The sequence below is a fragment of the Bacillus cereus group sp. N8 genome, from assembly GCF_016483685.1.
GTDB lineage: Bacteria > Bacillota > Bacilli > Bacillales > Bacillaceae_G > Bacillus_A > Bacillus_A proteolyticus.
In genome coordinates this window covers 115,344-166,660 of record NZ_JAEHBK010000011.1, presented here as the reverse complement: position 1 = coordinate 166,660, position 51,317 = coordinate 115,344, and the positions used below count along the sequence as shown (strand labels likewise).

Genomic DNA, 51,317 nt, shown 5'->3' with positions numbered 1-51,317 from the left:
GTTTTCCCTTTTACTACTTCTTTCCCTTGTTCGTTGTAGATTGTAAACTCTGCATTTGGCAGTTTCGTATTTCCATCTGCTACATCTACTTTCGTTATTTCTAATTCACCTTCTACCTTCTTATCTTGGACAATATGTTTAATAATTTCTCCATTCTCTTTTATTTCAAATGCGAATGTCTCTTCATTTACTACGTAACCATTTGGCGCTATCGTTTCTTTATACGTGTACTTTCCGTATGGTAGTTTGAATTTCGCTACACCTTTTTCATCCGTTTTCCCTTTTACTACTTCTTTCCCTTGTTCGTTGTAGATTGTAAACTCTGCATTTGGCAGTTTCGTATTTCCATCCGCTACATCTACTTTCGTTATTTCTAATTCACCTTTTATATTTTCATTTTTCAACTCTAATAAAGCAGTTTCACCAGTTTTCACTTCAATTTTTTTAACACTTCCGTCTAACACATATCCAGCTGGCGCTTGAATTTCTTTGACGCTATATATACCGATTAAAAGATTACCTAGCTCCGCAATCCCCTTATCATTTGTCGTAACATTTTGTTTAAAGTTTTCATTAGAGACTTCAAACACAGCTCCTTTTAATAATTCCTTTTTTTCTCCTAATTTCATAATCCTTAAAGAGCCTACTGATTCCCAATTTACAACTAAATCTGTACTGATTTTCTCACTATTTCTTTGTAACAATACCGTTGTATTTTGAACTTTTCCCGAGCCTTTAAAAGCTATTGCTTGTAAATTTGTTAAAGTAGACTTCACTTTTATTTTAAAATTACCACTACTCGTATCTTTCGGGATTAATATTTTTAATTTTTCGTTAATTGATAATGTACTTTTTTCTTCTCCATTTTCATTTACAATTCGAATCCCTTTAGGAGCATTCTCAAAAAGAATTGTATAAGAACCAGAAACCGCATTTGTTTGCACTGCATAAAATCCTGTTTCTAAATAATCACCTTTTTGTGTAGCAGTTTGTGGATCTACAGGATTAACTTTAAAGAATACATCTTGTGATCCAGTTTCTTTTTTTGAAGCCTCTACTAAACGCTTCATAAGATTATGTACTCGCTCATTTTTTGCAACTAAATCTTCTTCCGTTAATTCATTTGCTGCAATCCATACTGCTAATTGTGTAGCATAATGCGCTTCTTCCGTTGTCGCTACACCTAACTCAGATGGGCTTTTTTGAGGATACCCATTAACTAAAACACGATATACAGCATCAGATGTTTTTCCCATCTCAGGTAAATCCTCTCCATTAGGAGAACGTAAATCAGGCGTTAAACAATAAGCAATACTGCCCGAAGCAGCTTTAATTATTTCGGTCTTTATTTCACGATCTTTTGCTTTACTATAACTCCAATCCATTTCATACTTTTCTCTGTTCATTACTTCAGCTTTTACTTGTGGCATCGCAATTCCTAATAAAATAATAAGAGCACTTAAAAAACTAAACCATTTCCCTACCATCTTTCGTCCCATTCTCTCCACCACCATATATAAATTTCTACATGAAGCAATCTTACTGTTTCATTGTACTTATAGTGAAAAAAAGAGAATAGGTGGTTTTTTTGTAGCATCTTGTCGAATTGTTGAGAAATTTAAACAGATAAACTGCGAATTTTGAATTTCTCATTTTCATTTGACTATTGATAAATAAAGATAATTTGTGCTCAGCCCTTTAAACATAATAAAAAGGCACTTTCAAAAGTACCTTTCAAATTTACTAAAATTATATTTCTCTATATCTATATATAATCATTTCCAAAATAACTACTATTACTTATTCTGCTCCTTTATCTCCGTCAACAGCTCAATAATCTTCTCATTTTGCTCCACTTGTTTTTCGGAATTTTGATAGATGAAACGAACCCATCTAAATATAAAAATTACAAAAAAGAATGGTATGATCGTAAATAGAAAACCAATTATTGAAAAATTAGAATACATATACTATCACCTCGCTATATACACCCTTCTCTCTCCTACTGCTAAATCCTTCAATTTTTTCAAAATAAAAAAAGAATCTATCCAATGATAGATTCTTCCTTCGCAAACTGAGTAGAACGCCCTCTCGTAATCGAGAAAATCGCACAAAGTAGCGCCAATATAATAAAACCGCCGCCTACCCAAGCGTTATATATAACAGATGATTTCTCAATAACAACTCCGCCTACTGTTGAACCGAGCGCAATTCCTAAATGAAGTGCAGAGTTATTTAAACCTTGCTGAATACCAGCTGATTCCGGTGCAATTTCAATTAAATAATTTTGCTGTGCTGGTGAAATAGCCCAGCTCAGCATACTCCACAGTCCCATCATAATAATGAAGAGCGGGAATGAGAATGTCATCATCGGCAGCATAAAGATTGCACATGCAAATACGATAATAATGGAAATAATACTTTTCTTTGATCCCCATTTATCAGCAAGCCATCCACCTAAGCCACCGCCGATTACTGCTGCGATTCCGAAAATAAAGTAAAACACACTAATCCAGTTGGCTTCAACATGCATTACGTCTTTTAAAAACGGTGTTAAATATGCATACAATGTTAAATGCCCCGTTAAAAACAAAAATGATGTTAACTGTGCACTTACAATTTTTTTATCTTTTAAAGTAGCAATTTGTTCTTTTATTGATAGTACCGATGTCGGTGGTACTTTCGTTAAGAACAATGAAATACAAGCAATTGCCATAACTGTTAATATCGAAATTAATACAAATGGCGCACGCCATCCGTATGCATTTCCGAGCACAAGACCTAGCGGTACTCCAAGTACAAGTGATCCACTAATCCCCATGAAAATGATTCCAATTGCACGCGCACGAAAATGCGGTTCTACTACACTAGAAGCAAGTGTTACCGATAGTGCAATAATAAGCGATCCACTCGCTGCACAAATTACTCTCGAGAACATTAACATCCCATAATTTACACTAAATGCCGAAACGATATTTCCAATTAAGAAAATTGATAATGCCACAACATACAATTTCTTTCTTTCAAACTTACCTGTTACCGCTAATAAAACTGGCCCTGATAGAGCGAATACTACTGAAAATATTGTAATAAGCTGACCAGCTGCACTAATCGACACACCTAAATCATTGGCAACTAAATCGAGCGTTCCTCCTATAATTAGCTCAACCGTTCCGACTACGAAAGCCGCAATAGCTAAAATATACACACGAAAATTCAAGTCTTTCTCCACACTTTCCTTTTTGGTTACTACGACTATAGTAACCAAAAAGGAAAGTGTAAGCAAGTACAATTTTTTTACAGCAAAAAAAAGCAGGCGTATAATACGCCTGCCTTCAAACATTAAACTCCAGTTTCTTTCTTCTTGTTTAAGTACCAATACACCGGAAGTCCAGTAAATACCATTCCAATCGATAAGAAACAACTTACCGGATCGTTAATAATCGCACTTCCAAGTACAAACAATGACCCTAAAATCGCAACGATTGGTACAATTGGGAATAACGGTACACTATATGCACGCTCTTTATCCTTGTTACGTCTTCTTAAAATGAAGACACCAATAAACGTCATTACGTAGAAAATATAAATAATGAATACGGAAATCTCAGATAGCTTATTCGGATCACTAATAAGCATTAAAATAATTCCTAATATGATTTCAACAGTAATCGCATTTGCTGGTGTTTTAAATCTTGGGCTTTCCTTTGCAATAAACTTAGAAAACGGAAGGTGTCCACGCTCTGCCATCGACATCGGAATACGTGGGAACGTTAAAATCTTTCCATTTAAACAGCCGAAAATAGAAATGATAATACCGATACTAATAATTTTTCCACCATATTCTCCAAGTAACATGCCCGCAGCTGTCGCTGTTGCATTTTCTCCAAGGTCTACAATTTTCGCTGCTGGTAATACATTTAATAACGCTAAGTTAATTAATACGTAAGCAGCTGTTACAATTAAAATCCCAACTGTCATTGCCTTCGGTAATAATTTTGTTGGGTTCTTCATTTCTCCGCCAATAGAAGCAAGTAAAATCCAACCATCATAAGCAAATAAAGTTGCCAAAATTGCCATCCCGATACTTTGATTTTCTGATATCGGTACAACTACATTGAAGATATCACTATTCCCCTTCCAAAACCCTAACACAACAATTAATATAATCGGAATCATCTTCCCAACTGTCGTAACGGTTTGAACGATGCCTCCATATTTTGTTCCCATACTATTTATAACGCCTAGGAACACAACTGTTCCAATTGCAATTGGTAAATTCCAGACTTTATCTAAATAGAAAAAATTAATCATTAAAGAACTAAAGTACAAACCTAACGTTCCTATAATAGCTGGACCATATACAATCGTTTGCATCCAGCCAGATAAATACCCCCAAAAGCTTCCGTAAATCTCCTCTAAATACGTATACAACCCACCATTTTTCGGAATTTGCGCTCCAATTTCGGCTACTGTTAAACCACTTGCTAACGTCAACAGACCACCAATTACCCAAGCCCAAATAGCCATATTAGAACTCCCTGAGTAATCTAATACGCTCCCTGGTTTCATAAACACACCAGACCCAATAATAGTTCCTACTACGATAGAAAGTGCCACTGTTAAACCAATTTTGTTTTTCTCATCATGATGCATGCTGCGTATCCTCCTTCCAATTCTAGTGTGATGCAAAAATGAAATAAAAAAACACTCCTCCCTAAAAAAGGGACGAGTGTTGTATTCGTGGTTCCACCCTTGTTTCAATTCGCAAAGTGACATACTTCACCAATTTCTCAAGTCTAAATAACGGTTTTTGCCGGCAAGCAATTACTAGATATCCGTTCACTGCTGCAGTTCAAAGGGGGTAATCGATTTTCCCGTATTAGGAAGCTCACAGCCAAAGGCTTCCCTCTCTGAGAATCGTAAAAAATTGATCATATCCTCATCATCACTTCTTGATGTCGAATTTTGTAGTTATTTCCCATTATATTGAATTGTTAGAAAAAATCAATATATTTTTTATATAACATAAGAAATATTTCTCTTCTTATATTATAACAGAAGCTACTTTATTTCTCTAATCTCCTCTTCCACGAACGCCATAAGATCGTAAATGAAATTATATCGATAATTCGACAAAAACGACAACGATAGCACTCTAAATACTAAAAGGAGGCTGTTCCAAAGACAGCCTCCTCGCATACGTACCTTTCGGTTGCCCACACGGAAGATACAACATTGTTCAATTATTTATCTTCGTTTTTCATGAAAAACTTATGGTGCGGAAGATCCACATTTAATTCTGCTAATTGTTTCTTTTCATTTTCTAAAATTGCTTTCGCTTTTTCTTTTGTTGCTGCATCTAAATTCGCGAACATGTCTTCATGCTTCTCTTTCTCTGGAAGTTTCACGCCTAGTTCCGTCAGCTTTTCTTTCACTTGCTCACGTGTTAATGTTCCGGATTTTTCTTGTTCTAAAATAGACTTCGCTTTTTCTTTCGTCGCTTCATCTAGGTTCGCGAACATTTCCTTACGCTTACCCTTCTCTGGGAATTTCACACCTAATTTTGTTAATTCCTCTTTTGCTTGCTCACGTGTTAATGTTCCGGACTTTTCTTGTTCTAAAATCGACTTCGCTTTTTCTTTCGTCGCTTCATCTAGGTTCGCGAACATTTCCTTATGCTTACCCTTCTCTGGGAATTTCACACCTAGTTTTGTTAATTCCTCTTTTGCTTGTTCACGTGTTAATTTACCAGATTTCTCTTGCTCTAAAATTGATTTTGCTTTTTCTTTCGTCTGATCATCTAGCCCTGCAAACATATCCTTGTGCTTACCCTTCTCTGGGAATTTCACACCTAATCCCTCTAACTGTTTCTTTGTATCATCCATAATCGTTTTTACTTTTTGTTTTGTCGCTTCATCTAAATTCTTCTTCGCAGTTTTTGTAGGTTGCTCAGCCGCCGGAGTATTCGTTGCCGCAAATGCTGGTATACTCACTCCTCCTATAATTCCAAATGATAAAGCACCCGCAATTGCTAAATACCCAACTGTTTTCTTCTTCATAGGAAATTTCCTCCTTCATATTTCTAAAGCATGTACACTTTCGTATACAATGCCAATAATAATGTTGGTTTCTTAAAATTTCCTTAACGATTTAAATAAAAAACACCGCTCATCATGAGCGGTGTTTCTCTATGCATTTTGTAATTGTACTTCTTCACGTTCCATTACTTTTCTTAGCACAATTGTTTGTGTCATTGTAAATAAATTACCTGTAATCCAATACAGCACAAGTCCTGATGGCGCCGCAAATCCCATAAATAGAATCATTGCCGGCATCATAATTTGCTGCACCTTCAGCATCTGCACTTGCTCTCCAGGCGTTATATTTGATTGGAATACCTTCATCTGGATAAATGTCGTTAACGCTGCAATAATCGGTAATATATGATATGGATCTGCATGTCCTAAGTTCACCCATAAAAATGAAGATGTACGAATCTCTTCAGTTCGGCTAATCGCATAATACAAAGCAGAGAAAATCGGCATTTGTATAAAGATTGGCCAGCAACCAGCTAACGGATTCCAACCACCTGATTTCATTAGTTCTGACATTTCTTTTTGATACTGCTTTTGTTTTTCAATATCTTTACCCACATCACCGTGTTTCTTTTTCAGCTTCTGTAATTCAGGTTGCATTTTTTTCATTTTCATTTGACTACGATATTGCGAAACAGCTAACGGAATCAGTGCTGAACGAACAACAAGCGTAATGACAATGATCGCAATCCCAAAGCTTCCACCAGATATATGATGAGCAACAAATTGAATCATATACGATATTGGATATACGAAATAATGGTTCCAAATTCCCGTACTATGTGAATCTATTGTGCCTGCATTACTGCAACCAGATAAAACAAAAACAAGTAATAATGATAAACTAATGAGCGCAGCTCGGTTTGATTTTAACATGTTCATTCCTCCAATGTTTCGTAATTAATTAGCGAAACATTGGTGTATACGGGCCTACCTCGTCACTCTCTCCACTCGATTCTTGTCTGCGGACAGAGCGAATCATTCCATATTTATAAAAAATCGAGAAAAGCGGTACATTTCCGATACCCTCTTCACACGTATCAACTAGTTTAAAAGCTCTCTGTCTACCGCTCGATGCTTGCTGACGTACGAAACGAGAAACGTTAGCAAGAAAAAAGACTTCTAATACACAAAGTGCTGTCGTTACAAACGATATATACAGAAGTGCATCCTGCAATAAAAATTCCATCGCTTCACATCCTTAATAAAGTCATTTTAGCACATTCAACAAACATTCTCTATTTCCTTTTATTTTCAAAAATGAATTTTGCATATTTTCTCAAAAAATTATGCTAGAAAATCAATGTATTCGCTTTCTTTAGTATATTCACACGTATCTTTGAATAGGTTTAATTTTTTAGAAATTTATAAAATTTTTGCATTATAATAAAACTATTGCCAGTTTTTGAAAAAAGCTTTATTCTCTTCTTGTAATCAAAAATGAATATGGAGATGAAACATACTATGGGTCAACTAGGAGACGCCGATTACGTTCCCGACACCGCCTTTTTATCCTTCCCAGCAGCTAAAACATTTCATTTAGAATTTATCATACAGTTAGTTGTTATTTTTATAGCTTCTATTTTGTATGCAATTTCTATGAATATGTTTTTTATCCCGCATAATATGATTAGCGGTGGGTTCGCTGGTGTAGGGATGATTATCGGTTATTTAATGCACTACAATATCGGAGCACTTATCTTTTTACTAAACATTCCGCTTCTTATTTTAAGTCACTTTTACTTAGGTAAGAAGACAACCTTTTTAACGGCATACTTTGTAGCTGTATCATCTTTAGCGATGAACATTATCCCAGTACACCAAGTTTCAGACGATATTTTACTTTCTTCTGTATTCGGTGGTGTCATCTGCGGTGCTGCCTCAGGAATCATATTCCGATTTGCTTCTTCAACAGGTGGTTTTGATGTTGTTGGATTGATTGTAGCGAAACATCGCGATGTTTCAATTGGAGCAATCATCTTTGGATTCAACTTAATCTTACTTGTTGCAGCAGGATTTATTTTCGGATGGGATATTACACTTTATACGTTAATTAGTCGGTTTGTAGTCAGCAAAGTAATTGATGCCGTGCATACAAAACATATTAAATTAACGATAATGACAATTACAGAAAAAGGTGAGGAAATAAAAAGCTCACTATTACATCACGGCATACGTGGCGTAACAATGGTAGATGCTGTCGGCGGCTATACAAACCATAAGAAAAAAATGATTTACACTGTCGTAACTCGCTACGAGTTGGGCGAAATGAAACGTATTATCCGCCAAGTGGATAATAAAGCATTTATGAACATTACTGAAACCGTTGAAATTGTCGGCCGTTTCAAACGTATATAAAAAAGCGCAAGGAACTATAATTCCTTGCGCTTTTTATTTTTTACACTTATTACAAAATCAGATAATTCTATTATTGTATCACTAAATGTGTTATAATAAAATTAGACTTACAAAAAAGAGTATATAGACTTGGAAGTTTCTCTTATTTTTATAAGCAAAAAGAAACGAGCAGTCGGGTATATTTCAGACACCATACACGTAACGGTTTTCAAAAAGCCGATCATCTTAGTTATTCTTCACTGATCTTTTTATAAAAAGATACGTACAACTAAAATTCACTTCAATATACTATACCTACCTTTTTGACTTCCAAATCATCTTATTACATAGGGAGATGAACATATGAATCAATATATACGATACACACTAGCTGCCTTATTTGCCATCGGCGGCGGCGTGATCTGCTTCTGGACAAACACTCAGCTTGGAGAGAATATCATTTTTAATGGAATCGAGACACTTGTAAGCGCTTCAATTTTAGGCGGATACATTTTCTTCCTCTTCAATCCAGAAGAAAATGCTCAAAAAACAATGTTATTAACAATGATCGGAATCGTTGGTGGATGTATTTCCTACTCAATGACAAACTATACATTACCACTTCAATTAAGCTCAGCTTTCTTCCACGGTCTTTGGACTTGGTTCATTGCATTCTGCCTAGCAGATGTATTCAACCTATTACAAGACACTGAAGAAGATAGCGGTCGCCAAATTGAAAGTAACTCTTAAGCTGGAAGATATTCTTCCAGCTTTTTTAGATTGGTTTACATACCCCTATTGGTATTACTCGAAATATATCAACGATTATTTCATGATACCGACGTTTCGACACAACATATCGATTTACCGAAATCCTTCGACACCCTAAAAGCAACACATACCCTATCCTCCAAGCAGCTTACTGCCGAATTCTACGATTAAAAAGATAACTAATAAGATCGCGAGTATCTTTAATGCTACATATGCTACTTTAAAAACAACATAAATGAGCAAGACTATCAAAATAATAGATAAAATTTCCATATTCACTTCCTCCAAGCTTTGCTCTTCTTATCTCATTTTACTCGCCCCAGACTGTTTATGGAACGACATAAGATGACATATAAAAAAGAGGATACCTCACCCATCGTAAGATACCCTCTCTTTCAGCTGCTCAAACCATTCTCTCTCTAATTTTAAATATCCCATCTCACTCTTCTCGGCGCTCTTTAATTCTTTATCAGTTTTCTTCATATAAGTACGGGAAGCTTCCATATCGCCCTCTAAATATTTAATAATTCCATGTGTACGGTAATATCCGTTTAGGTCCATTTTGGTAATGGCCTTTGCATGTTCCTTTGCTTCTTGTAAAGAAAGACTATCCATCTGATAAAGGGCTTTATATAAAAGATACCAACTATGAAAACTACTAACGAAAAACTTATTTTCTTTCGTTACAGGTAGTTGAATAATTCGTTCTATATGCGGTATCGCTCTTTCCATTCCCTCTTGATCCGCACGAGCAAAAAAGACGAGCATAAGCCTACTCATTATCTCTCTTATCCCTTTATTCTCTTTTATTTTTTCCTCACTCAGTTCTACTAATCTTTCATCCCAATCTTTCGGTCTTTTATAACTAAATAACTCACTCGATATTTGAATCTCATATAAATGATTTCTAGCTCTTTCATCATCTTTAATTAAAATGAGAAATTGCATACCATCACTCATAAGCGTTCCTTTTATCGGCACAATTGTAACCGCAAAGATTGCAAAATGGAAAAAGGAAAAATATAAAAGATATTGATAATAACTTACCATATATATGTAACCTGAAGTAATACCGAATAGTAAACTTGTAATCGGTCCACCTAAAGTGAGCCATGCCCATTTTTTCGAAAGATTCGGTGTCTCTATAGAAGGTGGTACTAGTGTTGCAACGCCTCCAAAGTATGCCCATAATTTATTTTCTCGAATGCGTAATTTTCCCTTTTCTTTTTGAATAGTAATGGGTCCTACTGTCATAAATTTAAATGTCAAACCACCTATTACACCAAATGCTACATGTCCTAGCTCATGAATGGCTAACACTAACAATGAAATTCCAACTATTGCCCATAGGTTCAAAATTACTTCTAATTTCCCAGTTCGGATTACTCCGTATAAAATGGACAAAACTAACGCCGCCGTCATGGAACCAGCTGGCCTTCTTAAAATATCCACCTTTTTCTCCCCTCAATAAATCATCTTTTTATGCATTTCATACATATATGTTCCAACATGTAATACCCAAACGAACGAAATCATAATGACCATAAAGAAGTCTTTTCCATCTAAAATTGCATACGCAATCGCCGCCAACCACGCACAAGCAAGTGTCATATTTGTATATTGATATGCCTTATATCCCGCTTCATGAACAATTTGCTTTTGCCCTTCATCTGCATTCTTTGCCCACATTTCCATTGACTGAGAATACGTAACACTCTGTTCTGGATATAGAGCGTTATACCTTTTCCTCATTACAAATCCTAACCAAGTTATAGCGATAAAGCACACTGTAGATACTACAATACTTACACTAACAAAGAGCAAGTTCCCCTCACTTGTATACGTTCTATAAAAAGCGATAACTGAGCAAACAAACCATGATGGAATAACAATTTCCATTACTCGAAAATAAATAAGCGCTATCCCTAATCTTCGTCCCTTAACATTTTCTTCTTCATCTTTCGTTTGTGCGAGCGCTCTTGTACGCTTCCAAATATAATACATAACCGCTATGCCAAATACACTCATCATAACAACGCTAATAACAGGAGATATTTTGCTAGTACCCACTGTTGCGATATCCCCTACTACATACCCTATAAACCCACCAAAAATTGCTCCTACTAACAACTTCAATATAGCCGTCAGTTTCCCATTCCCCTTACTCCCCATCTCCATCTTCCCCCTCCACTAACATAAATATCTCCTCCACCGGCGCTCCAAAAATTTGTGCGATTTTTAACGATAACACAATAGATGGCGCATAATCCCCACGCTCAATTAAACTAATGGTTTGCCGTGATGAGCCAATCGCTTTACCTAACTCACCTTGTGATAAACGATGCTTTGCTCGAAATTCTCTCACCCGATTTTGAAGCTTCATATTTTACCTCTTTTTCTTTTATTTAATTAAAATTGTAAATAATATCCTGATAAATGTCAATTATCATTGTCATTTTGACGTAGATACATGTCAAAAATACATATATATTATACTAGATATAACGTATATAATAATTTTTAAGAACTACATAATTGAGGTGTCTCATGGATAAAAAAATGGTCTTTCCTTACGCTATTATTAAATTTTCAGCGGCCTGTTCTCTCTTTTTTTCTTTTTTATTATTTTTCTTTATAGGAAGTGATATGAACTTCTTTAAAACTTCCGCATACTTAACTGGATTTTTATATAATTTTTGGTTTTACCTTCTTTTCTTCTACGCAATTTTATGCTCGCTTGTAATTGACAAATTAAGTTCAAAACATAATAGTACGCCAAGAAAAGTTTTGCTTTATATTCTATCTGGTTACTTATTCTTTCTTCCATTTCATATATACAATGGAGGAGATATTATTCTAACTTTCCTAATTGGATCTGTAGGGGCAATTTGTTCACTTTTCTTTTATTTATGTACATGTATAGCAAATAAATCAAAATGGTTTCGATATATGACCGCTATTATCATTCCTATTTTATTCATTGCAATATGCGCTATTGATTTTACCCAAAAAGAACAATGGGTTGAGCACAGTACAAAAAATACATTTGAGGCGGATTTCTCATATTTTAACGGCACACATAAAATACCCGTTTATGTAAAAAAAGGAGAAACAATTGAGGTTAACGTAAACTTTCTTATTACTGAAAATAGCGCCTATCAAGGTTATAGCACTTACTTTTCTAGTGAATTTAATAAATATGAACCTATGTCCATACTAAGCAATGATACTTACGAACTTTCACCTAGTAAAACGGGGACATATTATATAGTAGTGACCGGTTACGGTATCGAGGGAAAGATAAAAGCAAACTGGAAAATAAAGTGAAACTTTAATCAGTGGGGGTTTTTTTCATCTCCCACTGATTATTAGCCCGCACCAATCGGGCCTTTACGGGCAGTTAATGCGGGATAAAACAAAAAGGCAGTGCTTTTGCACTGCCTCCCTAAAATCTGACATAGAATGGATTCCATATTAACTTGCGTTTTGTAAAAATACTCGTTTTAGTTGCTTGCGGAAACGAACGCTTAACGTAATTGCTACAATGACAATGGCTCCGAAAATGATTTTGCCGATATGCTCTTCCAATAATCCGAAAATATCATGTAAGTTACCACCTAACCAGTAGCCACCGATTAAGAAAAATGATACCCAGAATAAAGCACCTGAATAAATTGTAATCGCAAAACGGCGAAACGGTAAGTTAATGATACCTGCAAAGTATCCTGTAAAATGACGTACTCCAGGAATGAAGAAACCGATAAAGATAAGGAAATATCCGTATTTATCGAACCACATTCTCGTTAAATCAATTTTTCTTTGTGTTAAAAATACATACTTCCCATACTTTTGAACAAAAGGCATACCGAGCTTATTCCCTAAAAAGTATTGAATCGTCATTCCTACACTTGTCCCAATAAAGGATAGGATAATTAAAATAGGTAAACTTAGATCACCCTTCTGTGCTAAAAATCCCGCATATGCTAATGTTGGCTCTCCCGGAAACGGAAGCGCAATATATTCTAACAGCAAGCCTACAAGCACTACATAATACCCGTATTGCTGAAATAATTCATGAACCCATTCCATGTCATCTCTCCTTTCACTCACGTACAACTTCTTACTACATATTGTATAAAAAAATTGTCGAAATAACTATCACAATAGCTTACATTTTTATTACATTTTTGTAAGGCTCGCACTAACGTTTTCTGTTCTTTATTTAATTATCGCTTTAAAACGAGATGATACCTATCTATTACACTGGATAGGTACATTAATATACAAATTCCATCCAGTTTTTAGCACTTGGAAATCGCCTCATTTTGTTCTCTATAAAAAACCATAACAAACTCATACTAACTTCATATTAGCTTCATATACGTATTGTAAGATTATATCGGAATTTGTTGAAAACTTTTATTACTATATTACCTAAACATTAAATTGAATAAATATAAATCGCTTTCTGAAAATGAAAAAAGGGAGAATAGGAATGGAAGCTTATACAATGCACGATTTTATTAATACCAATATTGAATCTCATCCAAATGAAACGATTTTTAATTTACACATAAGCCAAACAAATGAATTTGACGTAAGCTTAACAAAATCTACAACACTATCCTTTATCATTTCTAGAAAGAATATTAAGATTGTCACGAAAAAATGGATTAATTCTAATCACGAAAGCATGATTGGAAAAAGTTATATCATTCCAACTAAAGCCTTTCATTATTTCTTACCTATCATTTCTGAAACAGAAGATGAAATGAACATTCAAGTACAGAGCTTTGGACTATACGGCGAACTTCTACTAAATGAAAGATTACTTATTGATAAAAACAACAAATATAATACAAAAATCACTAATTTTTTTGAATCACTAAATGAAAACGTACATCAAGCATTACGCGGATTACAAATTCGGTGTATGTAATACTACTAAAATAGTAAAAGGAGAATATAATGAAAAAATTACTAGTAACTATAATGTTATCGTTAGGTTTTTTAACTGTTCCATATATGTCTGCAGAAGCAGCTTCAACTAACGAACAGCTTATCGTTGACACGAAATTAAATAAAATGGATTTCTATCAAAATGGAAAGTTTATAAAAAGCTTCTCTGTCGCTACTGGAAAAGTTGCAACGCCTACACCGAAAGGTACTTTTCAAGTGGTAAACAAAATTAAAAACCGTCCTTATTATACAGGACATATTAAAGGCGGCGATCCACGTAATCCACTCGGTGATCGTTGGCTCGGATTAAATATGGCAGGAACATACGGAACAACGTATGCAATTCACGGCACTAACAATAATCAAGCGATTGGTAAAGCTACAACACTCGGCTGTATTCGCATGTATAACAACGATATACATTGGTTATTTGAACGTATCCACGATCGTGCCACTGTCACTGTAAAATAACCTATGAACCAGATTTACATGTAGCCAAGAATTTTATATCTTGGCTTATTTTATTTATTCATTTACAGTAGCGGAACAACTATACTTGCATATATAATGAAGGTAGACTGCGCTAAATAGTGTCTGAACATTGATAAACATGGATATTAAAATTATACAGTTATAAATTTTACATTGCACTCTATAATAGAACTACTGTGATTCTAAAATATTCAGTTCCAATAAACAATTCCCCTTGCTACTTTTATGATTACTTTATAGCGGGGGCTTATTATATGTATATATAACCTGAGTCATCCAAAAATGAAGAATTCGAATATTGCGGTAAAAGCGTTATTTAGGAGGTGTTACTATGACGCATATACTGGTGATTGAAGACAACCCAGATATACAAGAACTTATTCGTGAATTTTTAACTGCCCAAAATTTTACCGTTGATGTGGTTGGCGCTGGAACGGAAGGAATTCTTCTTTTCCAAAAAAATTCATACGACCTTGTCCTCCTTGATGTAATGTTACCAGATATAGATGGTTATAGTATTTGTAAAATTATGCGAGGACAGTCTGATATACCAATTATTATGTTAACAGGCTTACATAATGAAGAAAGTGAAATTAAAGGGTTTGAGTTGGGCGTTGATGACTATATTACGAAACCGTTCCATTACACGGTATTTATTAAACGCGTAGAAGCTGTATTAAGAAGGACAACAACGAAGGAAACCGAAACTGCAACTATACTACAATTCCATGAATTGATGTTAAATTCTACAGCGTATGCGGCTTATGTTCATGGCAATCAAATTGAACTAACAACTAAAGAATTTGAGATCATATATACTTTGTTACAAAATCGAGGAAAAGTATTATCAAGAAGTGATTTATTAAATAAGGTATGGGGCTATGAACATTATGGTGATGTAAGAGTTATAGATACACATATTAAAAATTTAAGAAAAAAATTGAGGATCCCTTATATTAAAACGGTGAAAGGCATTGGCTACAAAATCGAAGCATAGCAAGGATAACATCACCAAAAATATTTTCATCAAAACCTTATTGTTTTGTGTTCTTTTATCATTTTGCCTGTATCAAATTATTTATTTTCTAGCTTTAAACTATGATAAAGAGCATTATGCGAAAAAAACTGAAACTCCAACTGCGGAACATGCGGATTCAGTTACGAAAAATGAACAAAATAAAGTTGTTTCAGAGGGTAGCATCTCAAATTTCCAGTCATCTATTATAGATTTCAAAACACTCTCTACAGCTATTAATCATCTTTTGCAAACTAGCCAAACTGTAGCTGCAAAAGAAAATGCAGCAAATCTTTCGGAGGAAAGTAACAAAACTGAATCACATACTAAAGCGGAACAAACAGCCGCTAACCCTACTTCCTTACATACACAAAATGCAGCAAAGAAAACAAATGAAACACATGATAGTCCAAGTTTAGCAGATGCCTTGCAACAATTAGCTCCAAATATTGGTGCAACAATGCTTGCATTATCTCTGCTCGGTTCTTTAATTTATGCCAAACTAATTGCCAAACCTTTTCAATATATGAGCGATACTTTAAAAGATATTATAAATCTGGACTTTTCAGATAAACAATCACCTAACAAAAATACAGATCAAACAGATTTCAATTTGCAAGTAGCGGCTTCACAAGTCCCAACTATTGTGAAAAATCTACATGAAACAAATAAAGATTTACGAAATGAGCTCAAGAAAGAACAACAATTAGAACAATCTCGTAAAGAATTTATGTCTATGGTATCCCATGAATTAAAAACACCTATCGCAGTCGTTATGGGACAACTAGATGGCATGATTCACGGAATCGGTGCATACAAAGATAGAGACAAATATCTAAAACGATCCTACGAGATGATGCAAGATATTAACATATTAACGGAAAAGATGTCAGAATTATCCAAAATACAAAATCCTCAATTCAAACCGAATTTAGAAGTTGTTTCACTATCTAACATCATTGAGGACGTTATGCGGAAAGTAGATTATTTTATATCTGTAAAGCAATTAACTGTTCAATCTAACATTAAACAAGATGTAATAATTTTAGCTGATCCTAAATTTATTCAAACTGCTATTTTTAATATTATTTCAAATGCAATTCACTATACAATCGATCATCAGCATGTATATATAAAGCTTTATGAAAAACCAAACGGTTACGCATTAGAGGTTTTAAATACAGGTTCACAAATAGATGAGGACAAACTCGATCATCTATTTGAGCCTTTCTATCGCGCTAACCCTGGAAACAACGGTTTAGTACAAGGCAGCGGTCTTGGATTATATATTGTAAAACAAATACTAGATAAACATCAGTTTCCTTATGGAATACAAAACACACCTCAAGGTGTAAAATGCTCAATTGTCTTTCCAAAAGCAATGTAAACTACTACTATAATTTCATAACCCAAACTCATACTTCGTATGAGTGGCGGAATTTTGTAGAGTCTCTTACTCTGTTTCGTTCGCCCGTTGTCCTTATTAGGATAACGGGCGTTTTTTATTTATCCCGCTATTTGCGGGCAGTAAAACTCCCACCCAAAAATTCGGCTGGAGCAAAGAAGTTAGGTGGGAGTCAGGCTGCCCATAAACGCCCGATTGGTGAGGGCTGATAATCAGTGGGGGATGAACAAAACCCCCACTGATTAAAGTTTCACTTTATATAAGGAGGTTTTCTCATGGAGAAATTTAAGTATTCATTACTAGTTTTATTCGGCGCTTGTAGCTACGGCGTACTTTCAACTATTTTTAAACTCGGATTCATCGACGGATTTTCAGCACACCAACTACTAGGAGGACAATATGTCTTCGGGTGGATTGGTCTACTTTTACTCGTCCTTTTCTTTTCACGTCATAAAGTATCAAAAAAACAATTCTTTTCGTTACTAACAGTCGGCACAACTATGAGTATGACAGGTATTTTCTATGCTATTTCTGTAGAAGAACTGCCAGCCTCTATCGCTGTCGTTTTACTCTTTCAGTTCACTTGGATTGGTGTAGTCATCGAAGCGATTGCCAACCGCACATTCCCAAGCCGTGAAAAAGTTATATCTATTATTATTTTGTTTACTGGTACATTGTTTGCTGGTGGAGTATTTGAAGGACTTGGACAAAACTTTTCGACGAAAGGTATTATCTTCGGGCTATTAGCTGCCGTCTCTTTCTCATTCTATGTATTTGCAAGCGGGCGCGTCGCTACAGATGTTCCGCCTTATACAAAAAGCTTTCTTATGACAACGAGTGCTACTCTTATTGTATGCTTATTTTTCCCGCCTACCTTTTTAACGGACGGCGCTTTACAAGCAGGCCTATGGAAATATGCTTTCTTTCTTGGACTGTTTGGAGTTATTGTACCTGTCATTTGTTTTTCAATTGGTGTACCGAAAGTCGGAACGGGGCTTGGTACAATATTAGGTGCAGCAGAATTACCAACAGCAATTATCGCTTCTATTACACTTGTTCATGAAGTTGTATCACTCATGCAGTGGATAGGAATTGTGTTTATATTACTCGGTATTTTTACACCACAACTACTTACTGCTAGGAAAGAAAAAAAACATAATCGTGTGCATAGTGCGTAAACAATACAAACAAAGTTACAATATGATGTAAACTTTTTTGGGAGGTATAAATGACTATTTTAAGCATAGTATGGTTTTCTATTATGTGTATCTTCTTCCTAATACGATACCTGAAAGAAAAGAAATTTTACGATTTTCTCCTAATTCCTATTTGCATATATGCAGGGGCAGTGAAAACTCCTTTAGTAGAGTACTTAAACTTTAACGATACATTTAAAATAACATATGATATTGCAGCTATTATTCTCGTAATCCTTGCTGTACTTTTCTTTTTGAAAGATAAGAAAGAGGGATATACAGCATAATAGAAAAGGGATGTTCCATTAATCAGGAACACCCCTTTTCTTTATGCAGTACATGAGATTATATCGGTGTTTTTTCAAATATATCGATTTTTTAAAAAAGAAGACTATTCGAAAATCTCTTCTTTTCCACTTCATCACACCATACAAAATCAAACATCAATTCAAAAAGAACAGGAAATCTCATCCTCCTGCCGAATAAGTATAAGTTCACAAAAGGAGTGATAAAATTGAATCAAAAACAACTAAGCACGATTAATGAAAAAAGCTGGAATGCAGCTGCTTATGAAGCTTGGACGAATCGTCACGGCACACCGACAGAATATGCAAAAAAACTCATGCAAGATCCTGTTCATGAAGTCTCCTACTATTTACCTTACATACAATCTCCAAAAGGAAAGCGTATTATTAATTTACTCGGATCAAAAGGTAACAAAGCAGTTGCTCTCGCTCTTTTAGGAGCTGACGTAACGGTTGTTGATATTTCAGCAAGTAATGCAAAATACGCAAATGAACTTGCTGAAGCAGCCAGAGTTTCTATTCAGTACATCGTCTCTGATGTACTAGATGTAACTCTCCCTCAATCATTTGATATCGTATTACTAGAACTTGGTGTACTCCATTACTTTTTAGATTTAAAACCGCTCTTTACAAAAATCTCTCAATTACTAAAAACGGACGGAACATTTATCCTTCGCGATTATCATCCAATGTATACAAAACTATTAGGAATAGACCATCCATCATTTCGAGCAAGTGGAAGTTATTTTGATGAAGAATTAATTAAAGATGATGTTGCTTACAGCATTCTTCTTACAGAAGCACAAAAAGAATCTTTACCGAAAACAACCATCCGCCGCTGGACGTTAGGAGAAATTGTTACAACGCTCGCGGAAGAACATTTTAAAATTGAAAAACTAGTTGAAGAACACGGGTCTCATCAAAGATGGGTCTTCCCTTCTACGGCACCAGAAGGAATTGAAGAACGAATACCCGGTCTATATACAATAATTGCGACAACATGCAAAAAAGGATCCCTTCACGGATAGGATCCTTTTTGCATGCTCGCGCATATAAGTTGAGGTTGGAGATTACCATAATTCTGTAGAATAGGACACAAGATATTTCAACATTCGTCTCTGACTTACGTCGTCAAAAAGGGGTATGACCAACATAACGAAGAGTAATGTTTCAGTTGATAGTGATAATCGTTATCAACTAATTAGAAGTATACATGATGTTATTTCAAATTACAATAGGATTTCTAATATTTATTTATGAATTTTTGGATATACAAATGTATACATTTAAATAACATTTACTTGTACTCATCTGCCCTTTTCCATTATCCGCTATAATTTTTGTTTCTCCGAGAGGAATATTTTTTTTGAGCTCATTTCCTGCACTTATCCCGCATATCCGTTATAATGAGAACCGATATCATTAATATTTAGGGGGTGCTACACATGTCACAACAAGCATTTGAAGAAAAGTTATATGCGAACTTAGAAGCTGTTATTGACCCTGAATTAGGTGTTGATATTATCAATCTCGGATTAGTTTATGACGTTACAGCGGATGAAAATAATAATGCTGTCATTACAATGACGATGACTTCTATCGGTTGTCCAATGGCTGGCCAAATCGTATCCGACGTTAAGAAAGTATTATCAACGAATGTACCTGAAGTAAATGAAATAGAAGTAAACGTTGTATGGAACCCGCCATGGACAAAAGAACGTATGTCACGTATGGCAAAAATCGCATTAGGTGTTCGTGATTAAATAAGGAAAAGACCTGACAATCCAGTCAGGTCTTTTTTCTCTTATTATTTTACTCCTACAGCGTCATAAGCTTTTGTTACAGCTTGTACAGCTTTAGAGTTTTTACCGTATAAATCTTCTGCTGATTGAAGTGCTGCTTGACGCATCATTTTAAAGTCAGAGTTTGCAGTTAAATATTTAGTAAGAGCACGATAGTAAATTTTTTCTGTCGCTTCACGGCCCACTCCAGTTACTTTCACACCGTAATGAGTGCCGCCATCAGATACTAAATACGCTGCCTTATTATTAATACTACTGTTAATATGAACGCCGCCATTATCAGCTGTTCCAGTATAACGTTTATTGTAATGATCTGGGTAACCTTCACCAGGTTTTAATGGGTTCGGAATAGATGCTGGATCTTTCAGAGAACGAAGTGCATCACCAGGCTTACCAGGTGTATAAATATCAGCACCTAAATCCCAGCTCTTCTTCTCAACCATGACACCCATAATGTCAGATAACGATTCATTTAACGCACCTGATTCATTTTTATATACAAGGTTTGCTGTATGCTCAGTTACAGCATGCGTTAATTCGTGACCGATAACATCAAGTCCAGCGGATAATGGAATGAATGTCTTGCCATCACCATCACCATACATCATCTGAATACCGTTCCAAGCTGCGTTATTCCAAGATTCACCTACGTGAACAGTAGAAATAAGTTTCGCACCTTTATCATCGAAAGAGTTACGGTTAAATGTCTTTTTGTAGTAATCATATACTTTACCTGCATTCACATGCGCATCAACTGCCGCTTTATCTTCGAAGAACTTAGATTTACTTGCAATTTCTTCTCCTGTATATCCAAGAATTTGTGAGAATAAATTAAACCAGTTTTCATCCATATTCTCTGCATCAAATGTATGGACACCTTTTCCTCGTGTACCATCAAATAAGTTGAACGCTCCTGTTTTCGTATCTTGAGCAATTTCAAATGATTGTCTAGCGCCTAATACTCCGTAACCAAATCCAGTAATGTTATCTACCGCATTATATTTCTCAATAACATTCCCATTTGTTGCATCAACAAAGTAATGCCAATATCCTGGAGCTGGTTTTGAAACCGATGCTTTTACAAGATACGCAAGATAGTATTGACCATCTTTTTCATACACATATAAATCTTTTTTCACACCATCATAATTCTTTACTTTACCAATTTCTTTCTCAATATTAGCTTTTGCAATCGTTTCTGCTTGTTCTGCACTAATACTTGCAGATGCAGGAATATTTTTATCATCTAAACTCGGAATAACTTGTCCGAAAAATGCTTTTACATTATTTTCTTTATCAAGCGTAACTGTTTGATCTGAACCATACACAGGAATGTTATTATGCTTCTCAACTAACTTCACATGTGTTGTACCAGACTCAGCATCTTTTTCTTCACCAACGATATTGAAATGTTTGTCAATATTTCCCGCTAGTTTAAACATATCCTTTTTACTCTCTAAATATTGAAAGACTGTCTCTTTTTTATCTAGTCCTTCCGGCGCTTTCCATTCTTCACCTATGTAAGCTGGCGTTTTAAACTCTTGGTGATACTGGATCTTTTGCTCTTCTGCTTTCGTCGTAGTTGCTCCAAATGCCCCAAACCCACTTGCGATAACAGTTAATGCTAATGCTGATGAAATTACTTGCTTTTTCAATCTAACACTCCCCATTCCCCTAAAAGTTTTTAACACCTTTATAAAATTCTGAATAACTTTCCTGATACCTGTTTCCAAAAATTGAGAAAGTTTTTTCTGTTAATTTAACTCACACCAAAAAGGATATCATTTCCGATATCCTTTTTCCTATAACTTTTCATCCCACTATTCACATACTTAAAATCACCATGGATTAAAATTTCACTTTATTCCATTTTCATTTCAATCGCTAAGTAATGAGAGTTTTCTTTCGCTTGAATGCGAATCTCTTCTTCTACAGCCTCCGCTGCATCACGCGTTACGAGTGTTTCACCATTCACAACACTGCTACCTTCAATTTGTACAAGGTATAATTGACGTCCTTCTTGAACAGGAAACTGAATTTCTTTACCAGCCTCTAATGATAAAGAATATAAATTTGCATCTTGGTGAATATGAATTGGTGCATCTCCATCAAAAGGAGATACCATATGGAACCACTCCTTTTCACGTTTACTCCAATCAAATTTAAACTCACCATAGTTCGGTTTATGACCATCACGGTCCGGTAAAATCCAAATTTGTAATAACCGCAATGTTTCATTTCCTAAGTTATGCTCACTGTGAAATACACCAGTACCTGCACTCATATATTGAACGTGCCCACGCTCAATTGTCCCTCGGTTCCCCATACTATCTTCATGTGTTAATTCACCATCTATAACGTAAGAGATAATCTCCATATCACGGTGCGGATGCATATCAAAACCAGTTTGTGCCGCTATTAAATCATCATTCATAACACGTACTGCTCCAAAATTCATATTGTTTGGATTATAATAATTTGCAAAAGAAAAATGAAAATGTGTATTTAACCACCCGTGATTTGCTCTTCCCATATTTTTATGATCAACTTTTCTAAACATATCCTTCACCTCATATTATCTCGAAATCGAGATATTTATTTTTAATTTTTATCACTGCAACTTCTTCAGTAATTCTAATAATTGTTTTTGTTCTTCTCTATTTAGCTTATCAAATTGTTCTGCTTGAAATGTTTCTTGCGGCGGGACTATTTCTTCATATAGAACCTTTCCCTCTTTTGTTAATGAAATATATTTCGTGGTACCTTCTTGTTCACGCTGAATCCAATCGAGTTGCTCCATCTTATTTAAAAGTTGAGTAACATTTCCTTTCGTAACAAATAACTTATTTCCAAGCTCTTGCTGCGTTAAACGATCGTGTCCTCCAACTTGAACTAATACATCAAACTGAGCAGCAGATACATTCCACTTTTTCAAATGCTGATTCGTCTCACGAATACTTCTATTATAAAAGCGTGATAAACGAAACCATAATAGTAATCCAAGTCTTTCCTCTGCTTTCATTCCATCACCTCGCTCATTTGATACTATTAGTTTAGAACTAAACTTAATAAAGGTCAACTACTTATTTTTAATTAGCGACAAAACAAAAGCACAGCGCCCTTTCTCCACTATGCTTCAGATTAAATTTCTATTTTTATATTCATCTAGCTTCCTCTCCGCGAAATGCCTCGCATCTTTCTCGATCCATCTTTCCTCATATAGTTCATTTCCAACATATAGTACATCGTCCTTATGCTGCATCGCATGCCTGAATTCATGCAATAGCGTTTTGAGCACTTGTTCATACTCTTCCCACATACAAACGAAAATTAATTGCTTTTCTTTATGATAAAAACCACCTACTGGGAATAAAAATTCCTCTTCTTCTTCTCCTAATGATAAAAGTACATGATTCGCATCACACGTATCACAAAAAATAACTGGCGTTGTACTTATTTCAATAAGAGAAAATAAATCATTTCTTAACTTTTTGACATCCCAAGGAAGCTCCGAATCCAACACATACCAATTTTCAACTTGTTGATATACATTTTGAAACTGGAGTTCCATTTCTCTATAATCCCCTTTCCAAACACCCTTTTCCTATATGTATGCCACAATATGTAAAATATTAAACATCTCCTTCTCTAACAAATAACAACCAGTTATTGATTTCCCATAAAAAAAGGAATCTATTTAACTATAGATTCCTTCACGATAATGCTCTATATAAAATCCGACCTTAAACAGCAATTGTTTAAAATTTAGCTAGTCTTCGTATCCCACTTAAAGATTTTATTTAAAAATTTATATACATTCTTTGACTCTTTCGTAAGAAGTGGACCTAATATGGATAGTATAAGCACGTATAGTGCGGAGAATGGTTTCAATACTGACATTAAACCACCGGCGATGCCGATATTAGCCATAATGATGGAGAATTCTCCTCTTGAAACAATTGTTAATCCAATATTTGTTGACGCCTTATGAGATAATCCAGCTTGTCGTCCTGCAATCATCCCTGCTACAAAGTTTCCGATTATCGTCAGAAGTACAGCACCTAACGTTAACCATATTGCTCCGCCTAATGAGAACGGGTCTATACTTAATCCGAAACTGAAGAAGAAAATAGCTCCGAAAAAGTCTCTAAATGGAACAACAAGATGTTCAATTCTGTCACTATGCTCTGTCTCAGAGAAGACTAATCCTAAAAGAAGTGCTCCAATTGCTTCGGCAACGTGAATTGTTTCTGAAAAACCAGCGATAAAGAACAAAGAAGCAAATACTACAATAATGAAAATTTCATCTGAACTAATATTGAGCAATCTATTTAATAACGGCGTAGCCTTTCTAGCTACAATAAAGAATAGAAGCATGTATCCTAAAGCAATTCCAATTGAAGTGAGAGCCCCTAAGAAGGAAGCGTGATCCCCAAGGACTAAGCCAGAAACTACTGATAAATATACAGCAAGGAATATATCTTCAAACATAATAATTCCTAAAATTAATTCGGTTTCATTATTACCAGTTCTTCTTAAATCAACTAATACTTTTGCAACGATAGCACTAGAAGAAATCGTAATAATACCCGCAATAATTAAGATTTCAAGTAATGGGAAGCCCATTATAAATCCGTATAATAATCCAAGTGAAAAGTTAATTAAAATATAGATTGTTCCGCCAATCGCAATGGAACGTCCAGATTTAATTAGTTTTTTCATCGAAAACTCTAGTCCTAGGTAGAACAGAAGGAACAGAACGCCAATCCGTCCAAGGAAGGAAATTACACTTGCACTTTCAATAAATTTGAAATCGATAACACCTATTGTCGGCGCGTGTGGCCCCACTAACATCCCAAGAACAATTAGAAAAGGAATTACTGAGAATTTAAACTTTCCAGCAATGACTGCCGCAATTGCAACTAATACTAACGCTGTACCAACTTCAAAAATTAAAGTATCCATCTAGTCAGTCCCCCTATTCGAAAGTAATTCATTAATAATTTTTTTAATCTCTTCTCTCTCACCAGAAACTACAAGCATATCGCCTTCTTCAATTACCGTTTCTGGCCCTGGATTAAATAGCTTTTTCATATTCTTTTTCATAACTGCAATGATCGTTACACTATACGTTTTTCTTATTTCAAGATCGCCAATTGTTTTTCCAAGTGCTGGAGCAGCATTCTCCACTTTGAACCACTCAATCGCTAAACCTTCAAAGACCATCTCCACATTTTCTAACGCCCTAGGTTTATATACCATTCCACCTAATATTGCTGCAATTTGTCTTGCCTCTGAGTCACGTAATGAAATACTTGAGATGCTTTCTTCATGGTCTGAATCAAAATGATACATTTCTCTACGCCCATCATCATGAATGACAATCACCATCTTTTCGTTACCTTTCGTAACGATTTGAAATTTGTAACCAATACCCGGAAGTTCACTTTCTCTAATATTCATATTTAGCTCCTCCACAACAATTTTTATTTGAATTTTCTGTTTTTCTGTCTTTTGTTCATCCAATCCATTTTAGAAATTCTAACCATTCAGGATACCTGTGATTTGGAAATCTTTTATTGTAATAATAAGTGGCTCCTAAAAAGATACTTAAAGATGTAATGATAAAAAATAAATTACTTCTCATTTTCAAACTCTTAAGACTTACTTTCAATAAAGATTCTTCTTTCAAATTATCCCCTCTTTCTCGCTTTAAATTTAGTTTTTTAAAATGTAAATAATTCTAAAAATATTACGATGTAACATAATCATAACACAAAGTACGTTTAAGTAACATGATTTTTTAGAAAAATTGATTCCAGTATATTTTTTGCATATAATTTTCTTATTACGAAAAAAAGGAAGTGTATTATATGGTTGATATCTTTAGCAGATTCCTTGAGGTAACGAATAATATTTTATGGTCATATATTCTTATTGCAATGTTAATCGGCTTCGGTCTTTATTTTTCCTTTAAATTGAAGTTTGTCCAAATTACGCATTTCAGTGAGATGGTCAGTTTAATTAGTAAAGGATTCAATCGAAAAGAAAAGAAAAAAGATAGCATCTCTCCATTCCAAGCATTTTGCTTAAGTGCAGCAGCTCGTATTGGGATCGGGAACTTAGCTGGTGTAGCATTAGCCATTTCAATGGGTGGACCCGGCGCAATATTTTGGATGTGGTTTATCGCCATTATCGGTGCAGCTACTAGTTTTGTAGAATGTACTCTCGCACAAATTTATAAAGTAAAAGATGGAAACAGATTCCGTGGCGGCCCAGCATATTACATGGAAAAAGGATTAAACAAACGCTGGATGGGTGTCTGGTTTTCACTTCTCATTACAGTTGCGTACGGATTAATTTTCAATTCAGTACAAGCAAATACAGTAACAATAGCGTTTGAAAATGCTTTTGGACTAGAGCGAACGATCGTAGGAGCTCTATTAGCTTTATTAGTTGCAGTTATTATTTTTGGCGGTATTAAGAGCATTTCACGTATTACAGAAATGATCGTTCCTCCAATGGCAATTGTTTATATTGGTGTGGCTATTTTTGTCGTTATTAACAACTTCAATATGTTACCAAGCATTTTCATGGAAATATTTAACGGTGCATTCGGTTTAGATCAAGCCATCGCTGGTGGTATTGGAGCAGCAATCAAGTTCGGAATTCAGCGCGGTTTATTCGCGACAGAAGCAGGTATGGGTAGCTCTCCTAACGCAGCTGCAACATCAAATGTATCTCACCCTGTAAAACAAGGACTTGTTCAAGCATTAGGTGTTTTCGTAGATACATTCTTAGTATGTACATCAACAGCATTTATCGTATTATGTTCTGGACTTTACAAAGGATCAAATTTACAAGGAATTGAATTAACACAACAAGCATTAAGTTCACAAATTGGACCGTGGGCAAGTACTTTCTTAGCGATTATTATTTTCCTATTCGCTTTCAGTTCTTTACTAGGAAACTACTATTATGGTGAAACAAATATCGCATTCATTAAAGAAAGCAAAACATGGTTACTGATTTATCGTGTTGCAGTTGTCGGAATGGTGTTCTTCGGATCTATCGCTGCCCTTCAAACGGTTTGGAGTTTAGCTGATTTCTTTATGGGACTAATGGTATTTACAAACTTAATTGCCATCTCATCCCTTAGCAAGTTCGCCTATGCGGCATTAGTAGACTATATAAAGCAAAAGAAACAAGGAAAAGATCCTGTTTTCATTGCAAGTTCTATCCCTGACTTAAAGAATACAGAGTGCTGGGATGGACAGGATTCAGTAGAAAAACAACAGGCTGTATAACAACTAAAAGCGGAGGTGACTTGCTCAGAACAGGAAGGCGCGAAATGACCGACTGTTCTAGTCACCAGAGCTGGATATCAATAAAAATCCCTATTACTTCAAAGTAATAGGGATTTTTATTTACAACAGTTCATAATTTGTTCAAATTAATTCCAGCAAAAGGCTTGATTTATACAAATTACTAGATTATAATAATTATAAATTAGTAATTGATATAAAATAACCACTCAAAAGGAGATTGATCATAATGAACAAACAAGTAATCGAAGTATTAAACAAACAAGTAGCAAACTGGAGCGTTTTATTTACAAAACTACACAACTTCCATTGGTACGTAAAAGGGCCTCAATTCTTCACATTACACGAGAAATTCGAAGAGCTTTATACAGAATCAGCTACTCACATCGATGAAATTGCAGAACGCATTTTAGCAATTGGCGGCAAACCAGTAGCAACAATGAAAGAATACTTAGAACTATCTTCCATTCAAGAAGCAGCTTACGGAGAAACTGCAGAAGGGATGGTCGAAGCAATCATGAAAGACTACGAAATGATGCTAGTCGAACTAAAAAAAGGCATGGAAATCGCTCAAGAATCTGACGACGAAATGACATCTGACCTACTACTAGGCATCTACACAGAACTAGAAAAACACGCTTGGATGCTACGTGCGTTCTTGAATCAATAATATATTTAAAAGCGGAAGCGGCTCGTTCAGAACAGGAGGGTGTTGGAACTCCTGATTACGAGGCGCTTTTTGCCTCGAATGAAGGAGTGAAACAACCGACTGTTCTAGCCGCTGGAGCTGGATAAGATTAAAAGCGGCAGCGGCTCGTTCAGAGTCGCTTTTTTTCTATGGAGTGGTCGTGTATGCTGGTACATGAAATTTATATCAGCGATTTTTCAATTATATCGACCGCAACTCGAATTATATCAGCGATTTTTTCATTATATCGACCGTTTCATCAAATATATCAGCGATTTTTCCAATATATCGACTTACCGACAAATCACGACAATATTAGCGCGCCCTTTTCCTACTTTTATCAATATATTACAATCTCTTTTATGTTAAAATATAGGAAACACCCTTTTATAAAATAGATCCAAAAAGCTTTTCCAAATTCATCATTTACTACTTAAATGGCGGGAGTGGTTCAGTTGAAAGACTACTTAATTAGAGCATTTTTTGCGTTAATAACAGTTGGGATTGTCTTACTTATAGCTAATATTTTCAATATACGTATCGAGGTTAAAGACTATGCTTTCCTCGTTGTTGTAGCAATTGGTGGCGGCTGGGGTGGCTGGTACCTGTATAAAAAACAAAGTAATCAAAGTGATAAAGGCATTCCAAAGTAATACGGAATGCCTTCTTTTATTGCCGTCTATAATAAATAATAAAATTCAAACCGCTAATACAGCCAATCGCAATAAACATATTAAAACTCTGCACATCTCCGCCTAAATTATACTCATCAACGATAAACCCAGACATAAACAACGTTATCGCAGAAACACCTATACACAATATCGAAATAAACCAAAGCGAAAACTCATTAATCAGCTCTTTCTTCTGTGTTGAAACAATTAGCATAACAAGAATAGATGCTGCCAATATACTTTTAAAAACAGGACGTAAATACACAAACTCCTCCATCTGTTTCTCCTTTTCCAAAAACATTATATCTCAACATTAATATATTTAACTAAATTAAAAACACATGCCTTTTCAAGATAAAATGACATGTGTTCCCAAAAATCTCTATACAATTGTATTATGATAGCTGCTTCCACTTCGTCCCCAAAACAGGACGCTCGTAATTTTGGATTTCATGAATTAGTTTATCTGCCGTCTCAGCGGAAACAATTAACTCTTTATTCGATGGATTCATAAAGCCTTCTTCTGCTGCACGTTCAACCATTTGCAAAATTGGTCCGTAAAAGTCTTTTATGTTCAATAAACCAACCGGCTTATTATGTATACCAATTTGTGACCAACATACTACTTCAAATAGCTCTTCAAACGTTCCATATCCGCCTGGTAATGCAATAAAAGCATCCGCAAGCTCTGCCATTTTCGCTTTACGTTCGTGCATCGTTTCTACTTCAATTAGTTCTGTTAATCCTGTATGAACAATTTCTCCTCGGAATAGACCGCGCGGCATAACACCTGTTACACGTCCACCTAAACGAAGAACTTCATTTGCTACTTCTCCCATTAATCCAACACATGAACCACCGTATACAAGCTCATAGTCGTTCTCAACAAACATTTTCCCTAACTGGATTGCCTGCTCTTTAAATTCTGGTCTCTCCCCTAAATTGGAACCTGCAAACACACAAATCTTTCTCATTCCTACACCCCGAAACTATATATTGTTATGATACAATGAACATTGTACAACATATTGAAGGGATGAGGAAGAAATGGATATCGTTGCATTTCAAAGATGGGTTGAGGAATTTTACGAAAAACGAAGCTGGTCACAGTATAATGCCTTTATTCGCTTAAATTTCTTAACTGAAGAAGTTGGGGAAGTTTCACGCGTTGTTCGCGCTATTGAAATCGGCCGCGATCGTCCTGATGAAGATACGAAAACAGAAGAAGAGCTAAAACAAGAACTAAAAGAAGAACTTGGTGATGTACTATCTAATCTTATTATTCTTTCGCAAAAATATGACTTGGATTTACAAGACATTATGGACACACACGTCACAAAGCTTTCGAAAAGGTTCGAAGCATCCAAATGAGAATATTATCAATTATGATATAATATTCTTGTCACAATAATAAGGGGGATTTTATGTTATCTAAAAAATTGCACGACGCATTAAATGAACAAATGAACTTTGAATTTTACTCTGCCCACGCTTATATGGCAATGGCTGCTTACTGTACAGCTGAGAGCTATGATGGATTCGCTAACTTTTTCCTTGTACAAGCTGAAGAAGAGCGTTTCCACGCAATGAAGCTTTACAACTACATTAATGACCGCGGTGAGCGCGCTATTATTACTGGATTCGATAATCCGAATAATGAATATGAATCTGTATTGAACGCTTTTGAAGTAGCACTTGAGCACGAGCGTGAAGTAACGAAACGTATTTATCACTTATCTGATATCGCTTGGGATGAGCGTGAGCATGCAACGATTACATTCTTAAAATGGTTCGTTGATGAGCAAGTAGAAGAAGAAGCTTCATTCGATAGCATCATTCAAAAATTAAAACGTATTACAAGCGATTCAAACGCACTATTTATGCTAGATGCTGAATTAGAGAAACGTACATTTACGCCTCCAGCTGAGTAATATTTTAATCACCTTAATGAATGTATTAAGGTGATTTTTTTATTTGCTTTCTATCTTAAAATCACCTTAAATTTCCTCACATTTGACATAGAATCAGTTAGAAAATGGTATTATTTTCAATATAAAACAATATGCGAGGAGAGAAAAAATGAATCAACGTGTAGAAGCTGTTGATGCAATTCGTGGTTTCGCTTTATTTGGCATTTTACTTGTTAATATGACATTAATTCAATTCGGGTTATTCGCTAATGAAAAACCCACTTATATTTTCGGAAAACTTGATGAAAGTGCTAATTGGTTTATTCAATTTTTCGGCACACAGAATTTTATTTCCCTATTCTCTTTTTTATTTGGGCTTAGCATTGTTTTGTTACAAAAAAGTATTATCGCAAAAGGAAAAAAGTTTTTCCCTACATATATAAGGCGTATTAGCATTCTTTTACTACTAGGTTTCATTCACGGCACCTTTGTTTGGTCCGGAGATATTTTATTTGCATACGGGCTTATCGGGATTTTCTTAATGATGTTTATAAATAGAAAACCAAAAACATTATTGATTTGGGCAACTGTTCTACTCGCACTCATTACACTTATGTCTTATCAAACTGATCCAAATACAAATATTAATGATTTTGCTCCTTATATTGAAAAAGAGCATAAAGTTCATGAAACTGGAAGCTATATGGATCATGTCAACTTTAGATTAACTGAAAATCCTTTCGAGTATATTGGGATTAACGGTTTCTTCGGACTAGTTTTCATATCAATTTTCGCAATAATTTTTATGTCCCCACTTTTCTTACTCGGAATGTATGTAGGAAAAAAGGGCTGGCTATTTGAGATTGATAAACACATACCTTCTATCAAAAAGATTTGGCTTATCACTGGTATTTTCTCTTTTACAATTAAAATCTTAGCCATGTTCGTAAAGCATCCAATTTTAATTATGTTACAAGATAGCCTTACATTAGTAACCATGACATTCTTTTACGGAAGCACAATTATTTTATTATTCCATTACAAAAAAGCATCGCGCTTACTAACATATATGGCGAATATGGGGAAAATGTCGGTTAGTAATTACTTAGCTCAATCCATTATCGCAACAACAATTTTTTACGCTTATGGCTTTGGCTTATTCGGTAAAATCGGATACTTCTTCGGTATTCTTTTAACCATCGGAATTTATACGATTCAACTATTGGTTAGCACATATTGGCTACGGAAATATCGAATGGGGCCTGTTGAATATGTATGGAGACTGGGAACTTATTTAGAGAGACCACGATTTAAAAGAAGTTTGGATAAAGCAAGTTAAACAAAAAAGCAATGAGCCCATACGCTCATTGCTTTTCTTAATTTATTAAAGCATAACCCCAACGATAATCGCTGATAATATACTTACTAACGTTGCACCGTATACAAGTTTTAGTCCGAATGATGATACAACGTTTGCTTGTTTGCCATCGATACTCTTCGTTGCACCTGCGATAATTCCGATAGATGAGAAGTTCGCGAATGATACAAGGAAGATTGATAAAATACCTACTGTACGAGTTGATAACTCACCAGCTACTTTTCCTAAATCAAGCATCGCAACAAATTCGTTTGTTACTAATTTCGTTGCCATAATTTGTCCTGCTTGTAGCATCTCTGATGTTGGAATACCCATTACGAATGCTAATGGTGAGAAGATATATCCTAAAATACTTTGGAATGTGATTCCGAAAATTGAATCGAATACACCGTTAATTGCTGTAATTAATGCTACGAAACCAATTAACATCGCCGCTACTGTTACAGCGATAGAGAAACCAAGCATAATATATTCGCCTAACATTTCAAAGAATGTTTGTTTCTTGTCTTCTTGTAATTCTAAAATATCGTCTTCTTCTTTTACGTCATATGGATTGATAATATGAACGATAATGAATCCACTAAATAAGTTTAATACAAGTGCTGTTACTACATATTTGGGATCAATCATTTTCATATAAGAACCGACGATTGACATCGATACTGTTGACATTGAAGATGCACAAAGTGTGTATAAACGATTTTTCGGTAATTTGCTTAATTGATCTTTTACTGTAATAAATACTTCACCTTGACCAACAATTGCAGCTGCTACTGCGTTATATGATTCTAGTTTTCCTAAACCGTTAATTTTACTTAATACGAAACCGACTGCACGAATGATAATCGGTAAAACTTTAATATGTTGCAGGATCCCGATTAATACTGCTAAGAAAATAATCGGTAATAATACTGTTAAGAAGAATGGTGCTTGTCCATCGTTCGCTAAACCACCAAATACGAAATTAACCCCAGCTTCCGCAAATTTTAAAATAGCGCCAAACCCATCTGCAATCCCTTTTACTAATACAAATCCGACCTTTGTATTTAGTAAGAAATACGCAAGTACCAATTGAATTACAAGCATAAGTGCAATTGGCTTATATTTAATTTTCTTACGATCTGAACTTATAAGGAAACCTAGTACAAACACTACAAGTAAACCGACTAGAAACATTACTATTTTCATATGTGAATCCTCCACTTCTCTCACGAGTTATTGGTCGTATAACGTATAACGAATGACGTCTGACCATTGATGTTAAAAAAATTTAAAACCCCTAAATATTATTCAACTGTCATCTAAAATCAGTAAGCGTTTACATAAATTGCAATTTATAAAAGGTAGCCTCTTCTCTCCTACCATACTTGAAAGTCTGAAATTGATACCACCTACAAATCAAATTGTAAGCGTTATCTAGGCGAAATGCAATATAAATTTTAAAAGATTTTTATATGTTAATATATTCCTAATTAATTGGTTTTTTCATGTAAATTTACCATAAAAAATGGCCCTAGCTACGAGCTAGGACCATCTTTTTTTATAACATAACACCAACGATAATCGCCGATAAAAGACTTACTAATGTCGCACCGTATACAAGTCGTAATCCGAATGATGAAACAACGTTTGATTGGTTTTCATCGATCCCTTTCGTTGCACCTGCGATAATTCCGATAGACGAGAAGTTCGCAAATGATACAAGGAATACAGAAAGAATACCAACTGTACGAGCTGATAAATCACCAGCTACTTTTCCTAGATCAAGCATCGCAACAAATTCGTTCGATACTAATTTCGTTGCCATAATTTGTCCTGCTGTTACCATTTCTGATTGTGGGATTCCCATTACGAATGCTAATGGTGAGAAAATATATCCTAAAATAGCTTGGAATGTAATACCGAACACTGAATCAAACAAGCTATTAATTGCTGTAATTAATGCTACAAAACCAAGTAACATTGCTGCTACTGTAACTGCAATCGTGAAACCAAGCATAATATATTCGCTTAACATTTCAAAGAATGATTGCTTTTTCTTATTTTCTAACTGTAATGTATCTTCTTCTTCTGTAATATCGTATGGATTAATAATATGAATAATAATGAAACCACTAAATAAATTTAATACAAGTGCTGTTACTACATATTTCGGTTCAATCATCTTCATATAAGAACCAACGATCGACATCGATACTGTCGACATGGAAGATGCACATAGTGTATATAAACGATGTTTTGGGATTTTACTTAACTGATCTTTTACAGTAATAAATACCTCTGCTTGTCCAACAATTGCAGCCGCTACTGCATTATATGATTCTAATTTTCCTAAACCATTTACTTTACTTAACAAAGTACCAATAGCACGAATAAATATCGGTAAAATTTTAAAGTGTTGCAGAATTCCAATTAAAACGGCAAAGAATACGATTGGTAATAAAGCTGTTAAGAAGAAAGAAACCTCTCCTTTATTAACAAGACCACCAAATACGAAAACGATTCCAGATTCCGCATATCCAAGAAGTGCTCCAAATCCATCTGAAATTCCTTTTACTAAAATATAACCAATTGGCGTATTTAATAAGAAATACGTTAACGCTAGCTGAATAACAAGCATAATCGCGATTGGTTTATACTTAATCTTCTTACGATTAGAACTTATAAGAAAACCGAGTGCGAATACAACAAGTAATCCTACAAGAAACATAACAAACTTCATTAATAAAATCCTCCATTTAACTCTTCATTAACGTTGAACGTCTGACCATTTGAAATGAGAAATAATCCGAACTTTCCACTCCTCCTTAAAAACCATCAATCGGATATGAAAAACCATAAAATCTCTTGTTTCAAAGGCATTTTCCATTCTAACATAAATCCTAAATCATATCCGCATTTTTCTAAAAAAAATTACATTTTATTATAAAACCTACATTAATGTTCGTCTTTTGCCTCTTCTCCTAGTTTATTACTACAAAAAAACGAGCATCAAATTTCTCTGATGCTCGTTCCATCTTTTATTATACAACTTTTTCTTTGTCTGCTACTGCTGGCTTGTCCCAGCACTCTGTATTGTTTAAACCTGGAATAGACTCCGCATAAAAGACTGGATCTTTCCCTTGTTTCTTTTGCTTAATATAATCTGATAACGCTGCAAAAGCATACTTAGAAAGGAATACAATTGCTACTAAGTTAATAACAGCCATAATTCCCATAAATAGATCCGCTAAATCCCAAACGATTTGAATCGTTGCTACAGACCCTAACATAACCATACCAAGTACAGCAATTCGATAAGCATTTAATAAAACTTTACTTCCATTTAAGAATTCAATATTTGTTTCACCATAGTAGTAGTTACCTACTAATGAACTAAATGCAAACAAGAAGATTGCAACTGCTACGAATATAGACGCCCACGGTCCAATGTGTTGACTTAATGCTTGTTGCGTTAATTGAATTCCATTTAAATCAGCAGCATTATGCACATCTGATAAAAGAATGATAAATGCTGTACAACTACAAATTAATAATGTATCTGTAAATACCCCTAAAGTTTGAATGAAACCTTGTTTAACCGGGTGCGTTACGTTTGCAGTCGCAGCTGCGTTCGGCGCACTCCCCATACCTGCTTCATTTGAGAATAATCCACGTTTTACTCCTAGTAAAATCGCAGCTCCTAATCCCCCGCCCACTACTTCTTTAATTCCGAAAGCATGTAAGAAAATTTCTTTAAATACATACGGAATTGCCGTAATGTTTGTTACAACAACAAATAATGCAACTGCTACATATATAATTGCCATTACTGGAACAATCATTTCAACTGCGCGAGCAATTCGCTTCACTCCGCCGAAAATAATGATTGCAAGTAAACCAGCCATAACAATACCTACTAATCTACTATCTGTTTTAAATGCCCCATCAAAAGCAGCCGCTACCGTATTAGACTGTACAGCGTTAAAAATTAATCCGAAACTTACTGTTATCAATACAGAGAAAATAGCTCCCAGCCATCGCTTATTTAATCCTTTTTCCATATAATACGCTGGACCACCGCGGAATGTATTTCCATCTTTCACTTTATAAATTTGCGCTAATGTGCTCTCTACAAATGCAGAAGCACCCCCAATTACCGCGATTAACCACATCCAAAACACAGCACCTGGACCACCTGCTGAGATTGCAATAGCTACACCAGCTAAGTTACCAGTACCTACACGAGAAGCTGTACTCATACAAAATGCTTGGAATGATGATACACCACTTTTTTCTTTTTGCGCTTTTCTTGTTTTTGAACTCGCCCCGTCCCCAAGTAAGCGAATCATTTCTCCGAAGTAACGAATTTGGACAAATTTCACACGAAATGAAAAGTAAAGTCCTAATCCAATTAACATCGCAATAATGATATATGACCAAAGGACATTATTTATATCCCCAATTACATTAGTTAAAAAATCCATACTTGTATTGCCCCCTATTCCTAACAATAAGAAAATTATATTCTAAAAACTTTTAGTAATCAAGAATTTTCGACAAAAACATGTTAGGTTTTATAACATGATAATGTCATCTTTTATAACATTTCTGTTTTTTAGAAAGTAAAACTATAAATCAATGAGTGCATTTATCCAATTTTTAACCGTTCATTCCCTACAAATGCAAGAAAAATAGGCAAACAAAAACGAGCATCGAATTCATCTCGATGCTCGCCTTTTTATTACACTGCTTTTTCTTTATCAGTTACCGCCGGCTTATCCCAACACTCTGTGTTCATTAAACCAGGGATAGAATCTGCACTGAAGACTGGATCTTTTCCTTGTTTCTTTTGTTTCACATAGTCCGCTAATGCTGCATACGCAAATCGTCCAAGAAGTGTAATCGCAATTAAGTTTGTGATTACCATTAGACCCATAAATAAATCTGCCATATTCCATACGACTTGAAGCGTCGCAACAGAACCGAATAATACCATTCCCACTACCGCAATACGGTAAATCGTTAACCAAGTTTTACTTTGTTTAATAAATTCAATATTCGTTTCACCATAATAATAGTTTCCTAGAAGTGAACTGAAAGCAAATAAGAAAATGATAATCGCTAAGAAGCTACTTGCCCACGAACCGATTTGTGAACTTAACGCCACCTGCGTTAATTCAATACCTTCTAAATTCGTTGCCTTATATGCACCAGAACATAGTACGATAAATGCTGTTGATGTACATACTAAAAATGTATCTACTAATACTCCAATTGTTTGAATAAATCCTTGTTTAGCTGGATGTGTTACATCCGCTGTCGCAGCCGCGTTTGGCGCACTCCCCATACCTGCTTCATTCGCAAATAATCCACGCTGAATACCAAACTTCATTGCAGCACCAATACCGCCACCTACAGCTGAATCTAAACCGAATGCACCTTTAAAGATTTCTGTAAACATATCCGGTATTAAATAATAATTTTTAATAACAACGAAAATAGCTACTGCAATATAAACAATTGCCATCGGCGGAACAATCATTTCTGACATACGCGCAATACTTTTCACACCACCAAAAATAATAACCGCAACTAATACCGCAAGTACAATCCCTACAACATAACGCTCAATACCAAATGCATTTTTAAATGCTAATGTAACTGTATTTGCTTGTACTGAGTTGAAAATTAAACCGTAACTAATTGTAATAAGGATAGAGAACCAAATTCCCATCCAACGTTTATTTAAACCTTTTTCCATATAATAAGCAGGACCACCACGGAAGCCACTGCCATCTTTTATTTTATAAATTTGCGCAAGCGTACTTTCTACGAAACTTGAAGACGCCCCGATAATCGCAATAACCCACATCCAAAATACAGCTCCAGGCCCTCCCATAGAAATAGCTAGCGCTACACCAGCTAAGTTCCCGATTCCGATACGAGCTGCTGAACTCATACAAAACGCTTGGAATGACGATACACTTCCCTTTTTACGTGTCTTTCCAGTTAAACCATCACTCATTAATCGAACCATTTCCCCTAAATGAGTAATTTGTACAAATTTTAATTTAATAGAAAAATAAAGCCCTAAACCAATTAACATTGCAATAAGAATATATGACCAAAGAATTGTATTCGTTGATGAAACGAATTGTTCTAACATATTCATACAATTATCCCCCTCCTTTTATCCATAAATCGAATTATATTCAAAAAATATTCAAAAATCAACATTTTTCGACATCTTGCAACTTCCAAATATTAGGTCACTCCACATAAATACATTGTTCTTTTATGACTCCACTTTCAGTAGCTGTGCATACTAAAACAAAAAATAATTTCATAAACAACACCATTGACAAAAATATATAACTGTAACTATAATGGTTACATCAAGTTGTAACAAACCCAATTACATTACATTCATTCATTTCAGATATACACTTTAACAAACACTTTGGAGGGATTTATTATGAAAATCGGAATTATCGGAGCAACTGGTAAAGCTGGAAGCCGTATTTTAAAAGAAGCATTAGATCGTGGACATGAAGTAAATGCAATCGTAAGAAGCGCTGCAAAAATTACAGAAGAGAACGTAAACGTTTTAGAAAAAGATGTATTCTCTCTTACATCTAACGACCTACAAGCATTCGATGTAGTTGTAAATGCATTCGGTGCTCCAGCAGGACAAGAACATCTTCACGTAGATGCAGGAAATGTACTTATTGAAGCGATGAAATCTGCACCTAATACAAAATTACTTGTAGTTGGCGGCGCTGGAAGCTTATTTGTAGACGAAGAGAAAACAACACGTGTATTTGATACACCAGGATTCCCAAATGAATACCTTGCAACTGCTCAAAACCAAGGTAAAAACTTAGAAATTCTTCAACAAACAAATGACATCACTTGGACATTTATTAGCCCTTCTGCACTATTCGCATTAGGAAAACGTACTGGTTCTTATACAGCTGGCAAAGACAATCTTCTTGTTAACTCAAAAGGCGATAGCTACGTAAGTTACGAAGACTTCGCAGTAGCGGCACTTGATGAAATCGAAAATCCAAAACACGTAAACGAACGCTTCACAGTAGTTTCTGAAGCTGAATAATAGAAGAAGCTCGTAAACATAATGTTTACGAGCTTCTTCTATTATCTGTTATATTGATTCGGTTTATGTGGTTCATTTGGTGTATAGGGTTTATTTGGTTTATTATCATGACCATTTGCTTTTTTCCAACTTACCGCTAACTCTGGGCTCGTTTTCTCTTCACTACGCTCAAGTAGTACAACCGCATTTTGAATCGTTGGCGTTCCTTTATGTGCAATACCTTGTAATTTCGTTAAATTCCCTGATACTTTAAAGCTAAATCCACCAGCTGGTGTTTGTTTCGGAATTAAAATGCGGAACTTTTCTCCTACATTAAATTCAGTTTTCGCTTCGCCTTTTTCATTTACAAACTTCGCGCCTTGTGGTGCACCTGTTGCTTGCACTTTATACGTTCCGCTTTTTGCATTTGTTTCTACTGTATATAAACCTGTTTCAAAGAAATCATTTTTCAATACTGCTTCTTGTTCTTCTGTAGGAGTTACACTCATCGTAATTTCTTGTAATTCTTCACTAGCATTTGCTTTTGCAACGATATCTTTCGTTACTTTCTCTACATTTTTATTGCGGAAATCTAAATCATTAACATCAATTTGTTTTAACGCATTCCACACTGCAAGCTGCGTTGCGTAATGAGCCTCTCTCCAATCGGATACTCCTAATTCTTGCGGGCTTTTTTGTGGATACCCATTTAATAGTACACGATATACGTTAATATCCACTTTCCCCATTTCCGGTAAATCTTGACCGCTTGGAGATTTCAAATCTACATTTAAGCAAAATGCAATTTTTCCATCTGCCGTTTTAATAAGTTCTGTTCGAATTGGTTTCTTCTTTGACTTACTATAACTCCAATCCATTTCATACTTTGTATGATCCATAACTTCTGCGAATGCTTTTTGAAGCGGGAATAACACAAATAAAACACTTAAAAAAACAGCTAAAATTTTGAACGATTGCTTTATATTCATGTTTACAGCCCCTTAATAACAAACTTAATACTAAGTAGTATTTAATTAGAAAATATTTTTATGCACAAAAAAAAGAATGCATAAAAGCACTCTTTTTTCTTTCTTACTTTAATCTTAGAAATCGAAGTTATCAGGATCTGGACCAACGCGGTGATTTTGATTTAACGCATCGATTTTTTCCATATCTTCTTTTGTTAATTCAAAGTTAAATACATCAGCGTTTGCAATAATTCGGTGCTCTTTCGTTGATTTTGGAATTGTAATCACTCCATTTTGTAAGTCCCAACGTAAGATAACTTGCGCTGTTGTTTTGCCGTGTTTATCAGCAATTTCTTGTAATGTTTCGTTATCTAATAATTGACCTTGCATAAGTGGTGACCATGCTTCCATTTGAATACCTTGCTCTTTACAGAAAGCTTGTAATTCTTTTTGAGTTAAACGAGGGTGGTATTCTACTTGGTTAATCATCGGTTTAATTTCTGCATCTTTCATTACATCTTGTAAGTGATGGATTTGGAAATTACTTACGCCAATTGCACGTACGCGATCTTCTTTATAAAGTGTTTCTAGCGCTCTCCAAGAATCTTTATATTTCCCTTCTACAGGCCAGTGAACAAGATATAGATCTAAATAATCTAGTTCTAATTTTTTTAAGCTCTCTTCATATGCAGCAATTGTTGCTTCATATCCTTGATCTGCGTTCCATACCTTTGAAGTAATAAATAATTCTTCTCTTGAAATACCAGTCGCTTCAATACCTGCACGAATTCCTTCAACTACAGCTTTTTCATTTCCGTAAATTGCGGCTGTATCGATGCTGCGGTATCCTGCTTTTATTGCTGATTTTACAGCTTCTACAAGTTCGGGCCCTTCTTCTACTTTAAATACACCTAAACCGAACCAAGGCATTTCTACACCATTATTTAATACTGCTTTACTTTGTAAGTTTTTCATTTTATTTTCTCTCCTTTTATTTTACTTGATCTCTTTTTTCTAATGTCATACTCCACGCTGTTAAAATCACAGCAGCTACTACCATAATGCCGCCTACCCAAGCAGTATGGATTAATCCTAACGAATTCGTTACAAGGCCACCTATATAAGAACCTAAAGCAATCCCTGCGTTAAATGCGGCAATATTAATTGCTGAAGCAACATCAACCGCACTCGGAACAAAGCGCTCTGCCAATATAACTACATATACTTGTAGCCCCGGAACATTCATAAATGCGAATAGTCCCATGAAAATAATTGTGATTAATCCAGCTACTTTAAATGGCGCTGTAAATGTTAAAACAAATAATATAATCGCTTGAATAAAGAACATGTAAAATAGCGCTCGAATTGGATTATGATTCGATAATTTTCCGCCAACCATATTCCCTATCGCAATGGCGATTCCATACACTAATAAAATGATGGTAACGGTACTTGCTTCAAATCCTGTTACTTCTTGTAATAACGGTGATAAGTACGTAAATGTTACGAATGTTCCACCGTATCCTAGTGCAGTAATAATGAAAACAAGTAACAGTCTTCCATTTTTAATTAGTTTAAATTGATCACGAAACGATACAGGTACACCATTTTTTAAATTAGATGGGACTAGTACGCTGTTTGCGATAAAAGCAATAATTCCAATTACAACAATCGCCATAAATGACGCTCTCCAGCCAAATTGTTGACCAATAAACGTGCCAATTGGCACACCTGTAATAGTCGCAACTGTTAATCCAGTAAACATAATCGCAATAGCACTAGCACGTTTATTCTCTGGTACAATCGCAGCTGCAATTGTAGATCCTATCGACATAAACACACCATGTGCAAACGCAGCTACAATCCTTGCAATAATTAATATAGTGAAGCTTGTTGCTACTGCTGCAATGCCATTACCAATAATGAAAATAACCATAATCCACATTAATAATGTCTTTCTCGACATACTAGCCGTTAACGCTGTTAAGACAGGAGCTCCTACCGCTGCCCCTAACGCATATAAAGAAACCGTTAAACCAGCTGTGGTAACCGAAACATTTAAATCTTTTGAAATGGAAGGTAATAAACCGACACTAATAAACTCGGTTGTCCCAATCCCAAACGCACTAATTGCTAGTGCTAATAAAGCAAACATACTTCTTCGGTCCGTCTGAACTTCCGAAGATGGTACTGTATATGAACTCAATTGAATTCCTCCTTATTACAAGAAATCCAATCATAATAGTATGATAAAAGGGCCCCTTTTACCTTCTAAAACATATATTTCATACTTACAAATGCTATTATGAATGGTTTCATTCTTTTTTTGAAGAACGCACTTTAAAGTACGATAGGCACTAAAAAGTAACATAGTCACTTTTAAGTACCGTACTACTCATTTGCCTCTTACATGTGCTATTATGAAACATATTTAACATAATAAAAAGTACGTACTTTAAAGTGCTATAGGTACTAAAAAGTAACATTTGTATTATTTAACTAACTTTACTCACAAAAGGAGGGTTTCATATGAAGAAATACAATATTCCTGTAGAGGCGACTTTAGAGGTTATCGGCGGAAAATGGAAGGTTGTTATCCTTTGTCATCTAACAAAAGGTACAAAAAGAACGAGTGAACTAAAACGTTTAATGCCTGGTATTACACAAAAAATGTTAACTCAGCAATTACGTGAATTAGAGGACGATGGAGTCATTCAAAGAAAAGTATATAATCAAGTCCCACCGAAAGTAGAATATTCCCTTACCGATTACGGTTGGTCTTTAGAATCAATTCTTGACTCTCTTTGTACTTGGGGCGAATGCCATCTTGAAAAAGAAGGTAATACATCGATGCTAATTGTAGAAGGTGAACAATAAAAAAAGGAAAAAATGAACATAAATTTGTCCGTTTTTTCCTTTTTTTCTTTATATATACGTACATTTCTAGCTTTAACAAAATAATTTATGCGCTTTCACGCCTTGTCAATACTACGTTATACACTCAATATCAAATAATTAGGAATCATTTTTATGTTAACATAGGTGTATATAGTATATAATATAGGATATATATTATATACACTTTCCGGTAACGGACCTTTTCCATTATGCGGACAAGCCATGTATCGGACAGTTCATAAATAATAGGTAAGACATTATGGTTTTAGATTTATGATTTCAGCTTACTTGCTATCATAAATTTAAAGGCATTTTATTGTGTTTTGTGAAACTTTGTATAAAGTTTCGTAAACGTTTACTATCTTACTTATAAAAAATAAGAGTATTGCTATCGTAAAGGAGAATTGGAGATGCCAGAAACTATGACTCAAACAAAGCCAGAACAAGAAACTGTACAAATTTCTGCTAGCCAAGGACAACTTGATGTACTTGATCAGTTGTTAAAACCTGAGGTACAAGAATCATTAACAACACTAGTGGAACAGCTTCCAAAATTAACTGAGCTTGTTAACATTTTAACTAAGTCTTATGACTTCGCTCAAACTGTTGCTACTGATGAAGTATTAAAAAGCGACACTGTTGGTGCAATTACAGAGCTTGTAGAACCTGTAAAAGATACAGTGAAAAGCATGGCTGCAACTGCAATCGAAGCGAAAGATCGTGCTGACGAAAGCAACGAAGTTATCGGCCTATTCGGTCTGTTAAAATTACTAAAAGATCCACAAGCACAAAAAATGTTCCGCTTTGTGAACGCATATCTTCAAATTAGTGCAGAACGTAACAATAAATAATTTAACTTATAACAACAATTAGTAAAGACGGGGGATATCATACTATGTCAAAACAAATTGTCATCTTAGGCGCTGGTTATGGCGGTCTTCTTGCCGCTTTAAACGTACGTAAATATTACAGCAAATCAGAAGCACAAGTTACAGTGATTAACCAATACCCAACACACCAAATCATCACTGAACTACACCGCCTTGCAGCTGGTAACGTTGCTGAGCAAGCAATTGCAATGCCACTTACAAAGCTTTTCAAAGGTAAAGATATCGACCTTAAAATTGCAACAGTTGAGTCATTCTCAGTTGATAGCAAAGAAATCAAACTAGCTGGCGGCACTACTCTATCTTACGATGCACTTGTAGTTGCTTTAGGAAGTAAAACTGCTTACTTCGGTATTCCAGGACTAGAAGAAAACAGCATGGTATTAAAATCTGCTGCTGATGCAAACAAAATTTACAAACACGTTGAAGACCGTATTCGTGAATACGCTAAAACGAAAAACGAAGCTGATGCTACAATCGTAATCGGTGGTGGCGGATTAACTGGTGTTGAGCTAGTTGGTGAGCTTGCTGACATTATGCCTAAACTTGCAAAAAGCCATGGCGTAAATCCAAAAGAAGTTAAACTTCTTCTTGTTGAAGCAGGTCCAAAAATCCTTCCAGTATTACCAGACCACTTAATCGAACGTGCAACTACTAGCCTAGAAGCACGCGGTGTTACATTCTTAACAGGTCTTCCTGTAACAAACGTTGCTGGCAATGAAATCGACTTAAAAGACGGTCAAAAACTTGTTGCTAACACATTCGTTTGGACAGGCGGCGTACAAGGTAACCCACTAATCGGTGAATCAGGTCTTGAAGTAAACCGTGGCCGTGCAACAGTTGATGCATACCTACAATCTACTTCTCACAAAGACGTATTCGTTGCTGGAGACAGCGCTGTTGTCTTTGCTGAAGACGGTCGTCCATACCCACCAACTGCACAGATCGCTTGGCAAATGGGTGAGTTAATTGGATACAACTTATACGCAGCACTAGAAGGCAAAGCATTCGAAGAGTTCGCACCTGTAAACTCTGGAACACTTGCTAGTCTAGGACGTAAAGATGCTGTTGCTACAATTGGAGCAAGCAATACTCCACTTAAAGGCTTACCAGCATCATTAATGAAAGAAGCAAGTAACGTTCGTTACTTATCACACATTAAAGGTCTATTCAGCTTAGCTTACTAATCTGAATATAAGCCCGAATCATGCCCTGCATGGTTCGGGCTATTTTTATCCGTAATTTTCTCTAATTTATTTATTCGGCAGAAGAATCATATAACCCTCTTCAATTATCAAAATATACTGACTTTTTTATGTCGAAATTGTGTATATGAAAAGAGCGGAAGTAGATATCTTCCCTACTTCCACTCTTTCACAAGAACTATTCTCCTAATTTCACTAAGCTGTAGTTCTTCTTCCCTTTACGAATAATAATAAATCTTCCATCAAATGAATTTTCTACAGTAACATCCGTAGCTACATCCGTTACTTTTTCACCATTCATAGATATGGCTCCATTATTAATGTCTTCACGTGCTTGTCTTCTAGATGGTTCAATCCCTAAATCAACTAGCCACTCTACGATATTTTTCGTCTCTTTTGAAGACTCAAATGTCGGCATCTCTTTAAAGCCTTGCTCAATTTCATCAGCTGTTAAAGATTTAATATCTCCGCTAAATAACGCTGCTGTAATTTTCACTGCTTGCGAAAATGCCTCTTCTCCATGAACGAATTTCGTCATTTCTTCCGCTAATACTTTTTGCGCTTCACGTTTATGCGGCTCAGTTTCTACCTTCGCTGCCAATTCATCAATTCGCTCTTTCTGTAAGAACGTAAAGTATTTCAAGTATTTAATTACATCACGGTCATCTGTATTCACCCAGAACTGGTAAAATTCAAATGGTGTTGTTTTTTCCGGATCAAGCCAAACCGCACCACCTGCTGATTTACCAAACTTCGTACCATCTGATTTTAATAATAATGGAATTGTTAATCCAAATACTTTCGCTTCATGACCTTCTAACTTACGAATTAAATCTAAACCACTCGTAATATTTCCCCATTGGTCACTACCACCAATTTGCAGTTGAACATCTTCTTTCGTGTATAAATGATGGAAATCCATCGCTTGCAAGATTTGGTACGTGAACTCTGTGAAAGAAATTCCAGTGTCTAAACGACTTGCTACAATATCTTTTGCCAACATGCTATTTATGCTAAAGTTTTTGCCGTAATCACGCAAAAATTCGATAATGTTTATCTCATGTGTCCAGTCATAGTTATTTACCATTTTCACTTCGCTATTGCCGCCGAAATCAAATAGCTTTTTCATTTGTGCTGTTAGCGCATCCACATTATGCTGAACTACTTCTAACGTTTGAAGTTGACGTTCTGATTGACGTCCACTCGGGTCACCAATTGTTCCTGTTGCCCCGCCAATTAAAATAACAGGATGATGACCAGCTAATTGGAATCTCTTCATCATCATAAACGGAATCAAATGTCCGATATGCATACTATCACCAGTCGGATCCACTCCGCAGTATAGTGAAATCTTTTTCTCTTCTACTAGTTTACGTAAACCTTCTTCATCTGTCTGTTGATTCACAGCGCCGCGCCATTCTAATTCATCAATAATATTCATCTTTTGTCATCCCCTTTATTTTTTAAAACAAAAAATCCCTATGTCTATGACATAGGGACGATTATTCACCGTGTTACCACCCAGTTTGTATAAATAGCATAGCTACTCATACCACTCTTAGCAATAATATCGATTGCCAATCCGCTTAGCATTACCTAAGATACTCCAGAGTGTAATTCGCAAATTTGTTTGTGCTAGGTTCCAGCAACCCCTAGCTCTCTTTGATAACAGTGACAAACTGCTACTGGGCTCTTTCAACGTATATTATTTGTTAAATTATTAGCCATTATATTGAATTGAAAACAAAATGTCAACAATACCCAAATGTTATTTCGAAATAATTCATACTTTATACGCTTTTTATTCAAAGATTATTGTAGATCTTCTCCAATAATCCTTACTTCTCGCTCTAATTTCACATCGAATTTCTCTTCAACTGTTTTTTGTACGAAATGAATTAAATCAATATAATCTTGTGCAGTTCCGTTATCAACATTCACCATAAATCCAGCGTGTTTTAAAGAAACTTCCACTCCGCCAATTCGCTTACCTTGCAGTCCTGATTCTTGAATAAGCTTACCTGCAAAATTATTTGGTGGACGCTTAAATACACTACCACATGAAGGATATTCTAACGGTTGTTTTGATTCACGCTTAAACGTTAAATCATCCATTTTTTCCTTAATCTCTTCACGTACACCTTCTTCAAGTTCAAACTTCGCTTCAAGAATAATATAATGATTGTTCGCAAACACACTCTTACGATATCCAAATTCAAATTCGTCTTTCGTTAAAGTGCATAGCTCTCCATCACCTGTCATTACAACTGCTTCTGTTAATACATAAGCTACTTCACCGCCATATGCACCAGCATTCATATATAACGCTCCACCAACTGAACCTGGAATACCACAAGCAAACTCAAGTCCTGTTAGAGCATGTTCTAACGCAATTCGTGACACATCAATAATTGCTGCACCACACCCAGCTACAATCGTCGTTCCTGTTACAGTAACACCTGTAATATGAATTAAACTTACTGTGATCCCGCGAAGACCACCGTCTTTAATAATAACATTCGATCCGTTTCCTAAAAACGTAACTGGAATATTATATTGGTTAGCATACTTTATCACTTCTTGAATCTCATCATAATTAGTAGGCGCAACAAATACATCTGCTTTCCCACCCACTTTAATGTGCGTATGATCTTTTAGCATTTCATCTTTCTTTACATGACCTTCAGGCAATACCGTACTTAAATATTTATAAACCTCTTGCATATTCATTTTACGATTCCTCTATTTCTATAATCTTTTTATCCCGCTAGCAACGGGCCCATAATATCCCCACATAAAAAATACAATACAAATCAGAAGCTAAAGTGGTGGATACAGTGTACCTAAAATCAATTCGAGACACCTATAAACCTCTTAAATTATAAGAGGTGCCACTCATATTAAAATATATATCGCATAATAAAGCAACCCAAATGGGCTACTAAACTCGACATGTAACCATATAGACAACAATTTGTAAAATATATAGGTTTTACAAATTAATATCCTTCAATATCTTACTATACCACACGAAAATAAAGTGGTATTTTTTTGTAATCTTTACTTTATTTTCTTTACCAAAAAGCTGCTCTTACCTACGTAAGAGCAGCCCCTTCATTTCCTTTTTAACTAATTTTATCTCGTCCACCTTCCTTTCACTTATTAGATAATCCGCGATACCTTTTATTTCATACAAAAGAGCACATCCAACAGAATGTGCTCTTTTTATACTCTTTAATTTATTTTTCGTTCTCTTCTTTTTCCTTATCAAACCATAACAGCTCATCATCATCAACTTCACCATTATAATTGATTAGAATCTCTTCTCCCGCTTTTATATCTTTGTAAGCAAAGAAGTTAAACGTATGATTCTCAAAGACAATATCATACGTTGCATTCGGCTTATATGAATGATTAAATAACATGCCGTATCCTAAAAGGAATGCCGTATGATTTACCCCATACTCAAATGCGTAGTCAGCAAGTAACGTTTTCTCAATGTGTTCATGCTGTTCATTCGGATAAGAGATAACTGGTGCTGAGTGTATCAACTCACCCTTTTTAATATCACGAGTTGCAAATACACCTCTATTAAATTCTCCATCACTAAGTTCAGAAGTCTTAACTTCAATCATATGCGTCACCTATATATTTCTTTCTTCGAAGTATTTTTCTCCTTAAGCTTGGCAGAAAACGCGGAGAAAAGCAATTAAATTCCTACCAAGTATAAAAAGAGCACATTATTTGTGCTCTTTTTATGTGATATTATTTTTCTAGAATATCTTATAACGACAACTTCACCCGTTAGAAGATATTCTATGAAGCCCCACGTATCAATTACTTCAGCTTAAATACCGCACTAACTGGGTTATGATCACTGTTTTCAAACTTTAAGTCTTTCCCTTGTACATTTACAATTTCAACATTCGGTGAAACGATAAAGCCATCAATAATAGTGACAAAGTTTTCACCTTCCACATATTTCTTCACATCATCCCTTACCGTCATAACAGATGAATCTACAGCCCATTGGAATCCTCCATCTGCGAAGCCCTTCGGTAACTCTACTAGCCATTCAGGACGCTCTTTCACAAACTTAGGATCACTTAGTTGGACATTAGAAAGTAACTGGTTCCAATCTCCACCTAATATTACGTAATCACCGTTTTGATAACACTTGTTCATATATTCTTTTAAATACTCTGCTTGTTGCTTTCTAATTTTGCCGCCCTCATCATAAGCAGATAAATGTATGTTTACGAGCCTAACATACTTCCCATTATCAACAGGGATTTTATGTTCAACAATCGCACGATCTAAATCGAATAAACGCTTCGGCCAAGGCTCCATTCCGGGTAGTTGGAACCGCGTTGCTGTTTGAACTGTGTATTTAGAAAATGTACTTAATCCGCCCTCAGCATATCCCATCGGCTTTGTGACTGGGACAGGAACCCACTTAGTATCGTAGTTCTTCCCAAATGACGAAGCATAATCAGGTAATCCTTTTTTCAAAAACTCATGTTCATTTACATCAAATGATCGGTGGGATTTTATATCAACTTCTTGCAATAACGTAAAATCACTATTCTCATTTTGTAAAAATGAAAGCATCTTCTTTAAGTTTACTTCAGTCTGTTCTTTACTACTCGAACCAGAACCCTTTCCTCCGTCCATAAAGAAGTCTTGGTCCTTATCTAATCCAGCGTATCCAATATTAAATGTTGTAACTTTAAATTCATTTCCTGGCTGCAGTACACGCTCTTTATTGTTTTCAACCTTTACGTCTAAAACATTTGCTGGCTGTTCTTTTGTAAGTGTCATATAAGCTAAAAATCCACCTAGAATACCAGCTATTATTACAATAAATATTAATACTATTTTTAAAAATTTCTTCAACACACATGACCCCTTTTTGTTAACTAACGTTTTATTTTTCTGTATTTTCAGTTAAATCAGGACGGACTAAAGACACAAGAAATATTTTACCATAAAGAAAACTTCATATCATTATATTTAGCTAACAAATAATCGACATATCCCTCACTGCAATTATTTTGAAATTCACTCATAGCATTTAAGAAGGCACGACTGTAACGTAATTACACTTTCGGAGAATATAACAAATCCTACTTTCTGAACTTTTCATTAACATATTTATTGGTAATCCAAAATAATATTTAGTACACTGTAAATAGAACTTATAGGCGATGGAGTTCGCCATAACTGCTATGTAGCTAATGACTCCTACCAGTACGACTACTGGTAGGAGTCTATTTTTTTTGAGTAAACTATTAGAGAGGTGAAGAAATTGAAATATATTATTGTTGGCATAGCCGGTATATTAGGAGCTCTTTCCCGTTATTATTTAGGTTTTACTATTGATACACTTTGGCATCATTCATTACCACTTGCTACATTAACGATTAACTTAATTGGCTGTTTCTTACTCGCTTTATTGACCACCTATATCGCCCGGTTAAACGTCTTATCTTCTGAAATTATTACAGGGATTGGAACAGGGTTTATCGGTTCATTTACGACCTTTTCAACATTCAGCGTCGAAACTATACAGTTAATCAATCATTCACATTTTGGTATCGCATTTTTATATGTGTCATGCAGTATGCTAGGCGGTCTAATGATGTCTTTGCTTGGCTATAAACTTGGAGATTTTTTACTACAAAAACACCTTGAGGAAGGTGAACTATCATGATTAATGCTTTATTAGTAGCAGCAGGAGGATTCTTCGGTGCTATTACACGATTTGCAATTAGTAATCGGCTTAAAGAAATAAATAAAACTTCATTTCCAATTGCTACATTCCTCATTAATATAACGGGAGCATTTTTACTCGGATATATAATTGGAACGGGGATAACTACAAACTGGCAACTATTATTAGGCACGGGATTTATGGGTGCCTTCACTA

At 35.2% G+C, this 51,317-nt stretch carries 54 protein-coding genes, 1 riboswitch and 2 other annotated features (1 of these 57 only partly in view); of the genes, 24 read left to right on the top strand and 30 right to left on the bottom strand.

Going from position 1 to position 51,317, the window contains the following annotated elements; all coding sequences use genetic code 11:
* The 6 genes from JDS80_RS17725 to JDS80_RS17700 all read right to left on the bottom strand — a co-directional run.
* A partial coding sequence (locus tag JDS80_RS17725) for an MSCRAMM family protein (protein WP_199639396.1) occupies nt 1–1,499 on the bottom strand: 1,499 nt, incomplete at its 3' end.
* Between the two features lie 545 nt (nt 1,500–2,044).
* On the bottom strand, nt 2,045–3,343 hold the full coding sequence (locus tag JDS80_RS17720) for an MFS transporter (protein WP_199639403.1): 1,299 nt from the start codon (nt 3,341–3,343) through the stop codon (nt 2,045–2,047).
* Entirely contained in the window at nt 3,343–4,656 is a 1,314-nt protein-coding gene (locus tag JDS80_RS17715; protein ID WP_071748120.1) for an APC family permease, read from the bottom strand. The genes JDS80_RS17720 and JDS80_RS17715 overlap by 1 nt, the downstream gene beginning before the upstream one ends.
* Before the next feature lie 65 nt (nt 4,657–4,721).
* Nucleotides 4,722–4,958 (bottom strand) — a binding site (T-box leader).
* Nucleotides 4,959–5,246: 288 nt separating this feature from the next.
* Nucleotides 5,247–6,062 carry a hypothetical protein gene (locus tag JDS80_RS17710; protein WP_071748119.1) on the bottom strand — a complete coding sequence of 272 codons (816 nt, stop codon included), beginning with the start codon at nt 6,060–6,062 and terminating at the stop codon, nt 5,247–5,249.
* 129 nt (nt 6,063–6,191) lie between these two features.
* Nucleotides 6,192–6,974, bottom strand: a complete 783-nt coding sequence (locus JDS80_RS17705) for a membrane protein insertase YidC (RefSeq protein WP_071748118.1) — start codon at nt 6,972–6,974, stop codon at nt 6,192–6,194.
* A gap of 28 nt (nt 6,975–7,002) precedes the next feature.
* Entirely contained in the window at nt 7,003–7,287 is a 285-nt protein-coding gene (locus tag JDS80_RS17700) for a hypothetical protein (protein WP_002174090.1), read from the bottom strand.
* Nucleotides 7,288–7,562: 275 nt separating this feature from the next.
* On the opposite strand from JDS80_RS17700, the gene JDS80_RS17695 reads away from it, so the two are divergent.
* Together JDS80_RS17695 and JDS80_RS17690 are read left to right on the top strand one after the other, a co-directional pair.
* Nucleotides 7,563–8,456, top strand: coding sequence for a YitT family protein (locus JDS80_RS17695; protein WP_000530031.1), 894 nt, complete (start codon nt 7,563–7,565; stop codon nt 8,454–8,456).
* Between the two features lie 342 nt (nt 8,457–8,798).
* A complete protein-coding gene (locus JDS80_RS17690; RefSeq protein ID WP_071748117.1) occupies nt 8,799–9,185 on the top strand; it encodes a DUF3938 domain-containing protein in 387 nt (128 codons plus the stop codon).
* Between the two features lie 153 nt (nt 9,186–9,338).
* Here JDS80_RS17690 and JDS80_RS17685 read toward each other — a convergent pair whose 3' ends face one another.
* The 4 genes from JDS80_RS17685 to JDS80_RS17670 all read right to left on the bottom strand — a co-directional run bounded on the left by JDS80_RS17685 (nt 9,339) and on the right by JDS80_RS17670 (nt 11,589).
* Nucleotides 9,339–9,479: a DUF3985 family protein gene (locus tag JDS80_RS17685; protein WP_071748116.1), complete on the bottom strand. Its 141-nt coding sequence runs from the start codon at nt 9,477–9,479 to the stop codon at nt 9,339–9,341.
* A 96-nt stretch (nt 9,480–9,575) separates the two neighbouring features.
* Complete coding sequence (locus JDS80_RS17680) at nt 9,576–10,628, bottom strand: zinc metalloprotease (RefSeq protein WP_199639401.1); 1,053 nt, start codon at nt 10,626–10,628, stop codon at nt 9,576–9,578.
* A gap of 42 nt (nt 10,629–10,670) precedes the next feature.
* A complete protein-coding gene (locus JDS80_RS17675; RefSeq protein ID WP_084667604.1) occupies nt 10,671–11,384 on the bottom strand; it encodes a DUF3169 family protein in 714 nt (237 codons plus the stop codon).
* Nucleotides 11,368–11,589 (bottom strand): helix-turn-helix transcriptional regulator, encoded by a 222-nt coding sequence (locus JDS80_RS17670; protein WP_000776149.1) that lies wholly within the window; start codon nt 11,587–11,589, stop codon nt 11,368–11,370. The genes JDS80_RS17675 and JDS80_RS17670 overlap by 17 nt, the downstream gene beginning before the upstream one ends.
* Nucleotides 11,590–12,155: 566 nt before the next feature.
* Here JDS80_RS17670 and JDS80_RS31500 point away from each other — a divergent pair.
* Entirely contained in the window at nt 12,156–12,533 is a 378-nt protein-coding gene (locus JDS80_RS31500; protein ID WP_242477372.1) for a hypothetical protein, read from the top strand.
* A 147-nt stretch (nt 12,534–12,680) separates the two neighbouring features.
* Here the strand turns inward: JDS80_RS31500 and JDS80_RS17660 are convergent, their stop codons facing one another.
* A complete protein-coding gene (locus tag JDS80_RS17660) occupies nt 12,681–13,295 on the bottom strand; it encodes a DedA family protein (RefSeq protein WP_071748113.1) in 615 nt (204 codons plus the stop codon).
* A 406-nt stretch (nt 13,296–13,701) separates the two neighbouring features.
* On the opposite strand from JDS80_RS17660, the gene JDS80_RS17655 reads away from it, so the two are divergent.
* The 8 genes from JDS80_RS17655 (at nt 13,702) to JDS80_RS17620 (ending at nt 20,341) form a co-directional block, all read left to right on the top strand.
* Nucleotides 13,702–14,145: a DUF3978 family protein gene (locus JDS80_RS17655; protein ID WP_071748112.1), complete on the top strand. Its 444-nt coding sequence runs from the start codon at nt 13,702–13,704 to the stop codon at nt 14,143–14,145.
* A 29-nt stretch (nt 14,146–14,174) separates the two neighbouring features.
* Nucleotides 14,175–14,636 carry a L,D-transpeptidase gene (locus JDS80_RS17650; protein WP_071770803.1) on the top strand — a complete coding sequence of 154 codons (462 nt, stop codon included), beginning with the start codon at nt 14,175–14,177 and terminating at the stop codon, nt 14,634–14,636.
* 352 nt (nt 14,637–14,988) lie between these two features.
* Complete coding sequence (locus JDS80_RS17645) at nt 14,989–15,654, top strand: response regulator transcription factor (RefSeq protein ID WP_071748110.1); 666 nt, start codon at nt 14,989–14,991, stop codon at nt 15,652–15,654.
* On the top strand, nt 15,632–17,059 hold the full coding sequence (locus JDS80_RS17640; RefSeq protein WP_199639395.1) for a sensor histidine kinase: 1,428 nt from the start codon (nt 15,632–15,634) through the stop codon (nt 17,057–17,059). The genes JDS80_RS17645 and JDS80_RS17640 overlap by 23 nt, the downstream gene beginning before the upstream one ends.
* 293 nt (nt 17,060–17,352) lie before the next feature.
* A complete protein-coding gene (locus JDS80_RS17635; protein WP_000410493.1) occupies nt 17,353–18,255 on the top strand; it encodes an EamA family transporter in 903 nt (300 codons plus the stop codon).
* Nucleotides 18,256–18,305: 50 nt separating this feature from the next.
* Nucleotides 18,306–18,560, top strand: coding sequence for a hypothetical protein (locus tag JDS80_RS17630; protein WP_199639394.1), 255 nt, complete (start codon nt 18,306–18,308; stop codon nt 18,558–18,560).
* Nucleotides 18,561–18,787: 227 nt separating this feature from the next.
* Nucleotides 18,788–19,606: a class I SAM-dependent methyltransferase gene (locus JDS80_RS17625; protein ID WP_098888385.1), complete on the top strand. Its 819-nt coding sequence runs from the start codon at nt 18,788–18,790 to the stop codon at nt 19,604–19,606.
* Nucleotides 19,607–20,023: 417 nt separating this feature from the next.
* Entirely contained in the window at nt 20,024–20,341 is a 318-nt protein-coding gene (locus JDS80_RS17620; protein WP_070145396.1) for a metal-sulfur cluster assembly factor, read from the top strand.
* Between the two features lie 44 nt (nt 20,342–20,385).
* Here JDS80_RS17620 and JDS80_RS17615 read toward each other — a convergent pair whose 3' ends face one another.
* The 6 genes from JDS80_RS17615 to JDS80_RS17590 all read right to left on the bottom strand — a co-directional run bounded on the left by JDS80_RS17615 (nt 20,386) and on the right by JDS80_RS17590 (nt 25,843).
* Nucleotides 20,386–22,035, bottom strand: coding sequence for a M4 family metallopeptidase (locus tag JDS80_RS17615; RefSeq protein ID WP_071748105.1), 1,650 nt, complete (start codon nt 22,033–22,035; stop codon nt 20,386–20,388).
* Nucleotides 22,036–22,241: 206 nt separating this feature from the next.
* Nucleotides 22,242–22,940 (bottom strand): pirin family protein, encoded by a 699-nt coding sequence (locus JDS80_RS17610; protein ID WP_199639393.1) that lies wholly within the window; start codon nt 22,938–22,940, stop codon nt 22,242–22,244.
* A gap of 51 nt (nt 22,941–22,991) precedes the next feature.
* Nucleotides 22,992–23,402, bottom strand: a complete 411-nt coding sequence (locus JDS80_RS17605) for a MarR family winged helix-turn-helix transcriptional regulator (protein WP_199639392.1) — start codon at nt 23,400–23,402, stop codon at nt 22,992–22,994.
* A gap of 114 nt (nt 23,403–23,516) precedes the next feature.
* Nucleotides 23,517–23,951 (bottom strand): DUF3920 family protein, encoded by a 435-nt coding sequence (locus JDS80_RS17600; protein WP_000422811.1) that lies wholly within the window; start codon nt 23,949–23,951, stop codon nt 23,517–23,519.
* Nucleotides 23,952–24,145: 194 nt separating this feature from the next.
* On the bottom strand, nt 24,146–25,345 hold the full coding sequence (locus tag JDS80_RS17595; RefSeq protein WP_199639391.1) for a cation:proton antiporter: 1,200 nt from the start codon (nt 25,343–25,345) through the stop codon (nt 24,146–24,148).
* Nucleotides 25,346–25,843: a cation:proton antiporter regulatory subunit gene (locus tag JDS80_RS17590; protein WP_001026071.1), complete on the bottom strand. Its 498-nt coding sequence runs from the start codon at nt 25,841–25,843 to the stop codon at nt 25,346–25,348. It abuts the gene before it with no gap.
* Nucleotides 25,844–26,253: 410 nt separating this feature from the next.
* On the opposite strand from JDS80_RS17590, the gene JDS80_RS17585 reads away from it, so the two are divergent.
* The 4 genes from JDS80_RS17585 (at nt 26,254) to JDS80_RS17570 (ending at nt 29,046) form a co-directional block, all read left to right on the top strand.
* On the top strand, nt 26,254–27,687 hold the full coding sequence (locus tag JDS80_RS17585; RefSeq protein WP_199639389.1) for an alanine/glycine:cation symporter family protein: 1,434 nt from the start codon (nt 26,254–26,256) through the stop codon (nt 27,685–27,687).
* 247 nt (nt 27,688–27,934) lie between these two features.
* Nucleotides 27,935–28,375, top strand: coding sequence for a Dps family protein (locus JDS80_RS17580; RefSeq protein ID WP_071748099.1), 441 nt, complete (start codon nt 27,935–27,937; stop codon nt 28,373–28,375).
* Entirely contained in the window at nt 28,345–28,500 is a 156-nt protein-coding gene (locus tag JDS80_RS17575; RefSeq protein ID WP_199639388.1) for a hypothetical protein, read from the top strand. Before JDS80_RS17580 ends, JDS80_RS17575 begins: the two co-directional genes overlap by 31 nt.
* Nucleotides 28,501–28,848: 348 nt before the next feature.
* On the top strand, nt 28,849–29,046 hold the full coding sequence (locus JDS80_RS17570; protein WP_000656323.1) for a hypothetical protein: 198 nt from the start codon (nt 28,849–28,851) through the stop codon (nt 29,044–29,046).
* Between the two features lie 16 nt (nt 29,047–29,062).
* Here the strand turns inward: JDS80_RS17570 and JDS80_RS17565 are convergent, their stop codons facing one another.
* Nucleotides 29,063–29,344, bottom strand: coding sequence for a hypothetical protein (locus tag JDS80_RS17565; RefSeq protein WP_071770813.1), 282 nt, complete (start codon nt 29,342–29,344; stop codon nt 29,063–29,065).
* Between the two features lie 118 nt (nt 29,345–29,462).
* Nucleotides 29,463–30,041: an LOG family protein gene (locus JDS80_RS17560; RefSeq protein ID WP_001225748.1), complete on the bottom strand. Its 579-nt coding sequence runs from the start codon at nt 30,039–30,041 to the stop codon at nt 29,463–29,465.
* A gap of 73 nt (nt 30,042–30,114) precedes the next feature.
* On the opposite strand from JDS80_RS17560, the gene JDS80_RS17555 reads away from it, so the two are divergent.
* The 3 genes from JDS80_RS17555 to JDS80_RS17545 all read left to right on the top strand — a co-directional run bounded on the left by JDS80_RS17555 (nt 30,115) and on the right by JDS80_RS17545 (nt 32,316).
* Complete coding sequence (locus JDS80_RS17555) at nt 30,115–30,438, top strand: MazG nucleotide pyrophosphohydrolase domain-containing protein (protein ID WP_098888389.1); 324 nt, start codon at nt 30,115–30,117, stop codon at nt 30,436–30,438.
* Nucleotides 30,439–30,491: 53 nt separating this feature from the next.
* Nucleotides 30,492–30,998, top strand: coding sequence for a ferritin (locus JDS80_RS17550; protein ID WP_000949400.1), 507 nt, complete (start codon nt 30,492–30,494; stop codon nt 30,996–30,998).
* Nucleotides 30,999–31,146: 148 nt separating this feature from the next.
* A complete protein-coding gene (locus JDS80_RS17545; RefSeq protein ID WP_199639386.1) occupies nt 31,147–32,316 on the top strand; it encodes a DUF418 domain-containing protein in 1,170 nt (389 codons plus the stop codon).
* 45 nt (nt 32,317–32,361) lie between these two features.
* On the opposite strand, the gene JDS80_RS17540 is transcribed toward JDS80_RS17545, so the two are convergent.
* The 4 genes from JDS80_RS17540 to JDS80_RS17525 form a co-directional block, all read right to left on the bottom strand.
* Nucleotides 32,362–33,543, bottom strand: coding sequence for a NupC/NupG family nucleoside CNT transporter (locus JDS80_RS17540; protein ID WP_098888391.1), 1,182 nt, complete (start codon nt 33,541–33,543; stop codon nt 32,362–32,364).
* A gap of 352 nt (nt 33,544–33,895) precedes the next feature.
* Nucleotides 33,896–35,077, bottom strand: coding sequence for a NupC/NupG family nucleoside CNT transporter (locus tag JDS80_RS17535; protein ID WP_199639384.1), 1,182 nt, complete (start codon nt 35,075–35,077; stop codon nt 33,896–33,898).
* 301 nt (nt 35,078–35,378) lie between these two features.
* Nucleotides 35,379–36,821: an alanine/glycine:cation symporter family protein gene (locus JDS80_RS17530; protein WP_098888392.1), complete on the bottom strand. Its 1,443-nt coding sequence runs from the start codon at nt 36,819–36,821 to the stop codon at nt 35,379–35,381.
* Between the two features lie 257 nt (nt 36,822–37,078).
* On the bottom strand, nt 37,079–38,509 hold the full coding sequence (locus JDS80_RS17525; protein WP_071748089.1) for an alanine/glycine:cation symporter family protein: 1,431 nt from the start codon (nt 38,507–38,509) through the stop codon (nt 37,079–37,081).
* A 303-nt stretch (nt 38,510–38,812) separates the two neighbouring features.
* Between JDS80_RS17525 and JDS80_RS17520 the strand changes: the two genes are divergently transcribed.
* Entirely contained in the window at nt 38,813–39,451 is a 639-nt protein-coding gene (locus tag JDS80_RS17520) for an NAD(P)-dependent oxidoreductase (RefSeq protein ID WP_199639382.1), read from the top strand.
* 41 nt (nt 39,452–39,492) lie between these two features.
* Here JDS80_RS17520 and JDS80_RS17515 read toward each other — a convergent pair whose 3' ends face one another.
* The 3 genes from JDS80_RS17515 to JDS80_RS17505 all read right to left on the bottom strand — a co-directional run bounded on the left by JDS80_RS17515 (nt 39,493) and on the right by JDS80_RS17505 (nt 42,553).
* The gene (locus tag JDS80_RS17515; protein ID WP_071748087.1) at nt 39,493–40,419 is read right to left on the bottom strand and encodes a thioester domain-containing protein; all 927 of its coding nucleotides are present in this window, start codon (nt 40,417–40,419) and stop codon (nt 39,493–39,495) included.
* 114 nt (nt 40,420–40,533) lie between these two features.
* Nucleotides 40,534–41,373 carry an aldo/keto reductase gene (locus tag JDS80_RS17510; RefSeq protein ID WP_199639380.1) on the bottom strand — a complete coding sequence of 280 codons (840 nt, stop codon included), beginning with the start codon at nt 41,371–41,373 and terminating at the stop codon, nt 40,534–40,536.
* A gap of 16 nt (nt 41,374–41,389) precedes the next feature.
* A complete protein-coding gene (locus JDS80_RS17505; RefSeq protein WP_180237313.1) occupies nt 41,390–42,553 on the bottom strand; it encodes an MFS transporter in 1,164 nt (387 codons plus the stop codon).
* A gap of 374 nt (nt 42,554–42,927) precedes the next feature.
* On the opposite strand from JDS80_RS17505, the gene JDS80_RS17500 reads away from it, so the two are divergent.
* The 3 genes from JDS80_RS17500 to JDS80_RS17490 all read left to right on the top strand — a co-directional run bounded on the left by JDS80_RS17500 (nt 42,928) and on the right by JDS80_RS17490 (nt 45,370).
* Nucleotides 42,928–43,275: a winged helix-turn-helix transcriptional regulator gene (locus JDS80_RS17500; RefSeq protein WP_098888397.1), complete on the top strand. Its 348-nt coding sequence runs from the start codon at nt 42,928–42,930 to the stop codon at nt 43,273–43,275.
* A 431-nt stretch (nt 43,276–43,706) separates the two neighbouring features.
* Nucleotides 43,707–44,147, top strand: coding sequence for a DUF1641 domain-containing protein (locus tag JDS80_RS17495; RefSeq protein ID WP_001115309.1), 441 nt, complete (start codon nt 43,707–43,709; stop codon nt 44,145–44,147).
* A gap of 44 nt (nt 44,148–44,191) precedes the next feature.
* Nucleotides 44,192–45,370: an NAD(P)/FAD-dependent oxidoreductase gene (locus tag JDS80_RS17490; RefSeq protein WP_071748079.1), complete on the top strand. Its 1,179-nt coding sequence runs from the start codon at nt 44,192–44,194 to the stop codon at nt 45,368–45,370.
* A gap of 196 nt (nt 45,371–45,566) precedes the next feature.
* Here the strand turns inward: JDS80_RS17490 and tyrS are convergent, their stop codons facing one another.
* The 4 genes from tyrS to JDS80_RS17470 form a co-directional block, all read right to left on the bottom strand.
* Nucleotides 45,567–46,829, bottom strand: a complete 1,263-nt coding sequence (tyrS, locus tag JDS80_RS17485; RefSeq protein WP_071770818.1) for a tyrosine--tRNA ligase — start codon at nt 46,827–46,829, stop codon at nt 45,567–45,569.
* Nucleotides 46,830–46,879: 50 nt separating this feature from the next.
* Nucleotides 46,880–47,096 (bottom strand) — a binding site (T-box leader).
* Nucleotides 47,097–47,200: 104 nt separating this feature from the next.
* Nucleotides 47,201–48,118, bottom strand: a complete 918-nt coding sequence (gene murB, locus JDS80_RS17480) for a UDP-N-acetylmuramate dehydrogenase (protein ID WP_071748077.1) — start codon at nt 48,116–48,118, stop codon at nt 47,201–47,203.
* A gap of 509 nt (nt 48,119–48,627) precedes the next feature.
* Complete coding sequence (locus tag JDS80_RS17475; RefSeq protein ID WP_000573656.1) at nt 48,628–49,023, bottom strand: SET domain-containing protein; 396 nt, start codon at nt 49,021–49,023, stop codon at nt 48,628–48,630.
* Nucleotides 49,024–49,225: 202 nt separating this feature from the next.
* On the bottom strand, nt 49,226–50,284 hold the full coding sequence (locus JDS80_RS17470; protein ID WP_199639378.1) for an endonuclease/exonuclease/phosphatase family protein: 1,059 nt from the start codon (nt 50,282–50,284) through the stop codon (nt 49,226–49,228).
* Between the two features lie 298 nt (nt 50,285–50,582).
* Nucleotides 50,583–50,642, top strand: a riboswitch (Fluoride riboswitch).
* Between the two features lie 54 nt (nt 50,643–50,696).
* Here JDS80_RS17470 and crcB (JDS80_RS17465) point away from each other — a divergent pair.
* Both crcB (JDS80_RS17465) and crcB (JDS80_RS17460) read left to right on the top strand, forming a co-directional pair.
* Nucleotides 50,697–51,101 (top strand): fluoride efflux transporter CrcB, encoded by a 405-nt coding sequence (gene crcB, locus JDS80_RS17465; protein ID WP_142347412.1) that lies wholly within the window; start codon nt 50,697–50,699, stop codon nt 51,099–51,101.
* Nucleotides 51,098–51,317, top strand: partial view of a fluoride efflux transporter CrcB gene (crcB, locus tag JDS80_RS17460; protein ID WP_098888400.1) — the 5' portion only. 137 nt of this gene lie beyond the right edge of the window; only the first 220 of its 357 coding nucleotides appear in the window; the start codon lies at nt 51,098–51,100; its stop codon lies off the right edge, out of view. The genes crcB (JDS80_RS17465) and crcB (JDS80_RS17460) overlap by 4 nt, the downstream gene beginning before the upstream one ends.

Excerpts from the sequence above, each read along its gene's own strand:
- JDS80_RS17720 (WP_199639403.1), bottom strand. The coding sequence starts at position 3,343 with ATGTTTGAAGGCAGGCGTATTATACGCCTGCTTTTTTTTGCTGTAAAA.
- JDS80_RS17715 (WP_071748120.1), bottom strand. The coding sequence starts at position 4,656 with ATGCATCATGATGAGAAAAACAAAATTGGTTTAACAGTGGCACTTTCT.
- JDS80_RS17710 (WP_071748119.1), bottom strand. The coding sequence starts at position 6,062 with ATGAAGAAGAAAACAGTTGGGTATTTAGCAATTGCGGGTGCTTTATCA.
- JDS80_RS17705 (WP_071748118.1), bottom strand. The coding sequence starts at position 6,974 with ATGTTAAAATCAAACCGAGCTGCGCTCATTAGTTTATCATTATTACTT.
- JDS80_RS17700 (WP_002174090.1), bottom strand. The coding sequence starts at position 7,287 with ATGGAATTTTTATTGCAGGATGCACTTCTGTATATATCGTTTGTAACG.
- JDS80_RS17695 (WP_000530031.1), top strand. The coding sequence starts at position 7,563 with ATGGGTCAACTAGGAGACGCCGATTACGTTCCCGACACCGCCTTTTTA.
- JDS80_RS17690 (WP_071748117.1), top strand. The coding sequence starts at position 8,799 with ATGAATCAATATATACGATACACACTAGCTGCCTTATTTGCCATCGGC.
- JDS80_RS17685 (WP_071748116.1), bottom strand. The coding sequence starts at position 9,479 with ATGGAAATTTTATCTATTATTTTGATAGTCTTGCTCATTTATGTTGTT.
- JDS80_RS17680 (WP_199639401.1), bottom strand. The coding sequence starts at position 10,628 with ATGACGGCGGCGTTAGTTTTGTCCATTTTATACGGAGTAATCCGAACT.
- JDS80_RS17675 (WP_084667604.1), bottom strand. The coding sequence starts at position 11,384 with ATGGAGATGGGGAGTAAGGGGAATGGGAAACTGACGGCTATATTGAAG.
- JDS80_RS17670 (WP_000776149.1), bottom strand. The coding sequence starts at position 11,589 with ATGAAGCTTCAAAATCGGGTGAGAGAATTTCGAGCAAAGCATCGTTTA.
- JDS80_RS31500 (WP_242477372.1), top strand. The coding sequence starts at position 12,156 with ATGACCGCTATTATCATTCCTATTTTATTCATTGCAATATGCGCTATT.
- JDS80_RS17660 (WP_071748113.1), bottom strand. The coding sequence starts at position 13,295 with ATGGAATGGGTTCATGAATTATTTCAGCAATACGGGTATTATGTAGTG.
- JDS80_RS17655 (WP_071748112.1), top strand. The coding sequence starts at position 13,702 with ATGGAAGCTTATACAATGCACGATTTTATTAATACCAATATTGAATCT.
- JDS80_RS17650 (WP_071770803.1), top strand. The coding sequence starts at position 14,175 with ATGAAAAAATTACTAGTAACTATAATGTTATCGTTAGGTTTTTTAACT.
- JDS80_RS17645 (WP_071748110.1), top strand. The coding sequence starts at position 14,989 with ATGACGCATATACTGGTGATTGAAGACAACCCAGATATACAAGAACTT.
- JDS80_RS17635 (WP_000410493.1), top strand. The coding sequence starts at position 17,353 with ATGGAGAAATTTAAGTATTCATTACTAGTTTTATTCGGCGCTTGTAGC.
- JDS80_RS17630 (WP_199639394.1), top strand. The coding sequence starts at position 18,306 with ATGACTATTTTAAGCATAGTATGGTTTTCTATTATGTGTATCTTCTTC.
- JDS80_RS17620 (WP_070145396.1), top strand. The coding sequence starts at position 20,024 with ATGTCACAACAAGCATTTGAAGAAAAGTTATATGCGAACTTAGAAGCT.
- JDS80_RS17610 (WP_199639393.1), bottom strand. The coding sequence starts at position 22,940 with ATGTTTAGAAAAGTTGATCATAAAAATATGGGAAGAGCAAATCACGGG.
- JDS80_RS17605 (WP_199639392.1), bottom strand. The coding sequence starts at position 23,402 with ATGAAAGCAGAGGAAAGACTTGGATTACTATTATGGTTTCGTTTATCA.
- JDS80_RS17600 (WP_000422811.1), bottom strand. The coding sequence starts at position 23,951 with ATGGAACTCCAGTTTCAAAATGTATATCAACAAGTTGAAAATTGGTAT.
- JDS80_RS17595 (WP_199639391.1), bottom strand. The coding sequence starts at position 25,345 with ATGGATACTTTAATTTTTGAAGTTGGTACAGCGTTAGTATTAGTTGCA.
- JDS80_RS17590 (WP_001026071.1), bottom strand. The coding sequence starts at position 25,843 with ATGAATATTAGAGAAAGTGAACTTCCGGGTATTGGTTACAAATTTCAA.
- JDS80_RS17585 (WP_199639389.1), top strand. The coding sequence starts at position 26,254 with ATGGTTGATATCTTTAGCAGATTCCTTGAGGTAACGAATAATATTTTA.
- JDS80_RS17580 (WP_071748099.1), top strand. The coding sequence starts at position 27,935 with ATGAACAAACAAGTAATCGAAGTATTAAACAAACAAGTAGCAAACTGG.
- JDS80_RS17565 (WP_071770813.1), bottom strand. The coding sequence starts at position 29,344 with ATGGAGGAGTTTGTGTATTTACGTCCTGTTTTTAAAAGTATATTGGCA.
- JDS80_RS17560 (WP_001225748.1), bottom strand. The coding sequence starts at position 30,041 with ATGAGAAAGATTTGTGTGTTTGCAGGTTCCAATTTAGGGGAGAGACCA.
- JDS80_RS17555 (WP_098888389.1), top strand. The coding sequence starts at position 30,115 with ATGGATATCGTTGCATTTCAAAGATGGGTTGAGGAATTTTACGAAAAA.
- JDS80_RS17550 (WP_000949400.1), top strand. The coding sequence starts at position 30,492 with ATGTTATCTAAAAAATTGCACGACGCATTAAATGAACAAATGAACTTT.
- JDS80_RS17545 (WP_199639386.1), top strand. The coding sequence starts at position 31,147 with ATGAATCAACGTGTAGAAGCTGTTGATGCAATTCGTGGTTTCGCTTTA.
- JDS80_RS17540 (WP_098888391.1), bottom strand. The coding sequence starts at position 33,543 with ATGAAAATAGTAATGTTTCTAGTCGGTTTACTTGTAGTGTTTGTACTA.
- JDS80_RS17535 (WP_199639384.1), bottom strand. The coding sequence starts at position 35,077 with ATGAAGTTTGTTATGTTTCTTGTAGGATTACTTGTTGTATTCGCACTC.
- JDS80_RS17530 (WP_098888392.1), bottom strand. The coding sequence starts at position 36,821 with ATGGATTTTTTAACTAATGTAATTGGGGATATAAATAATGTCCTTTGG.
- JDS80_RS17525 (WP_071748089.1), bottom strand. The coding sequence starts at position 38,509 with ATGAATATGTTAGAACAATTCGTTTCATCAACGAATACAATTCTTTGG.
- JDS80_RS17520 (WP_199639382.1), top strand. The coding sequence starts at position 38,813 with ATGAAAATCGGAATTATCGGAGCAACTGGTAAAGCTGGAAGCCGTATT.
- JDS80_RS17515 (WP_071748087.1), bottom strand. The coding sequence starts at position 40,419 with ATGAATATAAAGCAATCGTTCAAAATTTTAGCTGTTTTTTTAAGTGTT.
- JDS80_RS17510 (WP_199639380.1), bottom strand. The coding sequence starts at position 41,373 with ATGAAAAACTTACAAAGTAAAGCAGTATTAAATAATGGTGTAGAAATG.
- JDS80_RS17505 (WP_180237313.1), bottom strand. The coding sequence starts at position 42,553 with ATGTTTGCTTTATTAGCACTAGCAATTAGTGCGTTTGGGATTGGGACA.
- JDS80_RS17500 (WP_098888397.1), top strand. The coding sequence starts at position 42,928 with ATGAAGAAATACAATATTCCTGTAGAGGCGACTTTAGAGGTTATCGGC.
- JDS80_RS17495 (WP_001115309.1), top strand. The coding sequence starts at position 43,707 with ATGCCAGAAACTATGACTCAAACAAAGCCAGAACAAGAAACTGTACAA.
- JDS80_RS17490 (WP_071748079.1), top strand. The coding sequence starts at position 44,192 with ATGTCAAAACAAATTGTCATCTTAGGCGCTGGTTATGGCGGTCTTCTT.
- tyrS (WP_071770818.1), bottom strand. The coding sequence starts at position 46,829 with ATGAATATTATTGATGAATTAGAATGGCGCGGCGCTGTGAATCAACAG.
- murB (WP_071748077.1), bottom strand. The coding sequence starts at position 48,118 with ATGAATATGCAAGAGGTTTATAAATATTTAAGTACGGTATTGCCTGAA.
- JDS80_RS17475 (WP_000573656.1), bottom strand. The coding sequence starts at position 49,023 with ATGATTGAAGTTAAGACTTCTGAACTTAGTGATGGAGAATTTAATAGA.